We start from the raw sequence: 52,318 nt of genomic DNA, 5'->3' as shown, positions 1-52,318 counted from the left end.
CGCCACCAATGCCGCAGGTGCCGCGCTCGGGATCAAGGACTTTGCCGATCTCGCCGCGCACAAAGCCGAGCTTGATGGCAAGATCTATGGCATCGAGCCGGGCAATGACGGCAACCGGCTGATCCTCGACATGCTCGAGGGCGACGCCTTCAAGCTGAAGGGCTTCGAGCTGGTCGAAAGCTCGGAACAGGGGATGCTCGCCCAGGTCGCGCGGGCCGACAAGGCCGGCAAGCCAGTGGTCTTCCTCGGCTGGGAACCGCACCCGATGAACGCCAATTTCAAGATGACCTATCTGGCCGGCGGCGACGACTTCTTCGGCCCCGATTTCGGCGGCGCGGTGGTCGACACCAACGTTCGCAAGGGCTATGTCACGGAATGCCCGAACGTCGGCAAGTTCCTGAAGAACCTTTCCTTCTCGCTGGCGATGGAAAACGAGATCATGGGCAAGATCCTCGACGGCGGAGAAGAGCCCGCCGCGGCCGCGAAGGAATGGCTTGCCGCCCATCCCGATGTCGCGACCCCCTGGCTTGACGGCGTGACGACCAAGGACGGCGGTGACGCCGCGGCCGCCGTCGCCGGCGCGCTGAAGTAAGCGCAGCACTCGCCGGCCCTTCCGGCCTCCGGAAGGGCCCCTCCATCCAACCGCGGCGAAGGGAGATCGCGCGATGGATTGGCTTACAGCCAACAAGATTCCGGTCGGCAAGGTGGCGAAGACCATCTTCGACTGGCTCAAGGACAATGCCGGCGGCTTCTTCGACACGCTTGCGGCGATGATGCAGGCGCTGATCGACGGCATCCTTTGGGTGCTCGAAACACCGCATCCGCTGATCGTGGCCGGGGTGTTCACGGCGATCACCTGGATCGTGCAGCGCAGCTGGCGCACCACCGCGCTGGTCGCCGCGGGCTTCCTGTTCATCCTCAATCAGGGCTACTGGAAGGCGACGATGGAGAGCCTGACGCTGGTGCTGTCGGCCTGTGTCGTGTGCATGGTCGTCGGCGTGCCGATCGGCATCGCCACCGCGCATCGCCCGCGCCTGTTCAAGGCGCTGCAGCCGGTGCTGGATCTGATGCAGACCCTGCCGACCTTCGTCTATCTGATCCCCGCGATCGTGTTCTTCGGCATCGGCATGGTGCCCGGGCTGATCGCCACGGTGATCTTCGTGCTGCCCGCGCCGATCCGGCTGACCCATCTCGGCGTCGTCTCGACCCCCGAATCGCTCCTCGAGGCAGCCCGCGCCTTCGGTGCCACGCCGCGGCAGGTGCTGTGGAAGGTGGAACTGCCCTATGCCACGCCGCAGATCATGGCGGGGCTGAACCAGACCATCATGCTGTCGCTGTCGATGGTGGTGATCGCCGCCCTCGTCGGCGCCAATGGCCTCGGCGTGCCGGTCGTGCGCGCGCTCAACTCGGTCAACACCGCGCTCGGCTTCGAGTCAGGCTTCATCATCGTCGTGGTCGCCATCATCCTTGACCGCATGCTGCGCCGGGAGGCCCGGAAATGAGCGATACCCCCCGTCGCATCGCCGTCGAATTCGACAAGGTCTCGATCGTCTTCGGCGACGCCCCGAAAACCGCCCTTCCGCTGATGGACGACGGCCAGAGCCGCGCCGAGGTGAAGAACGCCACGCGTCAGGTGCTGGGCGTGCATGATTGCTCGCTGAAGGTGGCCGAGGGCGAGATCCTCGTGCTGATGGGCCTCTCGGGCTCGGGCAAGTCGACGCTGCTGCGCGCGGTGAACGCGCTGAACCCGGTGGTGCGCGGCGAGGTGCGCATCCTCGACGCCGACAACGCGCTCACCTCGGTCACCCATGCCGATGCCGCGACGCTGCGCCGGCTGCGGCTCACGCGTGTCGCCATGGTGTTCCAGCAATTCGGCCTTCTGCCCTGGCGCACGGTGCGCGAGAATGTCGGCCTCGGGCTCGAACTCGCCGGGATGAAACCGGCCGAACGACAGGAAAAGGTCGATGCGCAGCTTGCCCTCGTCGGGCTCTCGGACTGGGCGAACCGCAAGGTCGGCGAGCTTTCGGGCGGCATGCAGCAGCGCGTGGGTCTTGCCCGCGCCTTCGCCACCGAGGCACCGATCCTGCTGATGGACGAACCCTTCTCGGCGCTCGATCCGCTGATCCGGGCCAAGCTTCAGGACGAACTTCTCGAGCTGCAGGCGAAACTGCACCGCACCATCATCTTCGTCAGCCACGACCTCGACGAGGCGTTCAAGCTTGGCAACCGGATCGCGCTGATGGAGGGCGGGCGGATCGTGCAATGCGGCAGCGCGCACGAGATCATCGCGAACCCGGTCGACGATTACGTCGCCGATTTCGTCGCGCACATGAACCCGCTCGGCGTGCTGACCGCCGGGGATCTGGCCGAACCGGGCCCGGCCGAGGGCACACCGCTTTCGCCCGACACGCCGGTGAAGACGGTGATGGAGCAGCTTTGCGCCGTCGATGCCGTGGCGATCGAGGGCGGGCGCCGGATCACCCGGCAAGGCGTGCTTGCCCGGCTCATCGCGCCGCAGGGCAGCGCCTCCGGCTGAGGGCCTGAGTATTTTTGCCAAGAAAAAGCCCCCCGTCCGCGTCCCGGACCGGGGGCTTTCCTGTTCGGACCGGGCTTTTTCTTGGCAAAAATACTCACGCGACGACCGGGACATGCGCCGGCCCGGGCGTTCAGACCTTGGTCTCGGGCACGCTTGGCGTGGCACGCCGCTTCAGCTGCGCCTCACGCCAGGTCATGTAGCTGATCGCGCCGATGATCAGCGCGCCGCCGAAAATGACCCAGGGGTCGATGCGCTCGCCAAAGAAGAGCGCCCCCGCCACCGCCGCCCAGACCAGCTGCAGGAAGGCCACCGGCTGGGTCACGGCGACCGGAGCCGCGGCAAAGGCGCGGGTCATGCAATAATGGCCGAGCGTTGCGAAAGCCGCGGTGGCACCAAGCCAGGCAACCTCGGCCAGTGTCATCGGCTTCCACACCGCAAGCGCGAAAGGCGCGAGGTAGAGCGTCACCATCACCGTCATCATCGCCACCACGACACTCGCCGGGGCGAGCGTCGTGAGCCGCTTCATCACCAGATAGGCGATGCCGAAGAAGAAGGCCGCGCACAGCTGGGCCAGATGGCCCGGTGCCACCTCGCGGATGCCGGGGCGCAGGATGATCAGCGCGCCGAGGATCGCCACGCCAACCGCCAGCCCACGCCGCCAGGCAAAGCCCTCGCCCAGAAGCAGCGCGCCGCCGATCGTCACCACGATCGGGTTGAGATAGCCGATCGCCGTGACATCGGCGATCGGGATCCGCGCCATCGCATAGAACCACAGCAGCACCGCCGTCGCCTGCAGGAAACCGCGCAGCCCGAACAGCGCCCAGACCCGCGCCGGAAAGCGGCTGCGTGCGATCTGCACGATCGCCGGGGCGACGAAGACCCAGCCCCAGAGAAAGCGGATGAACGAGCTTTGCGCCGCGGGCATCGCCGAGCCCAGGAAATGCACGATCACATTGACCCCGGTGAAGCTGAGCGTGGTGGCCAGCATCCACAGCACGCCCTGCACCGGGCGATCCTGTCCTTCAACGGTGGGGGCAGATGTCGTGCTCATGCCCTGTTCTGCGGCCTGCGACAGACGGCCGCAAGGCCACGATTGTATCCTTACAGGGCACCGAGGGCGAGCCTCGCCGCGACCGAGGCGAGGATCAGCGCGACGCCCGCATCGAGAAGCCGCCAGGCGACGGGCCGGGCGAAAAGCGGCGCAAGCAGCCGCGCGCCATAGGCGAGCGCAAAGAAGAACAGGACCGAGGCCGTCGCCGCCCCGGCGCCGAAGGCGATCCCCTCGCCCGGGAACTGCGCCGAGACCGCGCCCAGCAGCACCACAGTATCCAGCCAGACATGCGGGTTCGCCCAGGTCAGTGCCGCAACGGTCGCCAGCACCGCGGCCAGCGACGGCGCCGCCCCCTGCCCCGCATCAAGCGCCGCGCCGCCGATCCAGGCCGCGCGCCCGGCACGGATCGCATACCAGCCGAGGAAGGCGACACCGCCCCAGCGCAGCGCCTCAGCCAGCCACGGCAGCCGCGCCGTCACCGCGGCAAAGCCCGCCACGCCCAGCGCGATCAGCACCGCATCCGACAGCGCACAGAACAGCGCCACCGCAAACACATGCTCGCGCCGCAGCCCCTGGCGCAGCACGAAGGCATTCTGCGCGCCGATCGCGACGATCAGGCCAAGGCCAAGGCGAAAGCCCGCCAGCGCGGCAACGAGGGATTGGGTCATGGGCACCTCCGGCGAATTCCCTCGCATGGTCGCGCCCTCAGCGCTACTGAATTAGACTAAGCCAGATGAAGGAGTGCTAATGTTCGACTATGCCGCGCTCGAGGCGCTTTCGGCCGTGCTTGCCACCGGCTCCTTCGAGGCGGCGGCGGCGCGGTTGCATGTCACCCCCTCGGCGGTGTCGCAGCGCATCCGCTCTCTCGAGGACCGGGTGGGGGCGGTACTCGTCGTGCGCGGCGCGCCCTGCACCGGCACCGAGGCCGGGCTGCGCCTCGCCCGTCACACCGAGGTGGTGGCGCTGCTCGAGGCCGAGCTGACCCCGCCCGAGGCGCCGCCGGTGCTGCGCATCGCGGTCAATGCCGACAGTCTGGCGACCTGGGTGCTGCCGGCGCTTGCTGCGGTTCCCGACCGGCTCTTCGATCTGGTGATCGACGATCAGGACCATTCCGCCGACTGGCTGCGCCGCGGCGAGGTGGTGGCGGCGGTGACGTCCTCAGCGCGGGCGGTGCCGGGCTGCGACGTGCGCCCGCTCGGCGCGCTACGCTATCTCGCGACCGCCTCGCCCGCCTTCATCGCACGGCATTTTCCGGAGGGGATCAGCGCCGCGGCGCTTTCCCGGGCCCCGGCGCTGGTTTTCAACGAGAAGGACGGGTTGCAGGCGGCCTGGGTGCAGCAGGTGACGGGCGAAAGCCCGCCGCTGCGTGCCCATCGCATCGCCTCCTCGACCGCCTTCGTCGAGGCGGCGGAACTGGGTCTTGGCTGGGGCATGAACCCCGAGCCACTGGTGCGCGGCGCAATCGCGGCCGGCCGGCTCGTGCCCTTGCACCCTGCGCCGCTGGCCGTGGCGCTTCACTGGCAGACTGCGCGGCGCCTTGCTGCGCCGCTGGCCCCGCTCACCCGCGCGATGCGGGCGGCGGCAGGCCGGGTGCTGCTGCCCGGCTGATCACTCCTCGGCGTTGTCCGCCTTGCGCGCGGCCGCCGCGGCCTTCATCCGCGCCAGAAGCGCGGCCTTGCTGGTGTCCCCGGCGCCGAAGGGGTTCTTGTCCGACCCCTTGGCATTGTGCTCGGTATGGCGCGGCGCGTTCTTGCCGACCTTCGCCCCGCCCGATTTCGAATAGTCCATCTTGGCCTCCCGGCGCTGATCCTGAGATTCGAGTCCTTGGACCAGGAAAAAGCAATCGGTTTTTCCTGGCGAAAATACTCACGGCCCGACGTTTCCGCCGGGCCGGTCGTTCGTCCTTGTGCGCGCGCTCAGAGCTGCGCGGCAACATCCTCGGGAACGTCGAAGTTATGCGTCACCGTCTGCACGTCGTCGTCTTCCTCGAGCGTGTCGATCAGCTTCATCAGCTTCTGCGCGGTCTCGAGATCGACCTCGGTCGTCACCTGCGGTTTCCAGATCAGCTTCGCCTCGGTCGATTCGCCGAGGGTCTTTTCCAGCGCTTCGGAGACGTCCGACAGAGCTTCGACGGCGCAATAGATGTAATGGCCGTCCTCGTCGCTCTCGACGTCATCGGCGCCCGCGTCGAGCGCGGCCATCATCACCGTGTCGACGTCGCCCGCCGAGACCGGATAGGTGATCTCCCCCAGACGGTCGAAACCGTGGCTGACCGAGCCGGTCTGGCCGAGGTTGCCACCCGCCTTGGTGAAGTAGCTGCGCACGTTCGAGGCGGTGCGGTTCAGGTTGTCGGTCATGCATTCGACGATGATCGCGATGCCGTTCGGGCCATAGCCCTCGTAACGGATCTCGGTATAGTCGGCCGCATCGCCCATCTGCGACTTCTTGATCGCGCGGTCGATCACGTCCTTCGGCATCGAGACGGCCTTCGCCGCCTTCACCGCCAGACGCAGGCGCGGGTTCTTGTCCGGGTCCGGGTCGCCCATCTTCGCGGCGACGGTGATTTCCTTCGCCAGTTTCGAGAACATCTTCGAGCGGATCGCATCCTGCTTGCCCTTGCGGTGCTGGATGTTCGCCCATTTCGAATGGCCTGCCATGACCTTCTCCGTGGAAATTCCGTGAAATCGTGGCCTCTATAAGCCAGCGAGGGGCCGGGCTGCAAGCACCCGGCGCCCTGGCGCGGGCCGGCAACGCTCAGAAATAGTGGATTGCGCTCGTGGGCGTGCTGCGATGCGTCCCCTCACCGGGTTGCGGCGTCTGCCAGACCCAGTGCCGCCCGTCGGCCGGACGATCGAGGGTGATCGTCGCATAGGGCTCGAAGAGCGGTGCGAGCGGCGTATTCGCGGCGAGCGCCGGATGATGCACGACGACGGCGTAGTCCATTGCCTGCGGACAGTCGGCGAAGCGGCCCGAAGGGGCCTGCCGGATGTCGGCGCGGCACACCGAGCCGTCGAAGAAATGCACGGCGAGCGTATCCGAAAGCAGCGTCACCCGCGACGGGTTGGCGGGCGGCAGGGGGCCTGCGGCACAGGCGGCAAGCAACACGGCGGGAAGGAAGGCAAAAAGCGGGCGGCGCATGGTGTTACCCCTGTAGCGGCCAGAAGAGAGGGATGATGAAGGTGGCGGTCAGCGCCAGAATCAGGTTCAGCGGCGCCCCGACCTTGAGATAGTCGGAGAACCGATAGCCGCCCGGGCCATAGACGAGGGTGTTCGTCTGATAGCCGATCGGCGTGGCGAAGGAGGCCGAGGCCGAGAACATCACCGCGACGACGAGCGGGCGCGGATCGAGCCCGAGCGTGTGGCCGAGCTGGATCGCGATCGGGGTCAGGATCACCGCCACCGCGTTGTTCGAGACGACCTCGGTCAGGAAGGAGCCGAGCGCATAGACGGCCAGCAGCGTCAGATGCGGCGGCAGCCCCTGCAGCCAGGGCGCGACGGCATTCACCATCAGCTCGACCGCGCCGGAGTGATCGAGCGCGACGCCGACCACCAGCATGGCGAAGATCAGCGCCAGCAGCCGCCCCTCGACGAAGGAGAAGGCCTCGTCCGGGTCGACGGCGCGGGCAAGCAGGATCACCGCGACGGCGAGCGTCGAGAGCAGCAGGATCGGCGCCACGTCGAAGGCCGACAGCGCCACCACCGCGACCATCGCGCCGACGGCGATCCAGGCGCGGTTGCGCCGGAACGCCCGCACCGTGGGTTTCGAGACATCGACGAGATCCATCTCGGCGGCGAGCCGCGCGATATCCTCGGGCGCGCCTTCGAGCAGCAGCGTGTCGCCCACGACGACGACGAGGTCGTCGAGCTGGCGGCCGATGTTCTGGTTGCGGCGGTGCGCGGCCAGAACATAGACGCCATAGCGGCGGCGCAGGCGCAGTTCGCCAAGCGAGCGGCCGATCATCCGGCAGCCGGGCGAGATCAGCACCTCGACGGTCTCGGTCTGCACCGAGGAGAGCTTGTCGACCATGCGCAGGTCGGCGTTCTGCTGCAGGCTCATCAGCTCCGCCATCTCGGTGCGCAAGACGACCCGGTCGCCCGCGGCAAGCACGGCGTTCTGCAGGTCGCGGCGCAGCGAGGCATCGCCGCGCAGCACGTCGATCACCCGCACCCCCTCGCGCTTGAACAGATCGACCTCGAGAACCGGGTGACCGATCAGCGACGACCCCTCGGGCAGCGCCACCTCGGTGAAGAACTTGAGCTTGCGCCGGTCGCCGAGCAGCGCCCCCATCGAGGTGCGCTCGGGCAGCACGTGCCGGCCGATGAAGCCCATGTAAAGCCCGCCGATCAGCACCTGGACAAGGCCGAAGCCCGAGATCTCGAACATGGTGAAGGGGGCCATGCCCTTGGCGCGGGCGACGCCGTCGACCAGCAGGTTGGTCGAGGTCCCGATCAGCGTGATCGTGCCGCCGAGGATCGCCGCGTAGGAAAGCGGGATCAGGAGCTTCGATGGCGACACGCCGAGCCGGCGCGCGAGCGTCATCATCACCGGGATCATCAGCACCACGACCGGCGTGTTGTTGAGGAAGGCCGAGGCGGCGGCGATCGCGGCGAAGATCGCGATGACGGCAAAGAAGGGGCGGTCGTCGATGTGGCGTTCGGCCTGCCGCGTCAGCCAGTCGAGCGCGCCGGTGCGCACCAGCCCGCCCATCAGCAGGAACATCATCACGATGGTCCAGGGCGCCGAGTTCGACAGCACCTCCGTCGCGTCCTTGTAGGGCACGAGGCCGAGCAACAGCACAAGCGCCGCGCCGCCGATGGCGATCACCTCGGTGGCAAAGACCTCGCGCATGAAAAGCAGGAACATCCCGAAGACGATCACAAGCGTGACATAGGCCTGCGCGGTCTGACTGAGCCCGAGATCGATCACTGAATACCTCTTGGCCGCCCCTGTTATGCCGGCGATACTACAAGTGCCCCGGCGCCCTGCAAGCGCTCAAATCGCGGGCGGGCGCGAATTGTCCGGGCACGGAGGGGCGGTGTCACACTTGCCGACGGCCCGGTTCAGAGCGGTGTCGAGGGCGGCAGCCGCCCCCCCACCCGCACCGGCAGCACGCGCGTGGCCTTGCCGGTCCGGTCGTCGGTCTCGACGTAAAGCCCGCTCAGCGTCGCCTCGCCCGCAGCCGGGGTGAAGCGGTCGCGCGCCATGCCGGTGATGAAGCGGCGCATCGGCTCGGCCTTGTCCATGCCGATCACGCTGTCATAGTCGCCGCACATGCCGGCATCGGTCAGATAGGCGGTGCCGCCGGTCAGGATCATCGCATCGGCCGTCGGCACATGGGTATGGGTGCCAACGACGATCGAGGCACGACCGTCGCACCAATGCCCCATCGCCATCTTCTCCGACGTCGCCTCGCAATGCACATCGACGAGGATCGCCTGCGCCAGCCCGCCCAGCGGATGGGTGCGCAGCGTCGCCTCGATCGCCGAGAACGGATCGTCGAAGGGACGCTTCATGAACACCTGACCCAGCACCTGGGTGACCAGCACCTTGCGCCCGCGCCGGTCCTCGAACAGGCGCGCGCCCTTGCCCGGCGCGTCCTTGGCGTAATTGAGCGGCCGGATCACCCGCGGCTCGCTCTCGATGAAGCGCAGCATGTCCTTCTGGTCGAAGGCGTGATCGCCGAGCGTCACCACATCGGCGCCCGCGGCGAGCAGCAGCTTTGCATGCTCCCCCGTCAGCCCCATGCCCGAGGAGGCGTTCTCGCCGTTCACCACGACGAAATCGAGCCCCCAATCGGCGCGCAGCTTCGGAAGCCGCTCCGCCACCGCGGCGCGTCCCGCGCGCCCCATCACATCGCCAAGAAACAGGATCTTCATGCCGCAGCCATAGGCGGAAGCGCCGAAAAGGGCAAATCCTTTCCCGATCCCGCGCTTCATCTTGCCCGAAATACCTTCGGGGGTCCGGGGGCAGACAGCCCCCGGCGGCGGCCCGCGCTCCGCCCGCAAGGCCTTGCCGCAGACGCCGTGGATCAGGCCGGATCGGGCACGATCGTCTCGGCGTCGGTGACGATCAGATCGAGGGCCGCATCGGTGGGCTCGGTCGGCACCTCCTCGATCTCCTGCCCGGCAAAGGCGAAGCCGATCGCGGTGACCGGCCCCGCGGCGCGCAGCCCTTCGAGCGTGCGGTCGTAGAAGCCGCCGCCATAGCCAAGCCGGAAGCCGCGCCGGTCGAAGGCCAGAAGCGGCACGATCAGCACGCGTGGGGTGACGTCCTCGGCCACGGCGGGCACATGGGCGCCGAAGGCCCCCTCGACCATCGCGCAGCCGGGGGTCCAGCGATGAAAGCGCAGGGGCAGCCCGGCGCCCTCGATCACCGGCACCGCGACCGGGCCGAAATGGGCGGCCATCGCCGGGCGCGGGTCGATCTCGGTGCGGATCGGCATGTAGCCCGCCAGCGGCGCCCCGGCGAAGGGCTCGAGCGCCTCGGAGAGGCGCGCGCAGGCCGTGCCCTGCCCCCGCGCAAAGGCCTCGCGCCGCGCGGCAAAAGCGGCCTTGCGGGCAAAGACCTTGAGCTCGGCGAGCGCCGTCACAGCAGCACCGCCGTGGCCAGGCCGAGGAAGGAGAAGAAGCCGAAGACATCGGTCATCGTGGTCACGAAGGTGCCCGAGGCCAGCGCCGGGTCGGCGCCGAGCCGTTCAAGCGCCACCGGCACCACGATCCCCGCAAGCGCCGCGATGAACAGGTTGATGATCATCGCCGCGCCGATCACCAGCCCAAGCGCCGGCGTGCCGAACCAGATCCAGGCGACGATGCCCAGGCAGAACGCGAAGGTGCCGCCGTTGATCAGCCCGACCAGCACCTCGCGGCGGATCACCCGCCAGACGTTGCTGTCGGTCAGGTTCTTGGTGGCCAGCGCGCGCACCGCGACGGTCAGCGTCTGCGTGCCGGCATTGCCGCCCATCGAGGCGACAATCGGCATCAGCACGGCAAGCGCCACGAGATGGCCGATCGAGGCCTGAAACAGGTTGATGATCGAGGCCGCCAGCAACGCCGTGCACAGGTTGATCGCGAGCCAGGGCAGGCGCTGGCGCGCGGTCTCGATCACGGTATCGGCAATCGAGCTCTCGTCACCGACACCGGCGAGGCGCAGGATGTCTTCCTCGTGCTCTTCGTCGAGAACGGACATCGCGTCGTCGATGGTAATCACGCCGACAAGCCGGTCATGGTCGTCGACGACCGGAGCCGAGATCAGGTGATACTGGTTGAAGGCATAGGCGACGTCGCCCTCCTCCTGCCAGGCCGAGATCGTGCGGAAACTGTCCTCGGTGATCTCGCGCAGCCCCATGTTGCGCTTCGAGGCAAGGAGCTTGCCGAGCGTCACATAGCCCGTGGGGTGGTGTCCCGGGTCGACAAGGATGACGTGATAGAACTGATCGGGCAGCTCATCCTCGCGGCGCAGGAAGTCGATGGTCTCGCCCACCGTCCAGTGCTCGGGGGCGGTGACCACCTCGCGCTGCATCAGGCGGCCGGCCGAATATTCGGGATAGGTCAGCGACTGCTCGACCGCGGCGCGGTCGGGCTCGTCGAGCACCTTCAGAATGGCTTCCTGCTGTGGCTCCTCCAGGTCCTCGATCAGGTCGACGACGTCGTCCGAATCGAGTTCGCGCACCGCCTCGGCGAGCACCTCGCGCGGCAGCGCCGCGATGACCTCCTCGCGGATCGACTCGTCCAGCTCGGTCAGCACCTCGCCGTCGATCTCGCGGCCCCAGAGCCGGACGATCTCGCGCCGCTCGTTGCCGCCGACCTGTTCCAGAAGGTCGGCGATGTCGGCGGCATGCAGCGGCTCGAGCAGCTCGGTCAGGCGCACGGCGTCGCCCGCATCGGCCGCGGCAAGGATGCGGTCGACGAGCTCCCCGTCGAGGCCGTAATCCTCCTCCTCGCGCTCGATGTCCTCTGCCCGTTCTTCCGCCATGAAACCCCCGTTCCGATCTGGCCGCACCTTAGCCCGGGGCCGCGGCAGGCGCGAGGGGGCCGCGGCGAAAAAGACCGACGCCCGAGGGCGCGATCGGTCGCGGGATTTGCATCTCCGGCGCCGAAAGCGGAGGATCGGGAAAAGGGAGGCGCCGATGCGAAACGGTCATGTCGGCACAAGGGGCTTCGGCACATTCGATGCGGGCGCGTGGATCGCGGAAGGCGACGGGCTGCGCACAAGCGCCGAGGCGATGCGCAAACTCTGGCGCGAGCGAAAGGCTGCGTTCAGCACGGACTTGCACGCGGCCGGCGGCAGGGCCGGGCCGGTAATCGCCCGCGACTGGAGCGCGATCACCGGGATGCCGCGTGCCTCGGTGCTGCTGCTGGCCTATGCCGTCGAGATGTATCTCAAGGCCGGGGTGGTGAAGGCGTTTGCCGAATGCTCGGAAGCCTCGCTCGACAAATACCTCCGGACCCTCGGCCACCGATACGAAGACATCGCAAAGGAGATCGAGTTCCCCCTGAACGCCGACGATGCGAAACACTTCGAGGCGCTTGGCCAGATGGTCACGACGGGCGCCCGTTATCCGGTGGCGGTCGAGCCCGGCGCCGCGCCCGGGTATGTGGAGCAGGCCGCACTCGAGAATGCGCGCGCATTTCCGATCTGGTCCGAAGGGGACTTTGCGGAATGGCTGGATCTTGCCGCCCGTCTCCGTGCCCATGCGCAGAAGATCGACCAGGACCCGGCCTGCACCGCACACTTCGGCAGCCAGCAGATCGATTCAGATGGCTGGATCGCCTGGCGCCGGGGCGGGCACCTGTCGCCCCGGATCACCTGGAAGCCCAGTTCGGAGCAACGGAAGAGAAAGACCGGCCGGGCAGAGCTGCATGCGATGATGGCGCGGGAGGAAGAGCTTTTCTTGCTTCCCCTGCACGGCTGGCCCCGGGCGCGTATCTTTCTGATCGACAAGAAGGACGCCCGCAAAGACCTCCCCGAATGAGCGTGCCTTGCGCAGCGCGACAGTGGGGGCTGCCGCTTGCCGCCGCACAGCGGCACGCCTAGGGTGAAGCGCAAACAAAGGAGCCGGCGATGGAACTGCTGATCGGACAGGTGCTCCGCTTCGAGGGCGACCCGATGGCCGAGGGGCCTGCCGCGGCGCGCCATCTCGTCCGCGGCGCGGTGGCGGTCGAGAATGGCAAGGTCGCCGCCGTGGGCGAGGCCGAGGCGCTGCGCGCCGCCCACCCCGGCGCCAGGGTCACCGACCTCGGCCGGCAGCTGATCTCGGCGGGGTTCATCGACGCCCATGTGCATTACCCGCAGACGCAGATGATCGCGAGCTGGGGCAAGCGGCTGATCGACTGGCTCAACAGCTACACCTTCCCGACCGAGACCGGCTTTGCCGATCCGCGCCATGCGGCCGACGTCGCGGCGCTTTATTTCGATCTGGCGCTGAGCCACGGCACCACCTCGATGTGCAGCTATTGCACGATCCATCCGGCAAGCGTCGACGCCTATTTCGGGGAGGCGCGCGCACGCGGCATGCGCGTGCTCGGCGGTCGCACCTGCATGGACAGGAACGCCCCCGACGGGCTGCGCGACACCGCGCAGACGGCCTATGACGAAAGCGCGGCGCTGCTTTCGCGCTGGCACGGGCGCGACCGGCTCGGCTATGTCATCACCCCGCGCTTCTCGCCGACCTCGACGCCCGAGCAGCTGCGCGCGCTTGGTGCGCTCTGGGCCGAACATCCGGACTGCCTGATGCAGACCCATCTGAGCGAACAACTCGACGAGATCGCCTGGGTGAAAAGCCTTTTCCCCGAGGCGCGCGATTACCTCGACACCTACGAGGCCTTCGGGCTTCTGGGCGAGAACGGGGTCTATGGCCACGCCATCCACCTCGAACCGCGCGAGATCGTGCGGCTGAAGGAGGTGGGCGCGGCGCTCGCCCATTGCCCGACCTCGAACACCTTCATCGGCTCGGGGCTTTTCGACATGGCGGGGATGACCGCCGCCGGGCTGCGGGTGGGGCTTGCCACCGACACCGGCGGCGGCTCGAGCTTCTCGATGCTGCGCACCATGGCCGCGGCCTATGAGGTGGCGCAGCTGCGGCACCATCCGCTGCATCCGGCACAGCTGTGGTGGCTCGCCACGCAGGGCTCGGCCCGGGCGCTGAAGATCGACGCGTTCGTCGGCAATATCGCACCGGGGATGGAGGCCGACCTGATCGCCGTCGACCTCGCCTCGACACCGCTCATCGCGCAACGTGCGGTGCGGGCGGAAAGCTTCTGGGAAGAGCTGTTCCCGACGATCATGATGGGCGACGACCGCGCCATCGCCGGGGTCTGGATCGGCGGCAAGCGGCAGCGCTGAGGCCCTGCCGGCGTGCCGCAGCGGGCCAGGCGCGCCCGTGGCGAAACACGGGCCGGTACAAACGCGAAACGGCAGGGATTTCCCCTGCCGCTCCCCCTTACGGTGGGAAATCCAGCGAAGATGATCGGCTCGACGTGGAGCCCTGTCGCACTCAGCTGCCTCAGGAATGCCTCCGGCCACGCGGGCGATGAATGCCGTTATTCCTGGATCCCATGCGCGAGCGCAGGCCGGCAGTCCGGGGAACTTTCGGTGGCGAGGCTCAGGAAGAACTCATGCCAGCCAGGGCTGGGGCGGTCTTCCATGTGGGACATCTTTCGCGCCCCGTGGGTCTTGCCCGACGGCTTCTTTTCGGCAGCCATGTTCGGCCCTCCGGAACATCCCGAAGAGAACCTCCGGGGATCTCAATCGACGGGCGCTTGCGCCGGTCAGCCGCACGGCTTCGCCATGCCGGAGACCGGAGCAGCTTCGGTGCCGCGGCCGGTTTCGATTTCGCAGGTGATGGCCTGCCCGTCCCTGCCCGCCATTGAGCTGCGCGACCCGCACGTTCGGGGGCCGAGATATGGACAAAGATGTCCCCTCCGCCAGTCTTCGGCTCGACAAGGCCGAAACCCTTGGTGGCATTGGACCATTTCACGATATCATTGGCCATGGTGAGATCTCCTGTGATCTATGCTGTGCGCAGCAATACGACAGCCCGGCTCGGTCAATTCCAAAAGACAGACGGAAGCCGACACGGGAGACAGGTGAGGTTGGACGCAAACCGGCTCGCCTGTCCCCGATGCTGCTGCTCGATTTTTCAAAGGAAAAATCTCCCCCGGCCGTTTCCACGCCTGTGCCGTCGGCGGGATGGCCGGGCGCATAGGGCGGCGGCATGCCGATGTCGCCGCCCCCCTCGGTGCCGATGCTGAACTCCCGCTGCGGCGCGGCGCGCCGCGTGCACCAGTTACCGAACCCGTCGCGATAGGCGCTCAGCGGCACCGGCGGCCAGGTTTTCACATGGTCGGGATATTCGAGATTGCCCACGCGCGAGAAATGCACGTTCAGCGGGGCAATCATCGGTGTCGGCGGCGGCAGGCGCAGGTTAAACCGGCAGCCGAGCTTGATGCGGATGTTATCTGGCGACATCGCGCACCTCGCGGATCATGGAAACGGACGGGTGGCGGCCCTGGCCGATGGCCGCCGGCCTCATTGCTTCTCGCGATCGAAGCGCGACCAGGCCTTGCGCAGTTCGGCGCCCTTGGGCGCATAGGAGGGGGCAAGATCGATTTGCCCGGCTCGCGGCGCGGCGCCTCGGGCTTGCGGCTGTCGGTTTCGGGAGATTTCATCTTTCGGCGCCCCTTTCTGGCAACACGTCTACATCGGGCCTGAGGCCGCGCCGCGCGGGCGGAAAACGCCGTCACGGTCGGGCCTTCGGCCTGCAGGCCCGTTCCGTCATCTCGGCGAGGCACCGCTCCCGCATCCCGGTCGGCCGCCCTCCGGCGCCCGCCGGGGCTTGCGCCCCGCCGCGAGATGAACACTGCAGTCCCCTGCGAGATGGGGGAAACGCCCCCGATTGCGAGCCCCGGTTCCGAAGAGCCGCGCGAAACCGGCCGGCGCGACCGCAAAGGCGGCGCCGGCACGGCGGGAGGCCGCCTTTGAAGCGAAAATAATCTCCTTACGGCGAAATGGCTTGCATCGGGACGCGCGGCAAAGTGGTTTATTTTCTCGCAATCCGGGGGCCGAGCCCCTATGTAGCGTCTGCATCTCTTCTACTCGGACCCTGTTCCTTCCGGCTCAGCTTCGATCTTGAGCTTTGCCTGGCCGCTGCACTCTGCGGGCGGCACATTGGAAAGGAACTCACGATGGCCAAGGATGGCAGCGTGAAACGGGTCGCGCGGACCGGGCTTGACGGCCTCGCCGGACCCGGCGACCACGGAAGGGATCACCTCCCCCATGCCCCGGCGTGCCGGCGAACGGAGCTTGCCGTGCCAAATCGCGGCCGGACCGCGATGCCCGGCGCCGAACCTGCCCGCAACGGCCGGAGCTGTGTCAGGAGCCTTGCGCTCGCCTGACCTCGCGCCGAACAGATCAACCTGGTGCCATCGGCCATCGGCCGAAAGCGCCTCCCGGTGAACGGGAGCCCTTGCCAAGGCCGGGCCCCTCACTTTTTCCCTGAAAGACAAAGAACTTGATAGAAATCTACTGGGGTGACCCCCTCTCTCTCATCGTCTCGCCGCAAGGCGATGTGCAGAAATTCAGCACGATTGAGCAGGCACAATACTGGCTGCGCAAGAAATGGCCTGTGGCCGACGATGCCCGCCATCACGCCCTGCTCCGGCTCGAGGCGGCGATGGACTGCATGGGCTCGGTCGGAGAGGCACGCCACGCCTTCCTGTCCGCCGCGCGGACCGCCGGCTTCGTGCCGCAGGACCAGTCACATCGACCGCTTGCCGCCTGAAAGCGCCCCGCCGGGGGCAGAAGAAGCGACCACAGGCACATCCCTCATTGCGCGAGGCCGAGGATGCTGATCGTCCGATCGAGACTTTTCGACGTACTTTTCGGGCTTTGGACATTGCTCCAAAGCCCCTTCATCCCGGCGCTTGCGCTGCTGCAGCGTCCGGGGCTGACCCGCGCCGCCATCCGGTTCTGGACCGGCGGCGTCCTCGGCCTGTCGCACCGGATCCTTGGGTTGCGCCTGCAGGAGGAGGGGATCGAGAACAAGCATCTCGAGGCCCCCTGCATCTATGTCTGCAACCACCAGTCCACCTGGGAGACCCTCGCGTTCAACCAGCTGGTGCCCGACATCTGCATCGTCGCCAAGCAGGAACTGCGCAAGATTCCGGTGTTCGGCTGGTTCCTCGGCCATGCGCCGATGATCCTGATCGACCGCAGTGGCGGTGGCCGGGCGATGGCCGCGATGATCTCGGACGCGCGACGCGAGGTGGCGCGCGGCCGCTCGATCCTGATCTTTCCCGAAGGCACCCGCGTCGGCGTCGACGAGCAGCGCAAGTTCCAGCCCGGGCTGATCGCACTCTATCGCAAGCTCGATCTGCCGGTGGTTCCGGTGGTGCACAATGCCGGCCGCTTCTGGGGCAAGGGCACGAAGACCGGCGGCACGATCACCGTCTCCTATTTTCCGCCGATCCCCGCGGGCCTGCCCGCGGCCGAGGTGATGGCGCAGGTCGAGGCGCTGCTCAACACCGAGAAGGCGCGCCTCGCCCGCACCGAGGCCTGCCCCCCCGCGCCCTGAACCACGCCCCGGCAGCCCGGCACGGGGCAGCCCCCGGCCCCACCGGCCGCGGATGCGTGAGAGAAATGCCCCTGTGACGGCCCCGCCCGATCTCAGCGCCGGCCAGGGCCCAGCAGCGCCTCGAAGCCGAGCCCGGTGCGGCGCTCGGCATGCAGCACCACCTCGGCCGCGGCGCGCGCATCCTCGCCCGCATCGTGATGCTCGAAGCGCAGGTCGAGCTGTTCCTTCAGATGGCCGAGACCATGGCCGCCGTTGCCGATGAACTCGGGCCAGGCGCGGCGCGCGATGCGCACGCTGTCGCCCCAACGCCAGCCGGGTGCCGCGCGCCCGGTCACGCCATAGGCGCCTTCGATCGCGCGGCGGTCGAAGCTGCTGTGCTGAATGATGAGATGGCGCGACAGCAAGGGTTCGAGCGGCGCGATGGCGCGGGCGAAATCGGGCGCGCCCAGCACCTGCTCGGGGCCGATGCCGTGCAGACGCACGTTGAAGGCGGAAAAGCGCACCTGCGGATCGACGAGGGTGACCCAGCTTTCGATGCCGCCATCCGCCCGCACGCAGGCGATGCCGATCTGGCAGATGCTGGCGGCGTCGGAACAGGCGGTCTCGACATCGAGCGCGACGAAGCGGAAGGCGCCCTCGGGCACGCGCATCAGGCCCGCGGCGCTCATGCCGCGCCCCCGCATCCCGACTGCCGCCTGCCCTGCCCGTCGTCTTTCCGCATCGCCCGCCCCTGCCTGACTTCGCCCGCAAGATAGGCCGGCCCGCCCCGCCGGCGCAACGTCGATCCCCCCGCGAAGCCCCAGGGAGGGCCCATTCGCCGCAGCCGGTGACGGGGCGGAAGCGCCATCGGGGCTGGCGCAAGCGCCCGCCGCGGCAGTATGGCGGGGCAACGCAACACAGACCCCGAGGAATCAATGTCCTATTTCCCGACATGGCGCCCCGCGACGGGCAATGTGGTGATGCCGGACGAACGGCTGCCGGCTGCCGCCTCGCTCACCATGGGCGTCCAGCACCTGCTGGCGATGTCCGGCTCGACCATCGTCGCGCCGATCCTGATGGGCTTCGACCCGAATGTGGCGGTGTTCTTCTCCGGCATCGGCACGCTTCTGTTCTTCATCCTCACCGCCGGCCGGGTGCCGAGCTATCTCGGCTCGTCCTTCGCCTTCATCGCGGTGGTGCTGGCGGTGACCGCCCAGCCCGGCGCGACGATCGCCTCCGCGCTTGGCGGCATCGTCGCCTGCGGCGCGATCTATGCGCTGATCGGCCTGATCGTGATGGCCGTCGGCGCCGGCTGGGTCGAGAAGCTGATGCCGCCAGTCGTCACCGGCACCATCGGCATGGCGATCGGGCTCAACCTCGCGCCGGTCGCGGTGAATCAGCTCAACGCCTTCGGCACGCCCACTGCCGGGCACCTGACCGTCGCCCTGCTCACAGTGCTGTGCATGGCGCTGATCTCGAGCTATGGCCCGCGCGCCACCCGCCGGGTCTCGGTGCTGCTCGCGCTCGCCTTCGGCTATGCGCTGGTGCTGGTGCTGGGCAACGGCTTCGGCTTCGTGCCGGGGATCGACTTCGCCAAGGTCGGCGAGGCCGCCTGGTTCGGCCTGCCGAAATTCGTGTCGCCCGAGTTCCACTGGTCGGCGGTGACCCTGATCGCCCCGGTGGCGATCGTGCTGGTGGCCGAGAACCTCGGCCATATCAAGGCGCTCGGCGCGATCACCGGGCAGAACATGGACCGCTTCATCGGCCGCGGCTTCGTCGCCGACGGGTTGGCGACGATGGTCGCGGGCTCGGGCGGCGGCACGGGCGTGACCACCTATGCCGAGAACATCGGCGTGATGGCGATGACCAAGGTCTATTCGACCCTCGTCTTCGTGGTCGCGGCGCTGGTCGCGATCCTGCTCGGCCTCTCGCCGAAGTTTGGCGCGCTCTTGCAGACCATTCCGGCGCCGGTGCTGGCCGGGCTTTCGGTCTCGGTCTTCGGGCTGATCGCCTCGGCGATGGCGCGGATCTGGATCGAGGCGAAGGTCGACTTCTCGGACCCGCGCAACCTGTTCACCGCGGGCGTCGCGCTGATCTTCGGTGGTGGTGACTTCACCCTGCGGATCGGCGAGTTCGCGCTTGGCGGCATCGGCACCTCGACGCTTGCGGCGCTGATCCTCTATCAGCTGCTCGGCTTCGGCCGGAAGGCCTGAGCCCCCGCCCACGCTCCGAACGGCCCCTGCCCCGCGGGGGCCGTTTGCCGTTGTCTCAGCCAGCGAGGGCTCGCGCCAGCCGGGTCTGCTCCTCGATCACCAGCGGCAGGTCGATGGTGGTCAGCCGGCCGTCATGCACCACCTGCCGGCCCTCGACGAAGAGGTGCCTGACCCGCGGCGGCCCGGCTAGCAGCAGCGCCGCGACCGGGTCCCAGGCGCCGGCCGCCTCGAGCCCCGAGACATCCCAGACCGCGATATCGGCGCGCTGCCCGGGCGCCAGACTGCCGCAATCGTCGCGGCCGAGCACCTGCGCGCCGCCGAGCGTCGCAATCTCCAGCGCCTCGCGCACCGACATCGCATCGGCGCCGTTCTGCACGCGCTGGAGCAACATCGCCTGCCGCGCCTCGGCGATCAGGTTGCCGGCGTCGTTGCTAGCCGAACCGTCGACGCCGAGCCCCACCCGCACGCCGGCATCGCGCATCGCCCGCACCGGCGCGATGCCCGAGCCGAGCCGGCAGTTCGAGCAGGGACAATGCGCGACACCCGTGCGGCTGCGGGCGAACAGGTCGATCTCGGCCGTATCGAGCTTGACGCAATGCGCATGCCAGACGTCATCGCCGGTCCAGCCCAGATCCTCGGCATATTGCCCGGGCCGACAGCCGAACTGCGCCAGCGAATAGGCGATGTCCTCGTCGTTCTCGGCCAGATGGGTGTGCAGCATCACCCCCTTGTCGCGCGCCAACAGTGCCGCATCCCGCATCAGCCCGCGCGACACCGAGAAGGGAGAGCACGGCGCCACCCCCACCCGCACCATCGCCCCCGGGCGCGGGTCGTGGAAAGCGTCGATGACGCGGATGCAGTCGTTCAGGATCGCCTCCTCGCGTTCGACCAGACTGTCGGGCGGCAAGCCGCCAGCGCTTTCGCCGATCGACATCGCGCCGCGCGTCGGGTGAAAGCGCAGCCCGATCTCGCCCGCCGCGGCAATCGTGTCCTCGAGCCGGGCGCCGTTCGGGAACAGGTAAAGATGGTCCGAGGTCAGCGTGCAACCGCTCAGCGCAAGCTCGGCCAGCCCGGTCAGCGCCGAGACCCGGATCTCCTCGGGCCCCATCTTCGCCCAGATCGGATAGAGCGTGGTCAGCCAGCCGAAGAGCAGCGCATCCTGCCCGCCCGGCACCGCCCGCGTCAGGCTCTGATAAAGATGGTGGTGGGTGTTGACGAGACCGGGCGTCACCACGCAACCGCGCGCCGAGACCATCTCGCCCGCGCTGCCCAGCCCCTCGCCCACCCCGGCGATGACCCCGCCGCGGACCAGCACATCGGCGCCCTTCAGCTCGCGCCGCGCGCCGTCCATGGTGACGACGACCTCGGCGCCGCGGATTACGATCTCACGCATGCTCCCTCCCCCTTCCAATTGCCTCAAATATCCTCGGAGGGTGAAGTTCGCGCAAGCGAAAGAGGGGGCGGAAGGCCCCCTCGCCCGGCCGCGTCCGGTGGCCCGCTCAGGCGTTGAGCACCGCCATCGCCGCGGCATGGATCTCGGGATTGGCCGCGGCCAGCACGCGGCCGCCGCGCCAGGCGGGGCCGCCTTGCCAGTCGGTGACGACGCCGCCCGCGGCCTCGATCACCGCGATCGGCGCACCGACGTCATAGGGCTGCAGCCCCGCCTCGACGACGAGGTCGATCTGCCCCGCCGCAATCAGCGCATAGGCGTAGCAGTCGGTGCCATAGCGGGTCAGCTTCACTTCGCGCGAGAGCCGGGCGAAAGCCTCGCCCTCCTCGGCGGTGCCGACCTCGGGGAAGGTCGAGAACAGGATCGCATCGGACAGCTTGCGCGGCGCGCGCACGGCAAGCGCGGCGCGCCCCAGCGGACCGGTCACCTGCGCCGCCCCGAAACCGCCGACGAAGCGCTCGCCGATATAGGGCTGGTCGATCACGCCCAGAAGCGGCTGGCCCGGCCCCTCGGCGGTTTCCTCGGAGAGCGCGACCAGCACTCCCCAGGTCGGCGTGCCCGACATGTAGCCGCGGGTGCCGTCGATCGGATCGAGCACCCAGGTCAGCCCGCTCTCGCCGCGGATCACACCATATTCCTCGCCATAGATGCCGTCCTGCGGTCGCCGCGCGGCGAGGATCTCGCGCATCGCCCGCTCGGCGGCACGGTCGGCCACGGTCACCGGGTCGAAGCGCGCGGTCTCCTTGGTCTCGGCGGCCAGCCCGCCCGCAGTGCGGAAATGACGCAGGCTCTCGCGCCGGGCGGCATCGGCAAGCGCCTCGGCGGTGGCGATCAGCTCGGCGGTTTCGGTGGACGACAGTTGCGGCGACATGGCACCCCTCCAAATGACAAGGGGAGCGGTAAACGCCCCCCTGCATCGGGTCAACCCCGCGGTTCCGCCGGCGGCTTTCAGGCCGCGTCGGAAAGCACCTTGGCCAGTTCGAACAGGCGGCGGCGCTGCGCCTCGGGAATGGCGTAATAGGAGCGCACCAGCGCCAGCGCTTCCTTGTCAGCCATCAGATCGGCCGCCGGAGCGGCGGCGCCGGCCTGCGAGGCCTCGCCCGCGAGCCCCTCGAAGAAGAAGGAGACAGGCACCTCGAGCGCGTCAGCGATATCCCAAAGGCGCGAGGCCGACACGCGGTTCATGCCGGTTTCGTATTTCTGAATCTGCTGAAATTTAATGCCGACCTTGTCGGCCAGCTGCTGCTGGGTCATGCCGATCATCCAACGACGATGGCGGATGCGCTTGCCCACGTGGACATCAACCGGGTGTGTCATTTAATCGTCCTCAAGCCACTCTATTTGCTCTGGATACCACGGCTCAGAGCGGGGAATCCGGCGCAAAACCGCAAACCTATCCAAAAAGACAGGTGTCTGCGGCCCCCTCCGCCGGACCGACTTGTCCTTTTCGTCAGGTTCAAAGAAATCAGCCCAAAGGCGCAGCGTAGAAATTGATTTCCCGCTCAGCGTGTTTTGCAATTTGCAATGCAATTTGCAATTTTCTGGAAGGAATCATCCCAGCCTGCAACAGGCTTGATTCGCCCCGGACAAATGGTGGACTGGTTCAGTCAGCCCCGCCCCGCTATCCTGCGGCCGATTTCGACCGGCCTGCCCGGCCCGGCCAAGCGACCCGAGGAGACGATGCGCGCCATCCTGCTGAGCGAGACCAAGACCGCCCCGACCCTGACCGAGCTGCCTCTGCCCGCCCCGGGTCCGGGCGAGCTTTCCGTCGCGATCGCCGCCTGCGGGCTCAACTTCGCCGATCTGCTGATGATCGAGGGGAAATATCAGGACACCCCCGCCTGCCCCTTCGTGATGGGAATGGAGCTGGCCGGCACCGTCACCGCGGCCGGTCCGGGCACGACGATCGCGCCGGGCACCCGGGTCGCGGTGTTCTCGGGCCAAGGCGGGCTGGCCGAGGCCGGCGTCTTTCCCGAGGCCCGCTGCACCCCCCTGCCCGAGGCGATGAGCTTCGAGGAGGCGGCGGCGTTCCAGATCGCCTATGGCACCTCGCATGTCGCGCTGTCGACCCGCGCGCGGCTGGCGCCGGGCGAGACGCTCGTGGTGCTGGGGGCGGCGGGCGGTGTCGGGCTGACCGCGGTCGAGATCGGCAAGCGGATGGGGGCGCGGGTGATCGCGCTGGCCCGTGGCGCCGAAAAGCTCGCGGTGGCGCAGGCGGCGGGCGCCGATGTGCTGATCGACAGCGAGACGCCCGATCTCAAGGCCGCACTGAAGGCTGCGGGCGGGGCGGATGTCGTCTACGACGCACTTGGCGGGGCCGTGGGCGAAGCCGGCTTTGCCGCGCTGAAGCCCGGCGGGCGGTTCCTGGTGATCGGCTTTGCCGCGGGCGAGCCGCCGGCGCTGAAGCTGAACCACGCGCTGGTGAAGAACCTCGAGATCCACGGCCTTTATTGGGGTGGCTATCTCAAGCTCGACCCGAAGGTGCTGACCGCGTCGATGGCGACGCTCTTCGGCTGGTTCGCCGAGGGCGGTCTGACGCCGCATATCTCGGCCCGTTTCCCGCTCGATCAGACCGCCGAGGCGCTCGAGATGCTGCGCACGCGGCGCTCGACCGGCAAGGTGGTGGTGCTGACCGCGCCTCAGGCGGCGACGGCCGAGGGCCGATAGGCACGCACGATCTCGGCGCGCAGCGCATCGGCGATCGCCCCCCGCACGCGGCCGCCGTCGTAAAGGCAGATGCAGGAGCGGCCGAGATCGGGCAGCCCGGCCTCGTGGCCAAGCTCCATGCAGCCGGGCGGGTAATAGCCCTCGAGCCGCACCGAAACCCCCAGCCCCGCGGCGACGGTCGCATCGACCACCTGCTCGCTGTCGCCCTCCATCGCGTTGCGCCAGGCAATCCCCGCCCCATCGAGCGCGGCAATCGCGATCGGGCGGAAGGCGCAGATCTCGGCGAAGGCGATGCGCAGCGGCCGCTCGTGCTCGGCGCGCAGCCCCGGCGCGCCCAGCCAGACGAGGCGGCGCTCGTCGAGCACCTCGCCCCCCGGCCCCGGCGCTGTTTCCGTGGTCAGGATCAGGTCAAGGTCCCCCGCTTCGTGCCGCACCCGCAGTTCGCGACTGGCATGGGTGGTCAGGGTGATCCGCAGCCGCGGCGCCTGCACCGCCATCATCCGCAAGATCGCCGGAATCTGCGGCGCCACGATGTCGGGCGGCACGCCGAGGCGGATCTCCTCGATCTCCTCGCCGAGGCCGAGCGCCTCGAGCGCCTCGTCGTTCAGCACCAGCATCCGGCGCGCATAGGTGACAAGGCATTGCCCCTCGGCCGTGGGCTCGAGCCGGCGCGCGCGGCGGTTGAAGAGCGCGACGCCCAGCGCCTCTTCAAGCCGGCGGATCTGCATCGAGACCGCCGATTGCGTCAGGTTGAGCAGCGTCGCGGCACGGGTCACCGAACCGGCTTCGGTGACAACCAGCACGGCACGCAGCGCGGCAAGGTCAAGGTTGCGGGCCATCATCACGATCCTTGATAGTAACCCGCACAATCTTTCGTTATGCTGATGGATACGTCAAGATGTATCAACTTTCGTGAAGAACAGGACCCCGAGTTCACGAAAGGAGACGGAAATGATCCGCGCCCTGCGCCTTTTCGCCCCGCTGCGCCGGTCGCGCAGCCTGCTTGCAACGCTGCTCGGCTGGCAGAGCCTGCGCCGCAGCCGGCGCGCGCTGACCTTCCTCGATCCGCGGCTGATGGCCGATGCCGGCATCGACCCGCGCGAGGCGATGCAGGAGACCGAGCGGCCGTTCTGGGACGCGCCGCCGCATTGGTTCGACCGGCCCGGCCACTGACGCGCCGCGGCGCCCGCCACAACCGATCCCGCCATCGTGTTTCTGCGCCTGCATTTTCCGGCCGGAAAGCGCTTGAAATGCGCCGCCCCGCTTCCAATATCGGGGCGGAAAGCGGCTTCAGGGGCCGCCAAAGGGACATGCACGGAGGTTTTCATGGCTGAGTTCGACACGATGCGCAGGGCCGCGGCGGGCCAGCGCTCCGCGATCATTGACGAGGGTCTGCGCACCCATATGAACAAGGTCTACGGGCTGATGTCGGTGGCGATGCTGATCACCGGCGCGGTTGCCTGGGGTGTGGGCTCGAACCCGCAGCTTGTCGCGGCGATCTTCGGCACCGGGCTGAAATGGGTAGTGATGCTGGCGCCGCTCGCGGTGGTCTTCGCCTTCGGCGCGATGATCAACAAGATGAGCACCTCGACCGCACAGATGGTCTTTCTCGCCTATTCGGCGCTGATGGGGCTCTCGATCAGCTTCATCTTCGCCGCCTACACCGGGATCTCGGTCGCACAGACCTTCCTCGTCACCGCGATTTCCTTCGCGGGTCTGTCGCTTTACGGCTACACCACCAAGCGCGACCTGTCGGCGATGGGCTCGTTCCTGATGATGGGCCTGATCGGGCTGATCGTCGCCTCGCTGATCAACCTCTTCATCGCCTCCTCGGCGCTGAACTTCGCGATCTCGGTGATCGGCGTGCTGATCTTCGCGGGGCTGACCGCCTATGACACGCAGAACATCAAGAACACCTACCTGCAGCTCGCGACCTCGGACCACGACTTCGTCGGCAAGGCCGCGATCCTCGGCGCGCTGCAGCTCTACCTCGACTTCCTGAACCTGTTCATGTTCCTGCTGCAGTTCATGGGCGACCGCCGCTAACCGGCGCAGGACATCCGGACATGCGAAAGCCCCGCCACTGGTGGGGCTTTTTGCTGTGCAAGGGATGCGTCGTCACGCCATCCGGCAGGTGACGTCGAGCATCCGGTTCGAGAAGCCCCATTCGTTGTCATACCAGCCGAAGACGCGCAGCATGCCGCCCGCAGTGAGCTTCGTCTCGGGACAGGCCATGACCACACTTTCAGGCCGGGCCCGCAGGTCCGTGCTGACCAGCGGCAGGTCAGTGGCACCGATCACGCCCCCCTCGGCACGGAAGGCGGCGTTCACAGCTTCGATCGTCGCCGGCCGCTCGGTGATCAGCGCCAGATCGACCGCCGAGACCGAGGCCGTGGGCACCCGCACCGCCTGCGCGATGACATGACCCGCCAGATGCGGCAGCACCGCGTCGACCAGGCGCCCGGCCGAGGTCGTGGTCGGCACCATCGACAGCGCCGCGGCCCGCGAGCGGGCGAAATCGCCTGCCGGCGCGTCGACGGTGGGCTGGCTGCCGGTATAGCAATGCACCGTGGTCATCGAGCCGGTGACCACGCCCCACTCCCGGTCGATCAGCCGCAGCAGCGGCGCGAGCGCATTGGTGGTGCAGCTGGCGTTCGAGACGATGCGCTGCGTGCCGAGCTTCTCCTCGTTCGCGCCCAGAACCACGGTCAGCTCTGCCGCCTTCGATGGCCCCGAGATCAGCACCCGCCGCGCGCCCGCGACAAGGCCGCGGCCGGCAATCTCGGCCGTGTCGGCGCGACCGGTGCATTCCATCACCACGTCGACGCCCGACAGGTCGAGCCGGCTGAGGTCGGGTTCGTGATGCAGCGGGATCGCCACGCCGTCGATGACCAGCGCCGTGCCGTCGAGCCGCGCCTCGCCCGGCCAGGGGCCGAAGACCGAGTCCCAGGCGAAGAGATAGGCGCTGATCTCGGCCTTGGCGATGTCGTTGATGCCGACGATCTCGAGCCCGGGCCAGCGCCCGCCGCCCTTCGCCCGCTCGCGCATCAGCGCCCGCAGCACCGAGCGCCCGATCCGACCAAACCCGTTGATGAAGACCTTCATATCCGCCCTCCGGTCCGTGTCAGGCCTGCTTACGCCCGCCGCAGGCAGACCGGAAGGGCTGCGATTGCGACGGTTACAATCGCGCGGTCAATTGCGCTTGATTCCGGTGTGGCCACGCCCCTTTCCGGCGACGCGGCGGCAGACACTCCCGGGCCGGGCGCCCACCGCGCCGTCGGGGAAACACCCTGCCGGGGATCAGTTCGCCCGCAACAGGCGCAGCGCGTCGAGGATCGCGGCATGGGTGTTGCGCGCGGCCACCGCATCGCCGATGCGGAACAGCTCGAACGCGCCCCCGGGGTTGCGCCGCAGCGCCTGCGGCCGCCCCTCGAGCAGCGCCGCAGTATCGACCTCGCCCAGATTGCGCGACAGCGGCTTCAGCGCGAAGTAAAGCTCGTCGAGCGGCAGGGTGCCGTGGTTCACCACCACCTGATCGACCAGCCGCTCAAGCTGCGCCGGACCGTAATCCGAGCCGAGCACAGCGCGCAGCCGGTTGCCCTCGCGCCGCACCGCCATCAGCCGCCAGGTGACGGTGAAGCGCGCGTCCGCCGCCTGCAGCGCGCGGACATAGGGGACGAGGTTCATCCCCATCACCTCGGGTGCAAAGCTGCGGTCGTGGGTGACGATTTCGACCCGCGCGCCGGCCTGCACCGCCGCCTGGGCCGCCATCAGCCCGGCGTGATCGCCCGCCGCATCGAAGACCATAACCTCGGCACCGGGCTTCACATCGCCCGCAAGGATGTCCCAGGCGGTGACGACCTCCGCCGCGCCCTCGGACAGCGCGCCGGTGCCCGGCAGCCCGCCGGTGGCGACGATGACAAGGTCGGGCGCCGTCGCGAGCACGTCCTCGACCTCGGCCCAGGTGTTGAACCGGAAGGTCACGCCGTGCCGCACGCATTGTGCATGCCGCCAGTCGACGATGGCCAGCATCTCGCGCCGCCGCTCCTGCCGGGCGGTGAGGCGGATCTGCCCGCCGGGCGCGTCGGCGGCTTCCAGAACGGTCACCGCATGGCCGCGCTCGGCCGCGACGCGGGCGGCCTCGAGCCCGCCGGGCCCGGCACCGATCACCGTGACCCGGCGCGGGCGCGGGGCGCGCGGGATCGCATGCGGCAACTCGCGCTCGCGCCCGCTCGAGGGGTTGTGCAGACACAGTGCCATGCCGCCCTGATAGATCCGGTCGAGGCAATAGTTCGCGCCGACGCAGGGGCGGATCTCCTCCTCCCGCCCCGCCACCAGCTTCGCCACCAGATGCGGGTCGGCGATATGGGCGCGGGTCATGCCGACCATATCGAGCTTGCCCGAGGCGATGGCATGGCGCGCTGTCGCCACGTCGGGGATGCGCGCGGCATGGAAGGTGGGCAGGCCCGAGGCGGCGCGGATCTCGCCCGCAAAGTCGAGATGCGGCGCCGAGGCCATGCCCTGCACCGGGATCACATCGGTCAGCCCCGGGTCGGTGTCGATATGGCCACGGATCACGTTCAGGAAATCGACCATGCCGCTGTCCGACAACCGCCGGGTGATCTCGAGCCCCTCGGCCCGGCCGATGCCGCCCGGCAGCCTCTCGTCCGCGACGAAGCGCAGCCCGACGATGAATTTTTCGCCCACCCGGCGGCGGATCGCCGAGAGCACCTCGAAGGAAAACCGCATCCGGTTCTCGAGCGAGCCGCCCCAGGGCGCGCCAAGCTCGTTCGTGAGCGGCGACCAGAACTGATCGAGCAGGTGGCCATAGGCCTCGAGCTCGATCCCGTCGAGCCCCGCCGCCTGCATCCGCTCGGCGGCATCGGCGTAATCGGCAATGATCCGGGCAATGTCCCAGTCCTCGGCCCGTTTCGGCGCGGCGCGGTGCGCGGGCTCGATCACGGCACCCGGGGCGACAGTCGGCAGCCAGTCGCCGCGGTCCCAGCGGGTGCGCCGGCCAAGATGGGTGAGCTGGATCATCACCGCGGCGCCGGCGTCGTGGCACTCCTCGGTCAGCGCCCGCATCCAGCCCACGACCTCGTCCTTCCAGGCGAGCACATTGCCGAAGGCGGGCGGGCTGTCGCGCGAAACCGAGGCCGAGCCCGCGGTCATCGTCAACGCCACCCCGGCCCGGGCGCGCTCGACATGATAGGCGCGGTAGCGCTCCTTCGGCATCCCGTCCTCGGTATAGGCCGGCTCGTGGCTGGTGATGAGAATGCGGTTGCGCAAAGTGAGGTGCTTGAGCTGGAACGGCTGCAGCAGCGGATCGGTCGACATCGGGGCCTCCGGATGGGGTGACAGGGGCAGGAGGACAGGTCTGTTCATATGTGTCAAGATTCGCGTTCACCAGTGAACGCATTCTTGTCGCGCGCGCCGCGATCGCCTAGGATGCGGGCATGACGGATGACAGCGAAAGCACAGCGCGCGGCTCGCGCGAGGGCTGGCTCGCGGCGGCCTATGCGGCGCTGATCGAGGGCGGCATTGACGCGGTGAAGATCCAGCCACTCGCGCGCGGGCTCGGCCTTGCGCGCACCAGCTTCTACTGGTTCTTCGACAGCCGCGAGGCGCTGCTGGCGGCGCTCGCCGAGCGGTGGGAGGCGACCACCACCCGGCCGCTGATCGCGGCAAGCCGCGACTATGCCGAGACCGAGACCGAGGCGATGCTGACCCTGATCGGTTGCTTCCTGCGCCCCGCGACCTTCGACGCGCGGCTCGAATTCGCGGTGCGGGGCTGGGCGCTGGCCGATCCGGCGATGATGGCGCGGCTGCGCGCCGCCGATGCCGAGCGGCTGGCGGCGCTTGGCGCGATGCTCGCCCGCTGGGGCCATGCGCCGCAAGATGCCGACGTCCGCGCCCGCACCATCTATCTGGTGCAGATCGGCTATATCTCGATGCAGGTCGCCGAAGACCTCGAGACCCGCCTCGCCCGCATCCCGAACTATGTCGAGATCTACACCGGCCGCCCGCCCGAGCAGCGCGAGATCGCCCGCTTTCGCGCCCGTTTCGGCACGCCCGCCTGAGGCCCCGTCCCTGCCGGGGCTGGAACGCGGCTCCCGACCGGGCTAGAAGGCGCGAAAGGAGAACGCGCATGAAGCTTTGGGTCGGGCTCGGCAATCCGGGCGAGAAATACGCCGGCAACCGGCACAACATCGGCTTCATGGCCGTCGACCGGATCGCCGCGGACCACGGCTTCGGCCCCTGGCGCAAGGGCTATCACGGCCAGGTCAGCGAGGGGCGCTTCGGCTCGACCCGGGTGATCTTGCTGAAACCCGAGACCTACATGAACGACTCGGGGCGCTCGGTGCGGGCGGCGGCGGATTTCTACAAGATCCCGCTCGAGGAGATCACCGTCTTCCACGACGAGCTCGACCTTGCCCCCGGCAAGTGCCGGCTCAAGCATGGCGGCGGGCATGCGGGCCACAACGGGCTGCGCTCGATCCATGCGCATCTGGGCGAGGCCTATGGCCGGGTGCGGCTTGGCATCGGCCATCCGGGCGACAAGGCGCGGGTGGCGAATTACGTGCTGGCCGACTTTGCCAAGGCGGAACAGACGTGGCTCGATGACCTGTTGCGCGGGATCTCGGACGGGGCGCCGGCGCTTGCCGCAGGCGACGAGAGCCGCTTCCTGAACGCGGTGTCGCTGCGCACCGCGCCGCCGCGCAGCTCGGCCGGCACGAAAGCCCCGAAGACCGAGGCCGCGGCCACCGCGAAACCCGCACCCGAAGCGGCGGCGGGGACGGCGGCGGCGGGGGAAGACCCCCGCACACCGCTGGAAAAGCTCGCTGATCGCTTCAAGCGCTGAGCCGGATCACCAGGTCCCGGTGTTGGGCATGCTGAGCCAGGGCTCAGCCGGCTTCTTCGCCTCGCCGATCTGCAGCAACTCGATCGAGATGTTGTCGGGCGAGCGCACGAAGGCCATGTGGCCGTCGCGCGGCGGACGGTTGATCGTCACCCCGGCTGCCTGCAGCTTTTCGCACATCGCATAGATGTCCTCGACGCCATAGGCGAGATGGCCGAAATGGCGGCTGTCGGACGGCAGGCCGCTGTCCCCGTCCCAGTTCCAGGTCAGCTCGACCGGGCACTCCTCCTGCCCCTCGGGGGCCATGAAGACGAGGGTGAAGCGACCGGCCTCGTTGTCGATCCGGCGCGTTTCCTTCAGGCCCAGAAGCTCGAAGAAGGCCATGCTCTTTTCAAGGTCGAGCACCCGGACCATGGTATGCAGATAACGGATTTTCATGTCTCACCTCCTGTCGTGCCGAAGCTAAGGCGCGGCGCCCGCCTGTCCAGTCAGAATGCCGAGCGCCAGCCAAGCGCCACCGAAACCTCGCTGCGGGTGAAGCGGCTGACGTTGCTCGTGACGCCAAGCGCCTGCAGCTTCAGCTCGGGGGTGAAGGCGGCATAGCCGATCTTCGGCGACCACAGGCCCAGCTCGGCCCAGGCCATGTCATCCTGCCGCCCGCCCGCCGGCCGCATCCCGGCGATCGAATAGTCGGGATAGACCGTCGTCGCGAGCCCGGCACCGAGGCTCAGATGCACCGGGCCGAGGGTCCAGCCCGACTCGTAGCTGACCGATCCCGACACCGCCCAGGACCGGGCCATCGCGCTCGAACTGTCAAGCTCGCTCGCCGAAACCCCGAAGCCGAGCGTGCCGCCGGCGAGCCCGCGGCTCATGCCGAAATTGAGCGCGCGCAGGAAATCGTCGCGCGACGAATCCACCCACTCGCGCCGCTCGAACGAGGCCCCGAAGCTCAGCATGGTGCTTCGTCCCAGGCTGCGCATCAGGTCGGCGCGCAGCTGACCGTAATCGTAATTCGGCCGTCCGCCCTGCCAGGACCGGCCGAACTCGATCTGGCCGCGGCCGGTCAGATCGGCCGAGAGGCGCCGGGCATGAACCAGCATCATGCCAAGCGCTGCCGAGGAGAATTCGGAATTGTGGATCTCGACCGGATCGGGCGCGGGTGTTCCCGGCAGATAGGGCGGCACCATCTGCGGCCGCCCGGCAAGCTCGACCGCGCGGGCATAGGCCACGGCGCCAAGGCGGGTCTCGCTCGCCGCATCGCGCGCAAGGCGATAGCTGACATCGGCATTCAGCGTGGCGGCGACCCCGCGCAGCGCCATCGCATCGCCGCTGAGCCAGCCCACCGCATCGTAGCCGTCGATCACATTGGTGCGCCCGTCAGCGCCGCCATTGACGTTGTCGGACGGCTTGATGCCGAAGCGCAGCCGGCCGTCCCAGGGATTGTCGGCGCGCAGGTGGCGGAAATCCTCGACCGCCACGGCGCGGTGTCTCGCGTCCGGCGCATACTGAATGGTGTGACGCGCCCAGTATTGCGCCGCAAACCAGCGCCGGTCGGCAAGCGCGACCTGCGCGGCCAGGCGTGCGGCCTCGTAATGCTGGCGCGCCGTTTCGGCACTGTCGAAGCTCGCCCGCGCGGCACGGCGCGCGGTCTCGGTATTGCCCGCCCGGAAGGTGATCTGGCCGACGATGAAATGCGCGAGCGGGTTCTTCGGATCGCGCAGCAACAGCACTTCGGCCAGCTGCAGCGCCTCGGCCGTGCGCCCCGCCGCGGCAAGCTGCGACGCCGCAACCTCGAGCTGCGGGATCGTCGCCTGATCGACCGGAACCCGGACCTGCGGGGCCTGCGCCGCGGCGCTCGCGGCGAGAACCGCGGCAAACAGCCCGGCCAGAAGGCCGGGCCGCAGGAGCGCACGCCGGACCATCGCGGTCAGCGCGGCGCGGTCTGCGAGCAGACACCACCCGGATCATTCGGGCCACCGCAGCGCGACAGCACGAAGACGCCATGTTCCTGCTCGTCGGTAACGTCTCGGATGACCTCGGTCAGGTGCACCAGCCCCGCCACCGAATTCGCTCCGCGCCCGCCGAAAGCGCCGCCATAGGCCCCGACCGGGTTCTTGTCGGGATCTTCCGCGCCGCCTTCGAAGGTGCCGTTCTCGGTGATATCGGTCGCTACGAGGATCACGTCGCTCAACGCCGTATTCGTGTCCACCACCATCCGGTTGTAGATCGAGCCGTTGACGCTGTTGTCGGCAAAGTTCGCGTTCAGGAAGATGTTGCCCGACACGCGCGCCGACTGCGCCGGCAGCAGCGACGGATCGGTGCCCGGCTCGGTCGGCAGAAGCACGCTCGTCGGATCCCCCTGCGAGATGCCACCGTTCAGCAACCCGGCATAGTTGCCGGCATAGGACACCTGACCGGCGCCCGGCCCGGTGCCGATCTCGGGCCGCTCGAAGGCGCCCTTGCGGGTATAGACACCGCCAGCGAAATACTTGTTGAACTGGCCACCGTCCGCCACCGTCGTGGCCGAGACTGAACCGTCGGGCGACTGCGCAGCGAGCGCGATGAACAGCCGGTCGAGCGCGTCTTCCTGCATCGAATAGGCCTGATAGCCGGCCACGTCGAGCGCGGCGGTGCGGCGATACTGCACGGTTGTCGGCGTCGAATCGAGAGACGCAATCTGCACGTTCAGGGTCTGGGCCGCGGGATCATAAGCGATGGCATTCACGTTCACCCGCAGAGCGGCGGGGATACCGGTGGCCGAAGTGATCGGCCCGTTGTCCGTGCTGCCGCCATCCGTTCCACCGTCCGCCGGTCCGACCACGGCCGCCCCACCACATGCCGAAATCATCAGAACTGCCGCAAGCGGCAAAACGAACCTGAACATTATGGAATCTTTCTATGAGCCTGCCTCGCCGGGCAGGGTGCCGAAGCGGCCCCGGAAAGTCAATTCAGGCACACGTTTTCGCGAGCTGTGGAGCCTCGTCGTGACCCGGCGACGACACCTGCGGTGACCGCCGCATCATGTCGCGGTTCCGCGCGCCCGCCCCGCCAGATATAGTCCGGGACGAATCTATCCCCGGAGGACCCCATGCCGCTCACCCCCGAACAGGAAGCCGAGATCGCCGCACAGCGCGCCACCGCCTCCCCCACCCTGCGCGCCACCGCCCCGGGGATGGAGGCGCATCTCTACACCGCGCATCCGGTGCTCGACCACGGCCTCGTGCGGGTGATCGACTACATGGGCGACGACGCGGCAATCTGTCAGGCGGCGCGCGTCAGCTACGGCCGCGGCACCAAGGCGGTCAGCGACGACCGCGGCCTGATCCGCTATCTGATGCGGCACTGGCACTCGACCCCCTTCGAGATGTGCGAGGTCAAGTTCCACGTCAAGCTGCCGGTCTTCGTCGCCCGGCAATGGATCCGCCACCGCACCGCCAACGTGAACGAATATTCGGCGCGCTATTCGATCCTCGACCGCGAGTTCTACATCCCCGCGCCCGAACAGCTCGCCGCGCAGTCCACCGTGAACAACCAGGGCCGCGGCCAGGTGCTGGAAGGGGCCGAGGCCGCGCGCGTGCTCGACCTGCTGCGCGAGGACGCGATGCGCAGCTATGACCATTACGAGGACATGCTGACGCCCGACGCCGGGGCCGGCAAGCTGGGCCTTGCGCGCGAACTTGCGCGGATGAACCTGCCGGCGAACATCTACACGCAGTGGTATTGGAAGATCGACCTGCACAACCTCTTCCACTTCCTGCGCCTGCGCGCCGATACCCATGCGCAATACGAGATCCGGGTCTATGCCGAGACCATGTGCGCGATCGTCAAGGACTGGGTGCCGAGCGCCTACGAGGCCTTCGAGGATTACCGTCTGGGCGGGGTGAGCCTGTCGGGCAAGGCGGTCGAGGTGCTGAAACGCCGGCTGGCCGGGGAAGCGGTGACGCAGGAGACGTCCGGCATGAGCAAGGGCGAGTGGCGGGAATTTGTGGGGGTGTGGGGGTAAAATGAAAGTATTTATCAGCTGGAGCGGCACTCGCAGCAGAGCAGTCGCAACAGCACTAAAAGACTGGCTTCCAATCATCTTAGAAGGGATTGAGCCATGGGTTTCTGACAAAGATATTTCTGCAGGTGAACGTTGGGCCCAGTCCGTAGCAGGGGAGCTCGAAGCCGCTAACTTTGGGATAATTTGCATCACACCCGAAAATCTGAATGCGGACTGGATCTTATTTGAGTCGGGAGCACTTTCAAAATCAATGCAAGATGCGCGAGTTATCCCGCTCCTGTTCGACCTTGATTTCAGCGATATCTCCGGACCTCTAGCTCAGTTTCAAGCAAAAAACTTGAAAAGGACTCGATGAGGGAGGTGGTAATATCAATCAATAAGCACTCTGATAATCCGACTTCAGACGAGGTGCTCAGCAAGCGTTTCGACCCCTTGTGGGCAACATTCGAAGACGACCTAAAGAAAGTCCCAGCAAAGGAAACATCTGAAAAAAGCAAAAGGACGCAGTCCCAAGTTCTGGAAGAGCTCGTGGCAACCGTGCGCTCTTTGGAGAACAAGTTTCGCGAGATTTCCTTATCTCAACAAGATGGCTCTCTCAACTCAGCGAGACGGCCTCGACAGAATCCGAAAATGATGTTTAGGATAATGGAGCTGGGACACAGCGAAGCGAGCTCATCAATATTCCTCCCCATGCTCGCGGGATTTTTCAGAGATGACGCCCCGTGGATATCTGAGGTTCTCCTAGATATAAACAGAGATCTGGAGGAAAATAGCAAAGCCCGAAAAATTTCCGCACATAGGAAGTTGCGCGATCTTTTGGAAATAATGCAGAGGGATTCCCCTATCATTAGAGACCTTCCCGAATCAAAAGACCTCTATTTTTTATTCAGAGAAGCGTCCCACATGATTGAAAACAGGATAATGCATGAGGGGCCACCCTCCGGAAGAAGTCTGGATCTCAAAACACCAAGGAACACTTAACCATCAGCCCCCGTTTAACCATGGACGGAATGGGTAGCTGTATATCCCCTTAAATATGAAGCCAATTGAGTCAGCCCCCATGCCCGACCGCTTCCACGCCCCGCAATCCCGTGACCTGCCGATTGCCCTGCGCGAACTCCGCGCGGGGCGGAAGCTCACGCACTGGATCTGGTGGATCTTCCCACAGCTCGCCGCCCTCGGCCGCTCGTCGCGGGCCATCGAGTATGGGCTGCGCGATCTCGACGAGGCGCGCGCCTATCTGGCCGATCCCACCCTGCGCGCGAACCTGATCGCGGCGGCCGAGGCGGTGCTCACCCACCCGGGCACGCCGATCGAGGACATCATGGGCCCCGTCGACGCGCTGAAGCTGCGCTCCTGCGCCACGCTCTTCGAGGCGGCCGCGGAGGGGCGCGAGCCGGTCTTCGCGCGCCTCCTCGATACCTTCTATGCCGGTGCGCGCTGCCCGCTCACCCGCGCCGCACTCACAGCCGCGCCGCCCAGTCCCTGAGCACCGCGACCGCCTCGGGCTCGTCGAGGAAGGGGATATGGGCGCGGCCCGGCACCTCGGCAAAGATCATGTCGGGGCGGCGGCGGCGCATCTCGGCCGCGGCCCCCGCACCCAGCAGGTCGGAATTCGCGCCGCGGATCAGCGCAAGCGGCAGCCCCTCGCAGGCGTCGAACAGTGGCCAGGCCTCGGGCACGCTGCCATCGGCCGGGAAGGCCGAGACGAAGGCATCGCGCAGCGCCGGGTCATAGTTGATCGTCACCCCCTCGGGCGTCTCGAGGTAATGGCGCTCGACCTCCTCGCGCCAGCGGCTTGCCGGCACGCCCTCGAACCCGGCCATCACCGAAGGCAGTTTCGCCGCCAGCTCGCCGAAGGTCTGCGCCACCGGGTTGCGGCCGATATAGGCGAAGATCTTCATCAGCCCGTCCTTTTCCAGCGCCGGGCCGACGTCGTTCAGGCACAGCCCGGTGACGCGCGGCTTCGCGACGGCGGCCAGATACATGCCGATCAGCCCGCCCCGCGAGGTGCCGAGGATCGCCGCCGAGGCCAGCCCGAGATGGTCGAGCAGTGCCAGCGCATCCGCCCCCTCGCGCGGCACGGTGTAGGTTTCGGCGCCCGTCCAGGCGCTGTCGCCGCGGCCGCGGTAATCCATCCGGATCACCCGGCAGCCCGCCAGCGCCGGCATCGCATAGTCGAAATCGCGTCCGGTGCGCGTGAGCCCCGCCAGAGCCAGCACCGCCGCCCCCTCGCCCTCGTCGCGATAGGCGATCCGCGCCCCGTCATCGGCGGTAAAGAACTGAACTTCGGTCATGTTTTCCCTCTTGGCACCGGCCCCTGCCCCGCTACCTTAGCGAGAAAGAGGGAGAAGACCATGCCCGAGACGCTGGAAAAGATGCAGGCGCGCCTCGCGGAGCTCGAGGCGCAGATCGAGGCGGAATGGGAAAGCCGGCGCGAACGGCTGAATTATCACCTCGACCGCGGGCGGGTGGTCTTCGGCGAGGGCGTGCGCGAGGCGCATCGCCATGCGCGCGTCAACCTGTGGCTGTTCCTGCGCCGCACCCGGCCGCTGGTCGTGCTGACCGCACCGCTGATCTATGCGGTGGTGATCCCCTTCGCGCTGCTCGACCTGTTCGTGACGATCTATCAGACGATCTGCTTTCCGGTCTACGGCATCCAGAAGGTGCGCCGGCGCGACCATGTGGTGATCGACCGCCACCACCTTGCCTATCTGAACGGGCTCCAGAAGCTGAACTGCATGTATTGCAGCTATGGCAACGGCGTCATCGCCTATGTCCGCGAGGTGGCGGCGCGGACCGAGAAATACTGGTGCCCGATCAAGCATGCGCGGCGGATGAAGGGCGCGCATGGCTATTACGGCGAGTTCTGCGATTTCGGCGATGCCGAGGCGTTCCAGAAGGAAACGCCCCGGCTGCGGCGCGAACTGCGCGCGGCCGAGCCGCCCGCGAAGGACTGACCCGCAACGAAAAGGGCCCCCGAAGGGGCCCTCGCATCGTGCGCCTTCCGGCTCAGAGGTTGTCGGGCTGCGGCATGCCGAGCACGTGATAGCCGCAATCGACCATCACGATATCGCCGGTCGAGCACGCGCCATAGTCCGAGCACAGCCAGACCGCGGTGCCGCCCACGGCCTCGAGCGTCGCGTTCTGCCGCAGCGGGCTGTTCGCCTCGGTGTGGCGGAAAGTCTTGCGCGCACCGCCAATCGCGGCTCCGGCGAGGGTCTTCATCGGCCCGGGCGAGATCGCGTTGACCCGGATCCCCTGCGGGCCGAGGTCGTTCGCCAGATAGCGCATCGAGGATTCAAGCGCCGCCTTCGCCACGCCCATCACGTTGTAGAACGGCGTCACCCGGTTCGAGCCGCCATAGGTCAGCGTCACCAGCGAGCCGCCCTCGGGCATCAGCTCGGCGGCGCGGCGCGCCACGTCGATGAAGCTGAACACCGAGATGCACATCGAGTTCTTGAAGTTCTCGCGGCTGGTGTTGATGAACCGCCCGGTCAGCTCGTGCTTGTCGGAATAGGCGATGGCATGGACCAGAAAATCGATCGTGCCCCATTCCTCCTTGATCCGGGCAAAGGCGGCATCAAGGCTCGCGTCGTCGTTCACGTCGACATCGACGAGCAACGACGAGCCGACGGAAGCCGCCAGAGGCTCCACCCGCTTGCCGAATGCCTCGCCCTGATAGGAGAAGGCAAGTTCCGCCCCTTCCGCCGCCAGCGCCGACGCGATGCCCCAGGCGATCGAGCGGTCGTTCGCGACCCCCATCACCAGGCCGCGCTTGCCCTTCATCAACTCCGCCATGTCCTGCCTGTCCCGTTCAGTCCCGATATTTGCTCATCACCAGAGTCGCATTGGTGCCACCGAAGCCGAAGCTGTTCGACAGCACCGAGTCGAACTCCACGTTCTCGCGAAGAGAGGTGGCAATCTCCTCGGGCCGGATCGCCGGGTCAAGCTGGGTGATGTTGGCCGAGGCGGTGATGAAGCCGCCCTGCATCATCAGGAGGCAATAGATCGCCTCATGCACGCCGGTCGCGCCCAAGCTGTGGCCGGTGAGCGACTTGGTCGAAGAGACCGGCGGCACCGAGCCCTCGCCGAAGACGCGGCGCACGGCGTCCATCTCGGTGACGTCGCCCGCGGAGGTCGAGGTGCCATGCGCGTTGATGTAGCTGATCTTGCGGCCTTCGGGCAGGGTGCCGAGGGCAAGCCGCATCGAGCGCTCGCCGCCCTCGCCCGAGGGCGCAACCATGTCGTAGCCGTCCGAGGTGGCGCCATAGCCGGTGAGCTCGGCATAGATCTTCGCGCCGCGCGCCTTCGCATGCTCGAGCTCCTCGAGCACCACGATGCCGCCGCCGCCCGCAATGACGAAGCCGTCGCGCGTCACGTCAAACGGCCGGCTCGCGGTCTCGGGCGTGTCGTTGTATTTCGAGCTCATGGCCCCCATCGCGTCGAACAGGCAGCTGAGCGTCCAGTGCAACTCCTCGCCGCCGCCGGCGAAGACGATGTCCTGCTTGCCCATCTGGATCAGCTCGGCGCCGTTGCCGATGCAATGCGCCGAGGTCGAGCAGGCCGAGGTGATCGAATAGTTCACACCCTTGATCTTGTAGGGCGTGGCGAGGCAGGCCGAGGCGGTCGAGGACATGCAGCGCGTCACCATGAACGGCCCCATGCGCTTCGGCGCGCCCTTGGTGATGACGATCTGATGCGCCTCGAAGAAGTTCGAGGTCGAGGGTCCGCCCGAGCCGACGATCAACCCGGTGCGCGGGTTCGACACGTCGCTCTCTTCAAGCCCGGCGTCGGCGATCGCCTGCTCCATCGACAGGAAGGCATAGGCGGCGCCCGGCCCCATGAAGCGCAGGTTGCGCTTGTCGATATGGTCCTCGAGCGTGATCTTCGGCTCGCCCTTGACCTGGCTGCGGAAGCCGTGCTCGGCGTAATCGGGCGCGAAGACGATGCCCGAGCGGCCGGCCTTCAGGCTGGCGGTGACTTCATCGGCGGAATTGCCGATCGGCGAGACGATGCCCAGACCGGTGATGACGACGCGGCGCATGGTGGCCTCCTCAGTGTTCGGGGGTCAGCTCTCAGAGAGCGCGACCTTCATGTCCTTGACGATGTAGATCACTTCGCCATCGGCCTCGACGATACCGTCGGCGACGCCCATGGTCAGCCGGCGGGTCTGCAGCGCCTTGGTGAAATCGACCTTGTAGGTCAGCATCTTGCGATCGGGGCGCACCATGCCGGTGAGCTTCACCTCACCGACGCCAAGCGCATAGCCCCGCCCCTGCCAGCCGCGCCAGCCGAGGTTGAAGCCGGTCAGCTGCCACAACCCGTCAAGGCCGAGACAGCCGGGCATGATCGGGTTGCCCGGGAAATGGCAGTCGAAGAACCACAGATCCGGAGTGATGTCGAATTCGGCGACGACATGGCCCTTGCCATGCAACCCGCCATCGGCCGAGATCTCGGTGATGCGGTCCATCATCAGCATCGGCGGCGCCGGCAGCTGGGCATTGCCCGGCCCGAACAGCTCGCCGCGCGCGCATTTCAGCAGATCCTCTTTCCCGAAGCTCGTCGGAAAGCCAGCCATCGACACGTGTCCCCCCAGTGGTTTGTCCCTCCCCTCTATCACCCGCGCAGGCCCACGTGCAAGGGCCGGCCCTGCCGCAGGTGCCCCCCCCGGTGCAGGCCGCAAGCCCCCACCCGGCACCGATTGCCCATTGAAAGCCTCGGCTTTCGTGCAATATAGATTGGCTCTGGAGACATGACCGTGACATCGATGCTTGCACATGAGCGAGGTCAGCGCTGGCTGACCGAGGGCGGGCTGCGCCCGACGCGGCAGCGGCTTTCGCTGGCGTCGCTGCTGGTGGGTGACGGCCTGAACCGCCATGTCACCGCCGAAAGCCTCTATGCCGCGGTGCTCGAGGCGGGCGAAAAGGTATCGCTCGCCACTGTCTACAACACGCTGCGCGCCTTCTGCGATGCCGGGATCATGCACGAGATCACCGTCGACGGCACCCGCAGCTATTTCGACACCCGGATCGACGATCACCCGCATTTCTTCTGGGAAGACGACAACCGCCTGTCGGATGCCTCGCCCGAGGAACTGGAAATCGCGCGCCTGCCCGAGCCGCCCGCCGGCACCGAGATCAGCCGCGTCGACGTGGTGATCCGGCTGCGCCGCAAGGGCTGACGCGGCTCAATTCGCAGGTACCCAGGCGTAATGCACGACCGGATGGCCGCGCTCCGGATGTCGCCCTTCCTGCGTCAGCACCAGCCCGGCACGTTCGTAGAACGCGCGCGCCGGGGCATTCTGCGCCCAAGTGTACAGCGTGAACCCCGCGGGCATGCGCTGCTTTGCCAGATCGAGGAGCCGCCGGCCAAGGCCCTGCCCGATCCGGTCGGGCCGCACGAAGATCTCCTCGAGCACCCGCCGCTCCGGTGCCAGCGCCAGAAAGGCGACGATCTCGCCCGCCTCCTCGGCCACCGTTACCTCGGGCCAGAGCGTGCCGAGCGCGCCCGCGACCCGTGCAAGCAGGAACTCGGGCGAAGGCAGGTTCGGCGCCCCGCCGTGGCCCGCACTTGCGTGCCAGATCTGCGCGATGGCAGCGCGGTCGGCCGCATGGGCCGGGCGCAGAAGGATCTGTTCCATGAAAGCCTCAGGAAAACGCGAAAGGCGCCCCGAGGGGCGCCTTTCAAACCGGGTCGGGACGAAGGATCACTCCTTGGCGCGCTCGACATAGGAGTTGTCGGTGGTGTTGATGATGATCTTGGTGCCGACGCCGATATGCGGGGGCACCATCACGCGGATGCCGCCGGTGCAGGTCGCGGGCTTGTAGGAGGACGAGGCGGTCTGGCCCTTGACCACCGGCTCGGTGTCCTCGACCTCGACGGTGACCTTCTGCGGCAGCTCGATCGACAGCGCCACGCCCTCGTGGGTCAGCATCCACACCCGGATGCCGTCGCGCAGGTGGACCTTGGCGTCGCCCACGACATCCTCGCTCACCGCGATCTGGTCGTAGGTTTCGGGGTTCATGAAGTGATAGCCTTCGCCGTCCTCGTAGAGGAAGTCATACTCGGCCTCGTCGACATGCGCCTTCTCGACGCTGTCCACGGTGCGCCAGCGCTCCGACACCTTCACCCCGTCCGAGATGCGGCGCATTTCGACCTGGGTCACCGAGTTGCCCTTGCCCGGGTGAACGTTTTCGGCGGTGAGAACGATATAGAGAACACCGTCCATATCGAGGACGTTGCCCTTGCGGATCGAGGAGGCGATGACTTTGGCCATGATTGCGGTCCCTGGTTGTAGAAGGCAGGCTCTGGCGCCCGGATGGCTGAGCGCCTAAACCATCCGCAACGGAATTTCCAGTCGAAAGCCACAGAACATGTCCGAGACCCCGTGGTGGAACGCCGAACGGCATGCCGACCGCCGCCCGATCCTGCTCGCGCGCAACCGGACCCGGCGCGCGATCGGTGACTGGCTCGAGGCGCGCGACTTCATCGAGGTCGATCCCTCGGCCCTGCAGATCAGCCCCGGCAACGAGGCGCATCTGCACGCCTTCACCACCACCGCGATCGGCAATGACGGGCTGCCGCATCCGATGTATCTGCACACCTCGCCGGAATTCGCGATGAAGAAGCTGCTCGCGGCGGGCGAGCGGCGAATCTTCGCCTTCGCCCATGTCTGGCGCAACCGCGAGCGGGGCAGCCGCCACAGCCCCGAGTTCACCATGCTCGAATGGTATCGGGTGGGCGAGGATTACACCGTGCTGATGGCCGATTGCGCGGCGATGCTGCGGCTGGCCGCCGAGGCGGCGGGGGTGCGGGTGTTCCGCTATCGCGGCATCGACTGCGATCCCTTCGCCGAGCCCGAGCGGCTGAGCGTGGCCGAGGCCTTTGCCCGCCACGCCGGCATCGACCTGCTGGCCACCTGCCGCGGCGCCGAGACCGACGCCGAAGCCCTGCGCGCGCAGTGCCGGGCCGTGGGGATCGGCGTCGGCGACGACGATACCTGGTCGCTGATGCTGTCGAAGGTGCTGGTCGAGAAGGTCGAACCGCATCTCGGCCATGGCCGCGCCACGATCCTCGACCGCTATCCGGCGGCCGAGGCGGCACTTGCCCGCCCCGCCCCCGATGACGACCGCGTTGCCGAGCGGCTCGAGCTCTATGCCTGCGGGGTCGAGCTGGCGAATGGCTTCGGCGAACTCACCGATGCCGCCGAACAGCGCCACCGCTTCGAGCTGGAGATGGAGGAGAAGGCCCGGATCTATGGCGAGCGTTACCCGATCGACGAGGATTTCCTCGCCGCCCTCGCCCAGATGCCCGCGGCAAGCGGCATCGCGCTCGGCTTCGACCGGCTGGTGATGCTGGCCACCTCGGCGCCGCGGATCGAGGATGTGCTCTGGACCCCGGTCGCCGATCCGGCTCAGAACGGCGACAGCACCCGATAAAGCCGCAGCACCTCGAGCGGCACCAGCTCGAGCGTGCGCGCATGCGTCGCCTCGAGCACGACGGGCGGCGCAAAGCCCGCGTCATGCGCCTCGAGGAAGCGCTCCGCGCACAGGCACCAGCGGTCGCCGGGTTTCAGCCCGGTGAAGCCCAACTCGATCCGCGGCGAGACGAGGTCGTTGCCGACATAGCTCGACCAGGCGAGGAACTCGGGCGTCATCACCGCGCAGACGGTATGCGCCCCGGCATCCTCCCAGCAGGTGTTGCAATGCCCGTCGCGGAAGAAGCCGGTGCGCGGCGCCCCCGAGCACAGCTCGAGCGGCCCGCCCAGCACGTTGACCGAAGGTTCCATCTCCATCGTCGCTCCCCCTCAGGGAGCAGCCTGCGCGAGGGCGCGGAACATCGCAAGGTTTTCCTCGTTGACGCCCTCGGCATCGAAACCGCGATCGGCGCTGTTCACCGCGATCACCACGCCCGCCGCGGGGTTCACGTAGATGTACTGGCCATAGATCCCGCGCGCCATGTAGTCGCCGCCGTGATCGGCGTTGTCGACCGGCACCCACCACTGGAAACCATAGCCCGCCCCGTCCGCCGCCTGATGCGCGGTCGAGGCCGCGACCCAGTCCGCCGGCACGATCTGGCGCCCGTTCCAGAAGCCCTTTTGCAGGAACATCTGGCCGATGCGCGCATAATCGCGGGTGCGCAGATTCAGACCGCCCAGAACGAAGCCCGTGCCCTCGCCGTCGGTCAGCATCACCGGGCTCGCCTCGAGCCCCATCGGCGCGATGATCCGCTCCTGCATCAGTTCGACCGGATCGCGCCCGGTGGCGCCATGGATCACCATGCCCAACACATGCGTGTCGATCGAGACATAATGCATGTGGCTGCCGGGCCGGGTCGCGCGCGTCTTCAGCGAGGCCGCGAAGGCATCCATCGAGCCGCCAAGCGCCAGCACCCGGCCCATGCGGTTGATGTCGGAACCGAAGTCCATGTAATCCTCGTTGAAGGCGACACCCGAGGACATGGTCAGCACGTCGCGGATCGTCGTGCCGTCATAGGCCGAGCCCTTCAGGGCCGGCACATATTGCGTCACCTGCGCATCGAGATCGGGGATCCTGCCCTCGGCCACCACCGTGCCGAAGAGCGCCGACAGCACCGATTTCGCCATCGACCAGCTGATCCGTAGATCCTCGGCCCCGGTGCCGAGGAAATAGTCCTCCTGCACGATCTCCCCCGCGCGCAGCATCACGATCGAGGTGACGGCGCGGCGGGTGATCCAGTCGCGCTCGACCGGGCCGATCGGTTCGGCCACGCCCGCGGGCAGCGGCGAGACCGGCCCGGTGCCGCGATCGAGCACGCGCGAGCGGAACAGCCGGTCCATGTGCGAGAAGTTCTGCACGATCCGCTGTTCCGAAAACAGCCCGTTCACCGCAATCAGCCGGGTGATTTCCTCGCGCTTCCAGATGCCCACGGCGATGGCAATCACCACCACCGCAAGCAGCACCCGCGCCCCGATCCGCATCATCCGCCGCATCCGTTCCTCCCTGCCGCGCCGGCCGCCCTCCCGCAGCCCGGAGGCAGGGAAGCACGGCGCGCCGGGGCCCGGCAAGCCCGCCCCGGCGTCAGTCACGCGTCAGTAGATGTAGCGGATCTGCTCGCTCCAGGTGTGCTCCATCCGGCGCAGGGTGCGGTTCATCTCCTCGATCCGGGCGAGGTCGAGCGCGCCGCGCGCCTCCATGCCGCGCGCCTGGCGGCAGAAGAGTTCGGCCACCGCATCGCGCATGCGCCGCCCCTTCGAGGTCAGTCGCACCCGCACCGAGCGCCGGTCGACCTCGCTGCGCTGGTGGTGCATGTAACCGGCCTCGACCAGCTTCTTCAGGTTGTAGCTGACATTCGAGCCCTGATAGTAGCCGCGCGATTTCAGTTCGCCCGCAGTCACCTCGTTCTCGCCGATGTTGAACAGCAACAGCGCCTGCACCGGGTTGATGTCGAGCACCGCGGTCCGCTCGAACTCATCCTTGATCACGTCGAGCAGCAGCCGGTGCAGCCGCTCGATGAGCGACAGGCTGTCGAGATAGCCCGCAAGCAGCACCGGCGGGGGGCAGTCCCGCTCCGCCTCGTCGCGCACCGTCGTCATGGGGGTTTGAAAGGTCATCTGTCTCTCCCGCCGCTCGTTCCCGGATCGAGACTCGCGAAGAAAAGACAAATTTCCGTTAAACCCGCCCCGCCCGTCGGCTCAGGCGCGCACGTTCAGATGCCGCGAGCGGGCGAAATGGGCGATGGTCGCCAGCAGCTCGGCATAGACCTCCGGGCAGGGCAGCGCCCCCGACACCCACAGATAGAGGTCCTGGTCGTTTTCCTCGAGCAGCGCGTCGTACAGCGTCAGCGTCGCCTCGTCGAGCGCGGCAAGCGTCTCGTCCGCCCAGGGGCCGAGGATCAGGTCCATCTCCTTGGTGCCGCGCCGCCAGCTGCGCATCCGCATCCGCTTCAGCCGCGCTTCGCTCGTCTCGACGATCATAGCCGCCCCCCTGTCATGAACCCGTCACGGGCTGTGCCACCTTGCCGGGGCAGGCGTCAACCCCTGCCCTGCCTGCGTCTCTTGATCGCACGCGGGGGCAGGCGTAAAGGATGCACCCGGCAGATTCAAACCGGAGCTCTCCCATGGCCTTCCTTTCCGACACGCTTGCGCGCGTGAAACCCTCGCCGACGATCGCGGTGACGAACAAGGCCCGCGAGCTGAAGGAGGCCGGGCGCGACGTGATCGGCCTCGGCGCGGGCGAGCCCGATTTCGACACGCCCGAGAACATCAAGCGCGCCGCGATCGCCGCGATCGAGAGCGGCAAGACGAAATACACCGCCGTCGACGGCATCCCGGAACTGAAGAAGGCGATCTGCGCCAAGTTCGAACGCGAGAACGGGCTGAGCTACAAGCCCTCGCAGATCACCGTCGGCACCGGCGGCAAGCAGGTGCTCTACAATGCGCTCGTCGCGACGCTGAACCCCGGCGACGAGGTGGTGATCCCCGCCCCCTACTGGGTGAGCTACCCGGACATGGTGCTGCTCGCCGGCGGCACCCCGGTCTTCGTCGAGGGACGGATGCAGACCGGCTACAAGATCACCGGCGCGCAGCTGGAAGCGGCGATCACGCCGAAGACGAAATGGGTGATCTTCAACTCGCCCTCGAACCCCTCGGGCGCCGCCTATTCGCGCGAGGAGCTGAAGGAGCTGACCGACGTGCTGATGCGTCACCCGCATGTCTGGGTGATGTCGGATGACATGTATGAACACCTGACCTTCGGCGATTTCGAATTCGTCACCCCGGCGCAGGTCGAACCCGGCCTCTATGACCGCACGCTGACCTGCAACGGCGTCTCCAAGGCCTATGCGATGACCGGCTGGCGCATCGGCTACGCGGGCGGCCCGGAAGCGCTGATCAAGGCCATGGGCAAGGTGCAGTCGCAGTCGACCTCGAACCCGTGCTCGGTGTCGCAATATGCCGCGGTCGAGGCGCTGAACGGCCCGCAGGATTACGTCATCGAAAGCCGCAAGGCCTTCGAGCGCCGCCGCGATCTGGTGGTCGCCGCGCTGAACACCTGCCCCGGCATCACCTGCCCGACGCCCGAGGGCGCGTTCTACGTCTACCCCTCGGTCGAGGGCTGCATCGGCAAGACCTCGAAGGGTGGCGTGACCATCGAGAACGACGAGGCCTTCGCCGCGGCGCTGCTCGAGGAGGCCGGCGTCGCCGTCGTCTTCGGCGCGGCCTTCGGCCTTTCGCCGAACTTCCGCATCAGCTACGCTACCTCGGACGCGGCGCTGACCGAGGCCTGCGCGCGGATCAAGGCCTTCTGCGAAGGGCTGAAGTAACAGGGGGCGAGATGGCGGGCGATCTGCCGGACTACTATTTCCGCATCCGCGAGAACGGCGCGGCGGTGTTCAAGGTCGATACCGAGAACCGCCAGCGCCGGATCGAGATGGATCAGATCGCCGTCGTCAACATCCGCAACGGCGAGATCAAGCCGCAGGGCGACCGGCGGCTTGCCCCCGAGGACCTGGCCGAGATCGAGGCCTGGATGGCAAGGCGCGTGGCCCTTCTGGCCGCGCGCGACATCGACGACATCCTGCGCGCGGTCGATTACCTCAACCTGACCACGCATTGGGTGCAGGCCAAGGCGAGCGAGGCGCAGCTCGACGAGGTGAGCGACAGCCTGCTGCTGGCGATGCACGATCTGCGCACGGTTCTGGTGCGCAAGAAGGCAGAGCGGCTGATGAAGGGCGTGTCCCCCGAGGGCGACGCCGACTGAACCGGCGCGAAGGGGGCGCTGCCCCCTCGCCGCGTGCCGCGGCTCACCGCCGGGATGTTTTCAGCGATTGGAAGCGGGAAGGCCCCGTTTCGCGACGGCCCGGGGCTTTCTCCTTGCCCGAAATACCTCGGGGGTGAGCGGCGCAAGCCGCGAGGGGGCAGCGCCCCCCTTACGCCGCATGCAGCCAGGGGCCGCGCCAGAACCGCAAGGTCAGGATCGTCGCCGCGCAGACGAGCCCGCAGGCAAGGCCGAGCCAGAGCCCCACCCCGCCAAGACCGAGCACGAAGGCGAGGACATAGCCCGCCGGAATGCCGATCAGCCAGTAGCAGGCGCCGGCCACCCACATCGGCACACGCGTGTCCTGCACCCCGCGCAAGAGCCCCATCGCCATCACCTGGGTCGAATCGAAAAGCTGGAACAGCGCCGCCACCGCGAGAAGGCGGGTGGCAAAGCCGAGAATCGCCAGCGCCTCGGGTTTCGAGCCATCGAGGAAGGGGCCGATCAGCAGCTGCGGCGCGCCGAGGAACAGGCCGACCGACAGCAGCGCGAAGAGGAAGGACAGCAGCTGCGCCACCGCCGCGCCCACCCGCAGCCGTGCGAAATCGCGTGCGCCCCTCGCCCGCCCGACCTGCACCGTTGCCGCGTTCGACAGCCCCATGTGCACCATGAACACGATCGAGGCGAGCTCGAGCGCGATGCCATGTGCGGCGAGCTGCTCGGTGCCGATCCAGCCCATCATCACCGCCGAGGCTTGAAACATCCCGGTCTCGAAGAGCGCGGTGAGCCCGATCGGCATGCCGACGCGGAAGACGGCACGGAAGGCCTCCCAGTCGGGGCGCCAAAACCGCTGGAACAGGTGGAAGCGGCGCAGGTCCGGCAGCCAGGCGGCATAGATCATCAGCAATACCGCGGTGACGATCTGCACCACCACCGAGGCCAGCGCCGCGCCGCGCAGCCCCATCTCGGGCGCGCCCCAATGACCGAAGATCAGCGCCCAGTTCAGCGCGGCGTTCAGTCCGACCCCGACGAGGGTGACCCACATCACCATCTGCGTGCGCAGCTGTGCGCTGAGATAGGCGCGCAGCACCGCGATGATCAGCGCCGGCACCATGCCCCACATCGCGACGCGCAGATAGTCCTGCGCCAAGGCCGCGGTCCCCGGCGCCTGGCCGAGAAGCCGCAGCAGCGGCCCCGAGAAGGCCAGCACCGGCATCACCGCGAGCCCGAAGAGGATCGACAGCCACAGCGCCATGCGCGCGTCGCGTCGCACCTGGGTCTCGTCGCCCGCGCCCAAAGCGGCGGCAATCTGCCCCATCACGGCATAGGAGAACCCCGAGCCGAGGATGAAGAGGATGAAGAACAGCCCCGAGGCCAGAACCGCCGCGGCCAGCTCGGCCACGCCATAGCGGCCGAGCATCATTGTGTCGGTGACATGCAGCGCCATCTGCGCGAGGTTCGAGCCGACAAGCGGCAACCCGAGCGCCAGAAGCGCACGGACATGGGCCGCGACGGAAAGCCGCGCCGGTGGGGTCTGGGCCTGCGGTGAGAACATGGGCGGACGCTAGCCGAGCCGGCCGGGCACGGCAAGCCGCAAGCTCAGTCCCGGCGCCGGCCGGTGATCATCGGGGTGACGAGGTCCTCGCGCTTCCACAGCCGGTAGAAGACGATGGCGCCGACATGCAGTGCGACGAGCGCCGCCACCAGCCAGGCAAGACGGTGGTGCCAGGAGAGCGCAAGGCGGTTCCAGTCGGTCGAGACCCAGCCTGCCAGCGGCCCGGTGTTGATGTAATCCTCGGGGTCGAGGAACAACCCGGTCAGCACCTGCGCGCTCAGCGCCAGAAGCAGCGCAACGACCGACCAGCCGCCGAGCGGATTGTGCCCCGTGACATGCACAGCGCGGCGCGCGGGCAAGGTGCGGGCATAGGCGAGAACCGCCCCCGGCCCTTTCACGAAGGAGGCAAAGCGGGCATTGCGCGGCCCGACGCAACCCCAGATCAGACGGAAGATCAGCAGTCCGATCACCGTGTAGCCCAGCCAGAAATGCCAGGTCATCTGCAGCGGCCCGAAATGGCCGAGCAGCCAGGCGCCGATCACGGCGACCGCAAGCAGCCAGTGGAACAGCCGCAGCGCCGGGTCCCAGATCTGCCGGCCGGTCTCGGGGGTGTCGCTCATCATCCGCTCCGTCGCAAAAGATGACCCGGGCGCCGCCGCCCGGGCCGATTTCAGATCTGCGCTCCGGTCACTCCGGCAGGCGATACTCGTCGTGGCAGGCCTTGCAGGTGCCACCGAACTTGCCGAAGGCCGCGGCAAAGGCGCCCGCATCCTCGCCACCGGCCGCTGCGACCAGTGCCGCACCGGCGTCCTTGAAGGCGGTTTCCTTGGCCAGGAAATCGTCGAAATTCGACCAGATCGCGGGCTTCGCGCGGTTGTCGTCCGAAATCTCGGCAACCGAGCTGCCCTCGGGGAAGAACTCCTTGAAATCGCTCGTCAGAAGCGGGGCAAGCGCCTCCGCCTCGGTCTTCGCCGCGGCCGGGTCATAGGCCTTGGCGAGTTCGCCCATCTTCTTCATCTCATAGCCGAGTTTCTTGAAATAGGTCTGGCGCGCGCCGACGGCTTCCATCGGGCTGGCCACCGCGAGGGTGACGGCCCCGAGGACCATGGCGGCAGGAAGGGTCACGGTAAAGAGCTTGCGCATTCAACGACTCCTGTTGTTGGGCTGGCACCCGATCATACGCCGCCGCGCGGCATTTCCGACGCGACATATCGCACCTCTCAAAAGTGCCACGCTGCGGCGCGGCAGGTCCAGCCTGCAGGAGGCGGATTTCACGAGAATTTCAACCAAGGCGGGAGCAGCGGCGGGAAGCCGCCGCCCCCTGCCCCGTCCCCCCGGTCAGGGCTTGGCCGGCGTGGCCCGCCGCGTTGCCGGATGCAGCGCGGCGCCAAGGATATGGTCGGCCTGATGGATCACATGGCTCGCGTGGCCCACAAGCAGCGGGTCGGGCGGTGTGGCGACCGCGGGATCCTTGTCGGGATAGTCGAGCGTCGACAGGAAATGCTTCATGCAGTTCAGCCGCGCCCGCTTCTTGTCGTTCGACTTCACGATCACCCAGGGGCTGTCGGCGGTGTCGGTGTAGAAGAACATCGCCTCCTTCGCCTCGGTGTAATCGTCCCACTTGTCGAGCGAGGCGAGGTCGATCGGGCTCAGCTTCCAGCGCTTGAGCGGATCGCTCGCGCGTTCGGTGAAGCGGCGGCGCTGCTCCTCGCGGGTGACCGAGAACCAGTACTTGTAAAGCCGGATCCCAGAGCGCACGAGCATCCGCTCGAATTCCGGGGCCTGGCGCATGAACTCGAGGTATTCGGTCGGCGAGCAAAAGCCCATGACCCGTTCGACGCCCGCGCGGTTGTACCAGCTGCGGTCATAGAAGACCATCTCGCCAGAGGTCGGCAACCAGTTGACATAGCGCTGGAAATACCATTGCCCGCGCTCCTCGTCCGAGGGCTTGTTCAGCGCCACGACCCGCGCGAACCGCGGATTGAGATGCTCGTTGAAGCGCTTGATCGTGCCGCCTTTGCCAGCCGCGTCGCGCCCCTCGAAGAGGATGACGAATTTCTGCCCGGTCTCCTGCGCCCAGAGCTGCACCTTCAGTAGCTCGGCCTGCAGCAGCGCCTTCTCCTTCTCGTAGGCAGGGCGCCCCATCCGGCGCGGATAGGGGTATTTCCCGCTCTCGAAAGCCAGCCGGATCGCATTCGGGTCGAGTTTCGGAAAGCTCTGCGGCCCCTTCAGCGCATCCTCGCCCGGCTCAGTCTCGGCGGGCTCGGCCCCGGCGGGCGCCGCGACGGTCTCTCCCGCCCCCGGCATCCGCTCTGCCGTCAGTGCAGGCTCCGGCTGCGGTTCTGCTGCCGGCACCGTTCCGCCGATGCTCTGGTCTTCCATGCGCGTCCCTCCGTCTGATCCGGCGCAATCTTGCCGCAGGGCAGCGAAACTGTCCTTGACCCGTGTCAAGAAACCGTCACGAAACCGCAGGGCAGACGCGACGACGGGTCATCTTGTCTTTTCCCGCGCCCGGGATGACCCTTGCCGGGTATCGCCTGCCACGCGCGAGGAGCCAGCCGGCAGGCCAGGCGTAAGGAGGAGAAGATGGCAGACCGCAATTATTGCACCGCGGGCCGGGATTCCCAGGGCCGCTGGCACATCGCCTGCCGCGAACCCGCGATGGGGTCCGTCGGCATCTTGCAGAACATGCGCTACACGCAGGAGATGTCCTCGCCCCACGACCAGCATTTCGACAAATGCGTCGCCCATATCCGGCGCATGGGCGGCACGCGCTGGACCACGAACGTGCTGCCCTGAGCCCTTCCGTTCCCCGTCCGCTTCGGGCAGGATGCCTCTCCGGAACAGGCAGGGACAGGGAGAACCGCCATGATCACGCTCTATGGCGTCTATCGCTCGCGCGCGTCGCGCAACATCTGGGCGCTCGAGGAGCTCGGCCTGCCCTGGCAGCTGAAGACGGTGATCCAGGCCTACCGGCTCGAGGCGAAGGGGATCGACCCGAAGGCCCCGGGCGCGCCCTTCAACACCCGCTCGCCCGATTTCCTGCGCCTCTCGCCCGCCGGCGCGATTCCGGTGATGGAAGACGCAGGGCTGATCCTGACCGAGTCGCTCGCGATCAACCTTTACCTCGCGAAGAAGGCCGGCGGCCCGCTGGGCCCGCGCGACGCCCGCGAAGAGGCGCTGATGACGCAATGGGCGCTTTACGGCGCCACCTCGATCGAGGAGCCGGCCCTCGCGATCCAGTTCGCCCTTGCCGCCGGCAAGCCCGACGGTGCCGAGGGCGCGATCGCCGGCGCCGTCGACCGGCTGAACCGGCCGCTTGCCGTGCTCGAAACCCATCTCGGCGCGCACAGCCACATGGTCGGCGGCCGCTTCACCGTTGCCGACATCAACATGGCCGAAATCCTGCGCTACGCCCAGGGCCATGCGCCGCTGATGGCGCGCTTCCCGCGCGTCGCGGGCTGGCTCAGGCTCTGTCAGGACCGCCCTGCCTTCCGCAAGATGTGGGCTGCACGCGAGGCGGAGCCCGCGTAGGCGCACGCAGACCCGCCCTGCCTGCAACGGCAGCCGGAACGACCCGGCTGCCTTTTTCTTGGCCGAAATACTCCGGGGGGGCGGCCGCGGGCCGCGGGGGGGGGCGCCCCCCCCCGGGGCCCCCCCCCCCCCACCCGGCGCTACCACACACCCACCCCCCCCA

61 protein-coding genes and 1 pseudogene (1 of these 62 cut by a window edge) are annotated in these 52,318 nt (G+C 67.7%); 26 read left to right on the top strand and 36 right to left on the bottom strand.

Translation table 11 applies throughout. The features are described 5' to 3' along the window. The 3 genes from choX to choV form a co-directional block, all read left to right on the top strand. Positions 1-592, top strand: the 3' portion of a protein-coding gene (choX, locus tag EOW65_RS11035) for a choline ABC transporter substrate-binding protein (protein WP_128149379.1). 338 nt of this gene lie to the left of the window's left edge; only the last 592 of its 930 coding nucleotides appear in the window; its start codon lies beyond the left edge, outside the window; it ends in the stop codon at positions 590-592. 73 nt (positions 593-665) lie between these two features. After that, positions 666-1,502, top strand: coding sequence for a choline ABC transporter permease subunit (choW, locus tag EOW65_RS11030; protein WP_128149377.1), 837 nt, complete (start codon positions 666-668; stop codon positions 1,500-1,502). Beyond that, complete coding sequence (gene choV, locus EOW65_RS11025) at positions 1,499-2,536, top strand: choline ABC transporter ATP-binding protein (protein ID WP_128149375.1); 1,038 nt, start codon at positions 1,499-1,501, stop codon at positions 2,534-2,536. Before choW ends, choV begins: the two co-directional genes overlap by 4 nt. 130 nt (positions 2,537-2,666) lie before the next feature. Here choV and EOW65_RS11020 read toward each other — a convergent pair whose 3' ends face one another. Together EOW65_RS11020 and EOW65_RS11015 are read right to left on the bottom strand one after the other, a co-directional pair. Further along, entirely contained in the window at positions 2,667-3,587 is a 921-nt protein-coding gene (locus EOW65_RS11020; protein WP_240664639.1) for a DMT family transporter, read from the bottom strand. Positions 3,588-3,637: 50 nt separating this feature from the next. Beyond that, complete coding sequence (locus EOW65_RS11015) at positions 3,638-4,255, bottom strand: LysE/ArgO family amino acid transporter (protein WP_128149373.1); 618 nt, start codon at positions 4,253-4,255, stop codon at positions 3,638-3,640. Positions 4,256-4,334: 79 nt separating this feature from the next. On the opposite strand from EOW65_RS11015, the gene EOW65_RS11010 reads away from it, so the two are divergent. Next, positions 4,335-5,195, top strand: a complete 861-nt coding sequence (locus tag EOW65_RS11010; protein ID WP_128149371.1) for a LysR family transcriptional regulator ArgP — start codon at positions 4,335-4,337, stop codon at positions 5,193-5,195. On the opposite strand, the gene EOW65_RS11005 is transcribed toward EOW65_RS11010, so the two are convergent. The 7 genes from EOW65_RS11005 to mgtE form a co-directional block, all read right to left on the bottom strand. Beyond that, positions 5,196-5,375: a hypothetical protein gene (locus EOW65_RS11005; protein ID WP_128149369.1), complete on the bottom strand. Its 180-nt coding sequence runs from the start codon at positions 5,373-5,375 to the stop codon at positions 5,196-5,198. A 128-nt stretch (positions 5,376-5,503) separates the two neighbouring features. Beyond that, positions 5,504-6,244 carry a YebC/PmpR family DNA-binding transcriptional regulator gene (locus EOW65_RS11000; protein WP_128149367.1) on the bottom strand — a complete coding sequence of 247 codons (741 nt, stop codon included), beginning with the start codon at positions 6,242-6,244 and terminating at the stop codon, positions 5,504-5,506. Between the two features lie 97 nt (positions 6,245-6,341). After that, a complete protein-coding gene (locus EOW65_RS10995) occupies positions 6,342-6,725 on the bottom strand; it encodes a putative periplasmic lipoprotein (protein ID WP_128149365.1) in 384 nt (127 codons plus the stop codon). Positions 6,726-6,729: 4 nt separating this feature from the next. Further along, positions 6,730-8,514 (bottom strand): SLC13 family permease, encoded by a 1,785-nt coding sequence (locus EOW65_RS10990; protein ID WP_206364058.1) that lies wholly within the window; start codon positions 8,512-8,514, stop codon positions 6,730-6,732. 134 nt (positions 8,515-8,648) lie between these two features. Beyond that, positions 8,649-9,464, bottom strand: a complete 816-nt coding sequence (locus EOW65_RS10985; protein ID WP_128149363.1) for a TIGR00282 family metallophosphoesterase — start codon at positions 9,462-9,464, stop codon at positions 8,649-8,651. Positions 9,465-9,616: 152 nt separating this feature from the next. Beyond that, the gene (locus EOW65_RS10980) at positions 9,617-10,177 is read right to left on the bottom strand and encodes a 5-formyltetrahydrofolate cyclo-ligase (protein WP_128149361.1); all 561 of its coding nucleotides are present in this window, start codon (positions 10,175-10,177) and stop codon (positions 9,617-9,619) included. Next, positions 10,174-11,559, bottom strand: a complete 1,386-nt coding sequence (mgtE, locus tag EOW65_RS10975; protein WP_128149359.1) for a magnesium transporter — start codon at positions 11,557-11,559, stop codon at positions 10,174-10,176. The genes EOW65_RS10980 and mgtE overlap by 4 nt, the downstream gene beginning before the upstream one ends. Before the next feature lie 154 nt (positions 11,560-11,713). Here mgtE and EOW65_RS10970 point away from each other — a divergent pair, with 154 nt between their 5' ends. Beyond that, a complete protein-coding gene (locus tag EOW65_RS10970; protein ID WP_128149357.1) occupies positions 11,714-12,559 on the top strand; it encodes a hypothetical protein in 846 nt (281 codons plus the stop codon). 89 nt (positions 12,560-12,648) lie between these two features. After that, positions 12,649-13,929 (top strand): guanine deaminase, encoded by a 1,281-nt coding sequence (gene guaD, locus EOW65_RS10965; protein ID WP_128149355.1) that lies wholly within the window; start codon positions 12,649-12,651, stop codon positions 13,927-13,929. A 197-nt stretch (positions 13,930-14,126) separates the two neighbouring features. On the opposite strand, the gene EOW65_RS19980 is transcribed toward guaD, so the two are convergent. From EOW65_RS19980 to EOW65_RS10955, 3 genes and pseudogenes are all read right to left on the bottom strand, one after another. Then, positions 14,127-14,288, bottom strand: a complete 162-nt coding sequence (locus EOW65_RS19980; RefSeq protein ID WP_164880070.1) for a hypothetical protein — start codon at positions 14,286-14,288, stop codon at positions 14,127-14,129. Positions 14,289-14,515: 227 nt separating this feature from the next. Continuing rightward, positions 14,516-14,578, bottom strand: a pseudogene (locus tag EOW65_RS20435) (cold-shock protein); the annotation flags it as partial. Then, the gene (locus EOW65_RS10955; protein WP_128149351.1) at positions 14,560-15,054 is read right to left on the bottom strand and encodes a hypothetical protein; all 495 of its coding nucleotides are present in this window, start codon (positions 15,052-15,054) and stop codon (positions 14,560-14,562) included. The pseudogene EOW65_RS20435 and the gene EOW65_RS10955, both read right to left, overlap by 19 nt. 1,042 nt (positions 15,055-16,096) lie before the next feature. Here EOW65_RS10955 and EOW65_RS10945 point away from each other — a divergent pair. Beyond that, entirely contained in the window at positions 16,097-16,366 is a 270-nt protein-coding gene (locus EOW65_RS10945; protein ID WP_128149347.1) for a DUF982 domain-containing protein, read from the top strand. A gap of 63 nt (positions 16,367-16,429) precedes the next feature. Further along, entirely contained in the window at positions 16,430-17,158 is a 729-nt protein-coding gene (locus EOW65_RS10940; RefSeq protein ID WP_128149345.1) for a lysophospholipid acyltransferase family protein, read from the top strand. 92 nt (positions 17,159-17,250) lie between these two features. On the opposite strand, the gene EOW65_RS10935 is transcribed toward EOW65_RS10940, so the two are convergent. After that, a complete protein-coding gene (locus EOW65_RS10935; protein ID WP_240664637.1) occupies positions 17,251-17,826 on the bottom strand; it encodes an exonuclease domain-containing protein in 576 nt (191 codons plus the stop codon). A gap of 246 nt (positions 17,827-18,072) precedes the next feature. Here EOW65_RS10935 and EOW65_RS10930 point away from each other — a divergent pair, with 246 nt between their 5' ends. Then, on the top strand, positions 18,073-19,350 hold the full coding sequence (locus EOW65_RS10930; protein WP_128149343.1) for a solute carrier family 23 protein: 1,278 nt from the start codon (positions 18,073-18,075) through the stop codon (positions 19,348-19,350). Positions 19,351-19,405: 55 nt separating this feature from the next. Here EOW65_RS10930 and EOW65_RS10925 read toward each other — a convergent pair whose 3' ends face one another. The 3 genes from EOW65_RS10925 to EOW65_RS10915 form a co-directional block, all read right to left on the bottom strand. Further along, entirely contained in the window at positions 19,406-20,743 is a 1,338-nt protein-coding gene (locus EOW65_RS10925; RefSeq protein ID WP_128149341.1) for an 8-oxoguanine deaminase, read from the bottom strand. Between the two features lie 106 nt (positions 20,744-20,849). Further along, a complete protein-coding gene (locus EOW65_RS10920; protein ID WP_128149339.1) occupies positions 20,850-21,671 on the bottom strand; it encodes an inositol monophosphatase family protein in 822 nt (273 codons plus the stop codon). A 77-nt stretch (positions 21,672-21,748) separates the two neighbouring features. Continuing rightward, positions 21,749-22,117, bottom strand: coding sequence for a helix-turn-helix domain-containing protein (locus tag EOW65_RS10915; RefSeq protein ID WP_113899001.1), 369 nt, complete (start codon positions 22,115-22,117; stop codon positions 21,749-21,751). A gap of 363 nt (positions 22,118-22,480) precedes the next feature. Here EOW65_RS10915 and EOW65_RS10910 point away from each other — a divergent pair, with 363 nt between their 5' ends. Then, the gene (locus EOW65_RS10910) at positions 22,481-23,467 is read left to right on the top strand and encodes an NADPH:quinone oxidoreductase family protein (protein WP_128149508.1); all 987 of its coding nucleotides are present in this window, start codon (positions 22,481-22,483) and stop codon (positions 23,465-23,467) included. Here EOW65_RS10910 and EOW65_RS19970 read toward each other — a convergent pair. Next, on the bottom strand, positions 23,440-24,306 hold the full coding sequence (locus tag EOW65_RS19970; protein ID WP_164880069.1) for a LysR family transcriptional regulator: 867 nt from the start codon (positions 24,304-24,306) through the stop codon (positions 23,440-23,442). The genes EOW65_RS10910 and EOW65_RS19970 overlap by 28 nt on opposite strands. 112 nt (positions 24,307-24,418) lie before the next feature. Here EOW65_RS19970 and EOW65_RS10900 point away from each other — a divergent pair, with 112 nt between their 5' ends. Both EOW65_RS10900 and EOW65_RS10895 read left to right on the top strand, forming a co-directional pair. Beyond that, positions 24,419-24,640, top strand: a complete 222-nt coding sequence (locus EOW65_RS10900) for a DUF1127 domain-containing protein (RefSeq protein WP_128149337.1) — start codon at positions 24,419-24,421, stop codon at positions 24,638-24,640. Positions 24,641-24,793: 153 nt separating this feature from the next. Next, entirely contained in the window at positions 24,794-25,513 is a 720-nt protein-coding gene (locus tag EOW65_RS10895) for a Bax inhibitor-1/YccA family protein (RefSeq protein ID WP_128149335.1), read from the top strand. Positions 25,514-25,585: 72 nt separating this feature from the next. Here the strand turns inward: EOW65_RS10895 and EOW65_RS10890 are convergent, their stop codons facing one another. Next, positions 25,586-26,572 (bottom strand): type I glyceraldehyde-3-phosphate dehydrogenase, encoded by a 987-nt coding sequence (locus EOW65_RS10890; protein ID WP_128149333.1) that lies wholly within the window; start codon positions 26,570-26,572, stop codon positions 25,586-25,588. Between the two features lie 195 nt (positions 26,573-26,767). Continuing rightward, complete coding sequence (locus EOW65_RS10885) at positions 26,768-28,804, bottom strand: NADH:flavin oxidoreductase (RefSeq protein WP_128149331.1); 2,037 nt, start codon at positions 28,802-28,804, stop codon at positions 26,768-26,770. Between the two features lie 119 nt (positions 28,805-28,923). Here EOW65_RS10885 and EOW65_RS10880 point away from each other — a divergent pair, with 119 nt between their 5' ends. Both EOW65_RS10880 and pth read left to right on the top strand, forming a co-directional pair. Next, entirely contained in the window at positions 28,924-29,547 is a 624-nt protein-coding gene (locus EOW65_RS10880) for a TetR/AcrR family transcriptional regulator (RefSeq protein WP_128149330.1), read from the top strand. 68 nt (positions 29,548-29,615) lie between these two features. After that, on the top strand, positions 29,616-30,329 hold the full coding sequence (gene pth / locus EOW65_RS10875) for an aminoacyl-tRNA hydrolase (RefSeq protein ID WP_128149328.1): 714 nt from the start codon (positions 29,616-29,618) through the stop codon (positions 30,327-30,329). A 6-nt stretch (positions 30,330-30,335) separates the two neighbouring features. Here the strand turns inward: pth and EOW65_RS10870 are convergent, their stop codons facing one another. From EOW65_RS10870 to EOW65_RS10860, 3 genes are read right to left on the bottom strand one after another with little or no spacing between them, the layout of a single operon-like run. Next, entirely contained in the window at positions 30,336-30,764 is a 429-nt protein-coding gene (locus EOW65_RS10870) for a VOC family protein (RefSeq protein ID WP_128149326.1), read from the bottom strand. Positions 30,765-30,814: 50 nt separating this feature from the next. Continuing rightward, the gene (locus EOW65_RS10865; RefSeq protein WP_128149324.1) at positions 30,815-32,248 is read right to left on the bottom strand and encodes a hypothetical protein; all 1,434 of its coding nucleotides are present in this window, start codon (positions 32,246-32,248) and stop codon (positions 30,815-30,817) included. Between the two features lie 5 nt (positions 32,249-32,253). Further along, entirely contained in the window at positions 32,254-33,009 is a 756-nt protein-coding gene (locus tag EOW65_RS10860; protein WP_164880068.1) for a HupA family protein, read from the bottom strand. Positions 33,010-33,040: 31 nt separating this feature from the next. On the opposite strand from EOW65_RS10860, the gene EOW65_RS19965 reads away from it, so the two are divergent. The 5 genes from EOW65_RS19965 to EOW65_RS10840 all read left to right on the top strand — a co-directional run bounded on the left by EOW65_RS19965 (position 33,041) and on the right by EOW65_RS10840 (position 35,818). Beyond that, positions 33,041-33,337: a hypothetical protein gene (locus EOW65_RS19965; protein WP_164880067.1), complete on the top strand. Its 297-nt coding sequence runs from the start codon at positions 33,041-33,043 to the stop codon at positions 33,335-33,337. A gap of 77 nt (positions 33,338-33,414) precedes the next feature. Further along, positions 33,415-34,329, top strand: a complete 915-nt coding sequence (gene thyX, locus EOW65_RS10855) for an FAD-dependent thymidylate synthase (protein ID WP_128149320.1) — start codon at positions 33,415-33,417, stop codon at positions 34,327-34,329. Position 34,330: 1 nt separating this feature from the next. Continuing rightward, a complete protein-coding gene (locus tag EOW65_RS10850) occupies positions 34,331-34,684 on the top strand; it encodes a toll/interleukin-1 receptor domain-containing protein (protein ID WP_128149318.1) in 354 nt (117 codons plus the stop codon). Continuing rightward, positions 34,681-35,310 (top strand): hypothetical protein, encoded by a 630-nt coding sequence (locus EOW65_RS10845; RefSeq protein WP_128149316.1) that lies wholly within the window; start codon positions 34,681-34,683, stop codon positions 35,308-35,310. Before EOW65_RS10850 ends, EOW65_RS10845 begins: the two co-directional genes overlap by 4 nt. 79 nt (positions 35,311-35,389) lie before the next feature. Further along, positions 35,390-35,818: a DUF1810 domain-containing protein gene (locus EOW65_RS10840; RefSeq protein WP_128149314.1), complete on the top strand. Its 429-nt coding sequence runs from the start codon at positions 35,390-35,392 to the stop codon at positions 35,816-35,818. Here the strand turns inward: EOW65_RS10840 and EOW65_RS10835 are convergent. Continuing rightward, a complete protein-coding gene (locus EOW65_RS10835; RefSeq protein ID WP_128149312.1) occupies positions 35,793-36,626 on the bottom strand; it encodes an alpha/beta fold hydrolase in 834 nt (277 codons plus the stop codon). The two genes, EOW65_RS10840 and EOW65_RS10835, sit on opposite strands and share 26 nt — an antisense overlap. Before the next feature lie 60 nt (positions 36,627-36,686). On the opposite strand from EOW65_RS10835, the gene EOW65_RS10830 reads away from it, so the two are divergent. Further along, positions 36,687-37,289 (top strand): hypothetical protein, encoded by a 603-nt coding sequence (locus EOW65_RS10830; RefSeq protein WP_128149310.1) that lies wholly within the window; start codon positions 36,687-36,689, stop codon positions 37,287-37,289. Between the two features lie 52 nt (positions 37,290-37,341). On the opposite strand, the gene EOW65_RS10825 is transcribed toward EOW65_RS10830, so the two are convergent. The 3 genes from EOW65_RS10825 to fabA are packed head-to-tail and all read right to left on the bottom strand — an operon-like array spanning position 37,342 to position 39,910. Beyond that, positions 37,342-38,130 carry an enoyl-ACP reductase FabI gene (locus EOW65_RS10825; RefSeq protein ID WP_128149308.1) on the bottom strand — a complete coding sequence of 263 codons (789 nt, stop codon included), beginning with the start codon at positions 38,128-38,130 and terminating at the stop codon, positions 37,342-37,344. 16 nt (positions 38,131-38,146) lie between these two features. Beyond that, positions 38,147-39,376 carry a beta-ketoacyl-ACP synthase I gene (gene fabB, locus EOW65_RS10820; RefSeq protein ID WP_128149307.1) on the bottom strand — a complete coding sequence of 410 codons (1,230 nt, stop codon included), beginning with the start codon at positions 39,374-39,376 and terminating at the stop codon, positions 38,147-38,149. A gap of 24 nt (positions 39,377-39,400) precedes the next feature. Further along, a complete protein-coding gene (gene fabA, locus EOW65_RS10815; RefSeq protein ID WP_128149306.1) occupies positions 39,401-39,910 on the bottom strand; it encodes a bifunctional 3-hydroxydecanoyl-ACP dehydratase/trans-2-decenoyl-ACP isomerase in 510 nt (169 codons plus the stop codon). Between the two features lie 174 nt (positions 39,911-40,084). Between fabA and irrA the strand changes: the two genes are divergently transcribed. Next, positions 40,085-40,513, top strand: a complete 429-nt coding sequence (gene irrA / locus EOW65_RS10810) for an iron response transcriptional regulator IrrA (protein ID WP_128149305.1) — start codon at positions 40,085-40,087, stop codon at positions 40,511-40,513. A 6-nt stretch (positions 40,514-40,519) separates the two neighbouring features. Here irrA and EOW65_RS10805 read toward each other — a convergent pair whose 3' ends face one another. After that, positions 40,520-40,972: a GNAT family N-acetyltransferase gene (locus EOW65_RS10805; protein WP_128149304.1), complete on the bottom strand. Its 453-nt coding sequence runs from the start codon at positions 40,970-40,972 to the stop codon at positions 40,520-40,522. A 66-nt stretch (positions 40,973-41,038) separates the two neighbouring features. After that, positions 41,039-41,608, bottom strand: a complete 570-nt coding sequence (gene efp / locus EOW65_RS10800; RefSeq protein ID WP_128149303.1) for an elongation factor P — start codon at positions 41,606-41,608, stop codon at positions 41,039-41,041. A gap of 97 nt (positions 41,609-41,705) precedes the next feature. Between efp and epmA the strand changes: the two genes are divergently transcribed. Next, a complete protein-coding gene (gene epmA / locus EOW65_RS10795; protein ID WP_128149302.1) occupies positions 41,706-42,770 on the top strand; it encodes an EF-P lysine aminoacylase EpmA in 1,065 nt (354 codons plus the stop codon). Here the strand turns inward: epmA and EOW65_RS10790 are convergent. From EOW65_RS10790 to EOW65_RS10775, 4 genes are all read right to left on the bottom strand, one after another. Further along, positions 42,746-43,126 carry a DUF2237 family protein gene (locus EOW65_RS10790; RefSeq protein ID WP_128149301.1) on the bottom strand — a complete coding sequence of 127 codons (381 nt, stop codon included), beginning with the start codon at positions 43,124-43,126 and terminating at the stop codon, positions 42,746-42,748. The two genes, epmA and EOW65_RS10790, sit on opposite strands and share 25 nt — an antisense overlap. 12 nt (positions 43,127-43,138) lie before the next feature. Then, positions 43,139-44,302, bottom strand: coding sequence for a serine hydrolase domain-containing protein (locus EOW65_RS10785; protein ID WP_128149300.1), 1,164 nt, complete (start codon positions 44,300-44,302; stop codon positions 43,139-43,141). A gap of 99 nt (positions 44,303-44,401) precedes the next feature. Beyond that, on the bottom strand, positions 44,402-44,905 hold the full coding sequence (locus EOW65_RS10780) for a MarR family winged helix-turn-helix transcriptional regulator (RefSeq protein WP_240664643.1): 504 nt from the start codon (positions 44,903-44,905) through the stop codon (positions 44,402-44,404). A 99-nt stretch (positions 44,906-45,004) separates the two neighbouring features. Next, positions 45,005-45,283 (bottom strand): FAD assembly factor SdhE, encoded by a 279-nt coding sequence (locus tag EOW65_RS10775; RefSeq protein WP_113899100.1) that lies wholly within the window; start codon positions 45,281-45,283, stop codon positions 45,005-45,007. A 146-nt stretch (positions 45,284-45,429) separates the two neighbouring features. Here EOW65_RS10775 and EOW65_RS10770 point away from each other — a divergent pair, with 146 nt between their 5' ends. Then, positions 45,430-46,632 (top strand): pyridoxal phosphate-dependent aminotransferase, encoded by a 1,203-nt coding sequence (locus EOW65_RS10770; protein WP_128149298.1) that lies wholly within the window; start codon positions 45,430-45,432, stop codon positions 46,630-46,632. An 11-nt stretch (positions 46,633-46,643) separates the two neighbouring features. Continuing rightward, the gene (locus EOW65_RS10765) at positions 46,644-47,069 is read left to right on the top strand and encodes a hypothetical protein (protein ID WP_128149297.1); all 426 of its coding nucleotides are present in this window, start codon (positions 46,644-46,646) and stop codon (positions 47,067-47,069) included. Positions 47,070-47,238: 169 nt separating this feature from the next. Here the strand turns inward: EOW65_RS10765 and EOW65_RS10760 are convergent, their stop codons facing one another. From EOW65_RS10760 to ppk2, 4 genes are all read right to left on the bottom strand, one after another. Then, positions 47,239-48,621: an MATE family efflux transporter gene (locus EOW65_RS10760; protein WP_128149296.1), complete on the bottom strand. Its 1,383-nt coding sequence runs from the start codon at positions 48,619-48,621 to the stop codon at positions 47,239-47,241. Between the two features lie 44 nt (positions 48,622-48,665). Further along, positions 48,666-49,241, bottom strand: coding sequence for a cytochrome b/b6 domain-containing protein (locus EOW65_RS10755; protein ID WP_128149295.1), 576 nt, complete (start codon positions 49,239-49,241; stop codon positions 48,666-48,668). Between the two features lie 67 nt (positions 49,242-49,308). Beyond that, a complete protein-coding gene (locus EOW65_RS10750; protein ID WP_128149294.1) occupies positions 49,309-49,764 on the bottom strand; it encodes a c-type cytochrome in 456 nt (151 codons plus the stop codon). Between the two features lie 195 nt (positions 49,765-49,959). Next, the gene (gene ppk2 / locus EOW65_RS10745; protein ID WP_128149506.1) at positions 49,960-50,928 is read right to left on the bottom strand and encodes a polyphosphate kinase 2; all 969 of its coding nucleotides are present in this window, start codon (positions 50,926-50,928) and stop codon (positions 49,960-49,962) included. A gap of 279 nt (positions 50,929-51,207) precedes the next feature. Between ppk2 and EOW65_RS10740 the strand changes: the two genes are divergently transcribed. Next, the gene (locus tag EOW65_RS10740) at positions 51,208-51,420 is read left to right on the top strand and encodes a hypothetical protein (protein ID WP_128149293.1); all 213 of its coding nucleotides are present in this window, start codon (positions 51,208-51,210) and stop codon (positions 51,418-51,420) included. A gap of 69 nt (positions 51,421-51,489) precedes the next feature. Beyond that, complete coding sequence (locus EOW65_RS10735) at positions 51,490-52,155, top strand: glutathione S-transferase family protein (RefSeq protein WP_128149292.1); 666 nt, start codon at positions 51,490-51,492, stop codon at positions 52,153-52,155. Positions 52,156-52,318 lie beyond the last annotated feature (163 nt).

It is taken from the genome of Paenirhodobacter ferrireducens, assembly GCF_004022265.1.
In the GTDB taxonomy this organism is placed as follows: domain Bacteria; phylum Pseudomonadota; class Alphaproteobacteria; order Rhodobacterales; family Rhodobacteraceae; genus Rhodobacter; species Rhodobacter ferrireducens.
Note: the sequence above shows the minus strand (reverse complement) of the source record. Positions and strands in the feature narration are given on the sequence as shown.

Excerpts from the sequence above, each read along its gene's own strand:
- choW (WP_128149377.1), top strand. The coding sequence starts at position 666 with ATGGATTGGCTTACAGCCAACAAGATTCCGGTCGGCAAGGTGGCGAAG.
- choV (WP_128149375.1), top strand. The coding sequence starts at position 1,499 with ATGAGCGATACCCCCCGTCGCATCGCCGTCGAATTCGACAAGGTCTCG.
- EOW65_RS11020 (WP_240664639.1), bottom strand. The coding sequence starts at position 3,587 with ATGAGCACGACATCTGCCCCCACCGTTGAAGGACAGGATCGCCCGGTG.
- EOW65_RS11015 (WP_128149373.1), bottom strand. The coding sequence starts at position 4,255 with ATGACCCAATCCCTCGTTGCCGCGCTGGCGGGCTTTCGCCTTGGCCTT.
- EOW65_RS11010 (WP_128149371.1), top strand. The coding sequence starts at position 4,335 with ATGTTCGACTATGCCGCGCTCGAGGCGCTTTCGGCCGTGCTTGCCACC.
- EOW65_RS11005 (WP_128149369.1), bottom strand. The coding sequence starts at position 5,375 with ATGGACTATTCGAAATCGGGCGGGGCGAAGGTCGGCAAGAACGCGCCG.
- EOW65_RS11000 (WP_128149367.1), bottom strand. The coding sequence starts at position 6,244 with ATGGCAGGCCATTCGAAATGGGCGAACATCCAGCACCGCAAGGGCAAG.
- EOW65_RS10995 (WP_128149365.1), bottom strand. The coding sequence starts at position 6,725 with ATGCGCCGCCCGCTTTTTGCCTTCCTTCCCGCCGTGTTGCTTGCCGCC.
- EOW65_RS10985 (WP_128149363.1), bottom strand. The coding sequence starts at position 9,464 with ATGAAGATCCTGTTTCTTGGCGATGTGATGGGGCGCGCGGGACGCGCC.
- mgtE (WP_128149359.1), bottom strand. The coding sequence starts at position 11,559 with ATGGCGGAAGAACGGGCAGAGGACATCGAGCGCGAGGAGGAGGATTAC.
- EOW65_RS10970 (WP_128149357.1), top strand. The coding sequence starts at position 11,714 with ATGCGAAACGGTCATGTCGGCACAAGGGGCTTCGGCACATTCGATGCG.
- guaD (WP_128149355.1), top strand. The coding sequence starts at position 12,649 with ATGGAACTGCTGATCGGACAGGTGCTCCGCTTCGAGGGCGACCCGATG.
- EOW65_RS19980 (WP_164880070.1), bottom strand. The coding sequence starts at position 14,288 with ATGGCTGCCGAAAAGAAGCCGTCGGGCAAGACCCACGGGGCGCGAAAG.
- EOW65_RS10955 (WP_128149351.1), bottom strand. The coding sequence starts at position 15,054 with ATGTCGCCAGATAACATCCGCATCAAGCTCGGCTGCCGGTTTAACCTG.
- EOW65_RS10940 (WP_128149345.1), top strand. The coding sequence starts at position 16,430 with ATGCTGATCGTCCGATCGAGACTTTTCGACGTACTTTTCGGGCTTTGG.
- EOW65_RS10935 (WP_240664637.1), bottom strand. The coding sequence starts at position 17,826 with ATGAGCGCCGCGGGCCTGATGCGCGTGCCCGAGGGCGCCTTCCGCTTC.
- EOW65_RS10930 (WP_128149343.1), top strand. The coding sequence starts at position 18,073 with ATGTCCTATTTCCCGACATGGCGCCCCGCGACGGGCAATGTGGTGATG.
- EOW65_RS10925 (WP_128149341.1), bottom strand. The coding sequence starts at position 20,743 with ATGCGTGAGATCGTAATCCGCGGCGCCGAGGTCGTCGTCACCATGGAC.
- EOW65_RS10920 (WP_128149339.1), bottom strand. The coding sequence starts at position 21,671 with ATGTCGCCGCAACTGTCGTCCACCGAAACCGCCGAGCTGATCGCCACC.
- EOW65_RS10915 (WP_113899001.1), bottom strand. The coding sequence starts at position 22,117 with ATGACACACCCGGTTGATGTCCACGTGGGCAAGCGCATCCGCCATCGT.
- EOW65_RS10910 (WP_128149508.1), top strand. The coding sequence starts at position 22,481 with ATGCGCGCCATCCTGCTGAGCGAGACCAAGACCGCCCCGACCCTGACC.
- EOW65_RS19970 (WP_164880069.1), bottom strand. The coding sequence starts at position 24,306 with ATGGCCCGCAACCTTGACCTTGCCGCGCTGCGTGCCGTGCTGGTTGTC.
- EOW65_RS10900 (WP_128149337.1), top strand. The coding sequence starts at position 24,419 with ATGATCCGCGCCCTGCGCCTTTTCGCCCCGCTGCGCCGGTCGCGCAGC.
- EOW65_RS10895 (WP_128149335.1), top strand. The coding sequence starts at position 24,794 with ATGGCTGAGTTCGACACGATGCGCAGGGCCGCGGCGGGCCAGCGCTCC.
- EOW65_RS10890 (WP_128149333.1), bottom strand. The coding sequence starts at position 26,572 with ATGAAGGTCTTCATCAACGGGTTTGGTCGGATCGGGCGCTCGGTGCTG.
- EOW65_RS10885 (WP_128149331.1), bottom strand. The coding sequence starts at position 28,804 with ATGTCGACCGATCCGCTGCTGCAGCCGTTCCAGCTCAAGCACCTCACT.
- EOW65_RS10880 (WP_128149330.1), top strand. The coding sequence starts at position 28,924 with ATGACGGATGACAGCGAAAGCACAGCGCGCGGCTCGCGCGAGGGCTGG.
- pth (WP_128149328.1), top strand. The coding sequence starts at position 29,616 with ATGAAGCTTTGGGTCGGGCTCGGCAATCCGGGCGAGAAATACGCCGGC.
- EOW65_RS10870 (WP_128149326.1), bottom strand. The coding sequence starts at position 30,764 with ATGAAAATCCGTTATCTGCATACCATGGTCCGGGTGCTCGACCTTGAA.
- EOW65_RS10865 (WP_128149324.1), bottom strand. The coding sequence starts at position 32,248 with ATGGTCCGGCGTGCGCTCCTGCGGCCCGGCCTTCTGGCCGGGCTGTTT.
- EOW65_RS19965 (WP_164880067.1), top strand. The coding sequence starts at position 33,041 with ATGGCATTCACGTTCACCCGCAGAGCGGCGGGGATACCGGTGGCCGAA.
- thyX (WP_128149320.1), top strand. The coding sequence starts at position 33,415 with ATGCCGCTCACCCCCGAACAGGAAGCCGAGATCGCCGCACAGCGCGCC.
- EOW65_RS10850 (WP_128149318.1), top strand. The coding sequence starts at position 34,331 with ATGAAAGTATTTATCAGCTGGAGCGGCACTCGCAGCAGAGCAGTCGCA.
- EOW65_RS10845 (WP_128149316.1), top strand. The coding sequence starts at position 34,681 with ATGAGGGAGGTGGTAATATCAATCAATAAGCACTCTGATAATCCGACT.
- EOW65_RS10840 (WP_128149314.1), top strand. The coding sequence starts at position 35,390 with ATGCCCGACCGCTTCCACGCCCCGCAATCCCGTGACCTGCCGATTGCC.
- EOW65_RS10835 (WP_128149312.1), bottom strand. The coding sequence starts at position 36,626 with ATGACCGAAGTTCAGTTCTTTACCGCCGATGACGGGGCGCGGATCGCC.
- EOW65_RS10830 (WP_128149310.1), top strand. The coding sequence starts at position 36,687 with ATGCCCGAGACGCTGGAAAAGATGCAGGCGCGCCTCGCGGAGCTCGAG.
- EOW65_RS10825 (WP_128149308.1), bottom strand. The coding sequence starts at position 38,130 with ATGGCGGAGTTGATGAAGGGCAAGCGCGGCCTGGTGATGGGGGTCGCG.
- fabB (WP_128149307.1), bottom strand. The coding sequence starts at position 39,376 with ATGCGCCGCGTCGTCATCACCGGTCTGGGCATCGTCTCGCCGATCGGC.
- fabA (WP_128149306.1), bottom strand. The coding sequence starts at position 39,910 with ATGGCTGGCTTTCCGACGAGCTTCGGGAAAGAGGATCTGCTGAAATGC.
- irrA (WP_128149305.1), top strand. The coding sequence starts at position 40,085 with ATGACCGTGACATCGATGCTTGCACATGAGCGAGGTCAGCGCTGGCTG.
- EOW65_RS10805 (WP_128149304.1), bottom strand. The coding sequence starts at position 40,972 with ATGGAACAGATCCTTCTGCGCCCGGCCCATGCGGCCGACCGCGCTGCC.
- efp (WP_128149303.1), bottom strand. The coding sequence starts at position 41,608 with ATGGCCAAAGTCATCGCCTCCTCGATCCGCAAGGGCAACGTCCTCGAT.
- epmA (WP_128149302.1), top strand. The coding sequence starts at position 41,706 with ATGTCCGAGACCCCGTGGTGGAACGCCGAACGGCATGCCGACCGCCGC.
- EOW65_RS10790 (WP_128149301.1), bottom strand. The coding sequence starts at position 43,126 with ATGGAGATGGAACCTTCGGTCAACGTGCTGGGCGGGCCGCTCGAGCTG.
- EOW65_RS10785 (WP_128149300.1), bottom strand. The coding sequence starts at position 44,302 with ATGCGGCGGATGATGCGGATCGGGGCGCGGGTGCTGCTTGCGGTGGTG.
- EOW65_RS10780 (WP_240664643.1), bottom strand. The coding sequence starts at position 44,905 with ATGACGACGGTGCGCGACGAGGCGGAGCGGGACTGCCCCCCGCCGGTG.
- EOW65_RS10770 (WP_128149298.1), top strand. The coding sequence starts at position 45,430 with ATGGCCTTCCTTTCCGACACGCTTGCGCGCGTGAAACCCTCGCCGACG.
- EOW65_RS10765 (WP_128149297.1), top strand. The coding sequence starts at position 46,644 with ATGGCGGGCGATCTGCCGGACTACTATTTCCGCATCCGCGAGAACGGC.
- EOW65_RS10760 (WP_128149296.1), bottom strand. The coding sequence starts at position 48,621 with ATGTTCTCACCGCAGGCCCAGACCCCACCGGCGCGGCTTTCCGTCGCG.
- EOW65_RS10755 (WP_128149295.1), bottom strand. The coding sequence starts at position 49,241 with ATGAGCGACACCCCCGAGACCGGCCGGCAGATCTGGGACCCGGCGCTG.
- EOW65_RS10750 (WP_128149294.1), bottom strand. The coding sequence starts at position 49,764 with ATGCGCAAGCTCTTTACCGTGACCCTTCCTGCCGCCATGGTCCTCGGG.
- ppk2 (WP_128149506.1), bottom strand. The coding sequence starts at position 50,928 with ATGCCGGGGGCGGGAGAGACCGTCGCGGCGCCCGCCGGGGCCGAGCCC.
- EOW65_RS10740 (WP_128149293.1), top strand. The coding sequence starts at position 51,208 with ATGGCAGACCGCAATTATTGCACCGCGGGCCGGGATTCCCAGGGCCGC.
- EOW65_RS10735 (WP_128149292.1), top strand. The coding sequence starts at position 51,490 with ATGATCACGCTCTATGGCGTCTATCGCTCGCGCGCGTCGCGCAACATC.